Below are 57,671 nucleotides of genomic sequence, written 5' to 3' on the forward strand. Positions count from 1 at the left end.
ACCCCCGAGCAGGGCGTGGCCGGGGACACCGACCGGTGCGGGCTGGTTGTGGTGGTCCACCACGTAGGCGGTGGTGTTGGTGATCGGCCGGCCCAAGGTGGTGGTTGCCCCGTGCGGGTCGGGCGCCGTGGTCAGGCTCATCACGTTCGCCACCGAACCCTCGGTCGCACCGTACTCGTTGCTGATCGTCGTCCGCGTACTGCCGCTCTCCAGCAGCCGCGCGACCAGCTGCGGGGTCAGGTTCTCACCACCGGCGACGATCGTGGAGATGCGGTGCCGGGCCCCACGGCTGTCCAGGTGAGCGGCGAGCACCTCCAGGTGGGAAGGCGTGGCCTTCAGGAAACTGATCGGGGTGTTCGTGCAGATCAGGTCGATGGCCGCGTCGAACGCCGTCCGCTCCGGCCCCGTCACGGGAATGACGAGCTGCTGGCCCTGGATCAGCGGCAGGAACAACGCCGTGATCGTCAGATCGAACGTCACCGACGAGTACAGAATCGTACCGATCCCGCCGTCCGGGCCAGCGGGATAGTTCTGGTCGCACCAGTGCAGGTAGTTCACGACACCCCGGTGCTCCAGAGCCACCCCCTTGGGCCTGCCGGTGGAACCGGACGTGTAGATGACGTACGCCAGATCATCCGGCGAAGCCACCGGCTCAGGATTGCTCTGCGGACCGGCCGGCCACTGCGAGTCGACCAGAAGCCGCGGGAACCCTTCCGGGATGCGCCCCTCCAGAGCCGTACTCGTGATGACGAGCGGAGCATTCGCGTCCTCGACCATGTACGTGATGCGGTCGGTGGGATACTCCGGGTCCAGGGGAACGAACGCGGCACCGGCCTTCAGAATGCCCAGCAACGTCGCGATCAGGTCGGCAGAACGGTCCAGGCAGACCGCGATCAGCGTGTCCGGGCCGACACCGGTACCGCGCAGGTGATGAGCCAGCCGGTTCGCACGCGCGTTGATCTCCCCGTACGACCAGTCACGGTCGCCCCAGGTCACCGCGATCGCGTCGGGGTGCGTGGCGACCCGCTCCTCGATCAGCTGATGGATCGTCGCCGTGTCCGGGTAAGGGCCCGTGACACCGTTCCAGTCGGCGAGGATCTCCTGCCGCTCCCCCGCCGTCAGCATGTTCAGCTCGGACAGACGCGCCCGCGGCGCCGCCGCCACCGACGCGGCCAGCGTCCCGAAGTGACCCGCCAACCGCTCGATCGTCGCCCGCTCGAACAGATCCGTCCGGTACTCCAGCACCGCGCGCAGGCCGTCCGCCGACTCGACCGCCGTGAGCGTCAGGTCGAACTTGGCGACGCCCCGCTCGATTTCGACCGGTTCGATCCGCGTGCCCGTCAGCTCCCATGCCCGGCCCTCCGCGCTGCCGGGTGCCTGGAGGACGAGCATCGTCTGGAAGAGGGGGTTGCGGGCGAGGTCCCGGTCGGGGGCGAGTTCCTCCACGAGGCGTTCGAAGGGGAGGTCCTGGTGGTCGTAGGCGCCGAGGGCGGTCTCCTTGACCCGGGCCAGCAGCTCGGTGAACGTCGGGTCGCCGGACAGGTCGGTCCGCAGGACCAGCGTGTTGACGAAGAAGCCGATCACGTTCTCGATCTCGGCGCGGTTGCGGCCGGCGATCGGGGTGCCGACCGCGATGTCGTCCTGCCGGCAATAACGGGCCAGCACGATCTGGAACACGGCCAGCAGCGCCATGAACAGACTCGCTCCCTGCCCGCTCGCCGTCGCCCGCAGTGCCTCCGTCACCTCCGCCGGCACCGAGAAGGTGACCACGTCTCCGTCGCCGCTCGGCAGCGCCGGACGCTGGTGGTCGGTGGGAAGATCGAGCGGTGCGACACCGGCGAGGCGCTCGCGCCAGTACGCCAACTGCGCCTCCAGGACGTCACCGCTGAGCTGCTCCCGCTGCCAGACGGCGAAGTCCGCGTACTGGACCGCGAGTTCCGGCAACGACGTCTCACGTCCGGTGACAGCGGCCGCGTACAGCTCGCGCAGCTCGCGCGCCAGGATCCCGGACGACCAGCCGTCCGACACGATGTGATGCAGCGTCAGGAGGAGGTACTGGTCGTCGTCCTCCAGCCGGATCACTGCGGCCCGCAGGAGCCGGCCGGCGGCCAGGTCGAACGGTCGCGTGGCCTCGGCGCGCAGCAGCTCGCCCGCGCGGGTCTCCGCGTCCGGTTCGGCCCGCAGGTCGTGGACCGTGACGTCCACCGGCCACGGCGTGGTGATCACCTGCCGCGGTGTGCCGTCGTCGTCCGCCGGGAACGCCGTCCGGAGCACCTCGTGCCGGGCCACCAGACCCGTCAGTGCGGTGCCCAGGGCGGTGACGTCCAGCGCGCCACGCACCCGCAGTGCCGTCGGCACCAGGTAGTCCGCGCTGTCCGGCGTCAACCGGTCCAGGAACCAGAGCCGTTGCTGCGCGAACGACAGCGGCTGCGGTTCGGCCTTCCGGTCGGCGCGCACGATCCGGGTCGCTTGCGCGCGCCGCCGCATGCGGGACAGCAGCCGTGCCTCGACCGAGTTCTCGCCCATGGTGTTCCGTCCTCTTCCGTCTTGTCGCGTGGGCAGTGGGCCGCTGGTTCAGGAATCCTGTTCCTGCGCGTCGAACGATTCGATGAGCTGTCGCTTGATGCCGATGACGGTGGGCGACTGGAAAAGGCGTCGCAGTCCGATACGGACCCCGGTCACCGACTCCACCTGGTTGACGAGCTGGATGGCGAGCAGGGAGTGACCGCCGGCGTCGAAGAACCCGTCGTGGACTCCCACGCGTTCGACGCCGAGCACGGCGGCCATGATTCCGGCGATCTCCGCCTCGATCTCGTCCTTCGGCGGGGTGTATCCGGCCGCGCTGTCGCCGCCCTCGAGGGCGGGCAGTGCCGCGTGGTCGACCTTGCCGTTCCGGTTGAGCGGCAGTTCCGGGAGGACGGCGAACGCGGACGGCATCAGGGCGCGTGGCAGGCGTGCGGCGGCCCACTCGCGCAGTTCGCCGGCGTCCAGCGTGCCGCCGGGCGCGGGCACGCAGTAGGCGACGAGCCGCTTGTCGCCGGGTGTGTCCTCCCGGACCACCACCGCGCAGGCTCCGACGGGGTCATGGGTGAGCAGTGTCGCCTCGATCTCGCCGAGTTCGACGCGGACGCCCCGCAGTTTCACCTGACGGTCGATGCGTCCCAGCAGGTCAAGTTCGCCGTCCGCGGTGAACCGGCCGAGGTCGCCCGTGCGGTACATCCGGCCGCCGCGGAACGGGTCGGCGACGAAGCGCTCGGCTGTCAGCTCGGGCCGCCGGTGGTAGCCGCGTCCGACGCTGTCGCCTCCGAGGTACACCTCGCCGAGCACCCCCGCGGGCACGGGACGGCGGTCCGGGTCGAGGACGTACACGGTCTGGTTGACCATGGGCCGGCCCGCGCGGACCGGTCCGGCCGGGTTCGTGCGCGATGCCCGCCAGTACGTCGTGTCGACCGAGACCTCGGTGGCGCCGTACAGGTTGACGAGGTCGCCGGGGAAGCGTTCGGTGAACCGGCTCACCAGCGTCGGCTGGAGCGGCTCGCCGCTGGCGAAGGCATACCGCAGGTGGGTGCAGTCCTCGGGCCGTACCCGGGAGACGAACAGGTCCAGCAGGCTCGGCACGAAGTGGAGGCCGACGACGCGGTGGGCGCGCATCAGGCGGGACACCTCGGCCATGTCGAGCCGGTCCGAGCCGGGCACCAGGACGACGGTGGCGCCCTGCCACAGGGGCCAGAAGATCTCGTACGCCGAGACGTCGAAGGACAGCGGTGTCGCCTGGAGGAACCCCTCGCCCGGGGCGAGCGGGAATGCGTGTTGCATCCCGGCCAGGTAGTTGACCACTCCGCGGTGTTCGATGCGGACGCCCTTGGGGCGGCCCGTGGAGCCGCTGGTGTAGATGAGGTAGCAGAGGTCGCCGGGTTCCGCGACGGGTTCCGGCGCGTCCGCGGGGAGGGTGTCCGGCAGGTCGGCGGGCCGGTCCACGGCCAGCAGTTCCGGGCCGTCGGGCAGCAGGGCGGCGTGCGCCGTGTCGGTGACGATCAGCGGCGCGCCGGAGTCCGCCACCAGGTACGCCAGCCGCTCCGCCGGGTGTTCCGGGTCGAGTGGCACGTACGCGGCGCCGGCCTTGAGGATGCCGAGCAGTGCCCACACCATGGCGGGCGAGCGTTCCAGGCAGACGCCGACGGGTACGTCGGGACCGATGCCCGGCACGGCGCGCAGCCGATGGGCGAGGCGGTCGGCCCGCTCGTCGAGCTGGCGGTACGTCAAGGTCTCGGTGCCGCAGACGACGGCCACCGCGTCCGGCTTCTCTGCCGCCCGCTGTTCGAACAGTCCGTGGAGGGTCGCCGACGGGACGGGCGAGGCGGTGTCGTTCCACTCGGTGAGGATGCGGTGCCGTTCGCCGGCGTCCAGCATCTCCGTCTCGGACAGCGCGCCGTGCGGGCGAGCCGTGGCCGCGGCCAGCAGGTTGGTGAAGTGACCGGCCATGCGGCGGGCGGTGTCCTCGGTGAACAGGTCGTCGGCGTAGACGACGGCGCCGTCCAGCGTGCCGTCCGCCGCCTCCGCGAGGTACATCGACAGGTCGAACTTGGCGTCCCGGACCGGCGCTTCCACTGGTTCCGCCGACAGGCCCGGCAGGTTCCAGGCGTCCGCGCCGGGTGCGTTCTGCAACGCGAACATCGTCTGGAACAGCGGGTTGCGGGACAGGTCCCGGTCGGGGGCCAGTTCCTCCACGAGGCGTTCGAAGGGCAGGTCCTGGTGGTCGTAGGCGCCGAGGGCGGTCTCCTTGACCCGGGCCAGCAGCTCGGTGAACGTCGGGTCTCCGGACAGGTCGGTGCGCAGGACCAGCGTGTTGACGAAGAAGCCGATCAGGTCCTCGGTCTCGGCGCGGTTGCGGCCCGCGATCGGCGTGCCCACCGCGATGTCGCGCTGCCCGCTGTAGCGGGCCAGCAGCAGCTGGAACGCCGCCAGCAGGGTCATGAACAGGCTCGCGCCGCTCTCGGCGGACACCGCGCGGGCGCGGGCGGCGATCTCGGCGGGCACCGAGAACCGGACCGCCTCGCCCCGTCCGCCGCGCTCCGCGGGCCGGGGGTGGTCGGTCGGCAGTTCGAGCGGCTCGAGTCCGTCCAGGCGCTCGGTCCAGTAGGCGAGCTGGCGCTCCAGCGGCGCGCCCGACAACCAGGAGCGCTGCCACACCGCGTAGTCGGCGTACTGCACCTTCAGCGGTCCGGGCCCGGACGTGCCGGACCGGTCCGAGACGGCTTGCGCGTACCGCGCGGACAGCTCGCGCACCAGTACGCCCACCGACCAGCCGTCGAAGGCGATGTGGTGCACGGTGACCGCGAGGACGTGCTCCTCGTCGGCCAGCCGGACCAGCAGCGCGCGCAGCATCGGTCCGGTGCCGAGGTCGACCGGCCGCAGGGCGTCCTCGCGCAGCACCTCCGCCAGGGCGTCCTCGCCGGTGGTGGCGTCACCCGTCCCGCGCAGGTCCCGTACGAGCGTCCGCACCGGCTCGGCCGGGTCGATCAGCTGCACCGGCGTACCGGCCTCGTCCGTGCCGAACCGGGTGCGCAGGATCTCGTGGCGTGCCACCACCGCGGTGAGCGCGGCGTCGAGGGCGTCCACGTCCAGCGGGCCGCGGATGCGGAAGGCGAAGGGCAGCAGGTACTCGGCCCGGCTCGGCTCCAACTGGTCGAGGAACCACAGTCGTTGCTGCGCGAAGCTGAGCGGCGGCGGACCGCTGTCGCGCGGTGCCGGCGGGATGCGGTCCGCACCGGTGCCGTCGAGCTCCGTCACGGCCTCGGCCAGCAGTGCCGGGGTCGGCGCGCTGAACAGCGTGCGCACCGGGACGTCGGCGCCGATCCGCCGGCGCAGCCGCGAGACGACCCGGGTGGCCAGCAGCGAATGTCCGCCCAGCGCGAAGAAGTCGTCGTGCACACCGATCCGGTCGACGCCCAGCACCTCGGACCACACCTCGACCACCGTGCGTTCGACCTCCGTGCGCGGCGCGGTGTACACGGCGCCCAGCCCGGACCGGTCGGAGGCGGGGGCGGGGAGCGCCCGGCGGTCCGTCTTGCCGTTCGGGGTGAGGGGTATGCGCTCCAGCGGTACGAAGGCCGTGGGCACCATGTAGTCGGGCAGGTCGCGCCGCAGGTGGGCGCGCAGCGCGCTCGTGTCGAGGGGGCCCACGGGCACCACGTACGCGACCAGCCGCTGTGCTCCGGGGACGTCCTCGCGGAGCATGACGGTGGCGCCGGTGACCGCGGGGTGGGCGAGCAACGCGGTTTCGATCTCGCCGAGTTCGACGCGGTAGCCACGCAGCTTGACCTGGTTGTCCGCGCGGCCCACGAACTCCAGCCGTCCGTCCGGCAGCCATCGGGCGTGGTCTCCGGTGCGGTAGACGCGCCGCGGTGCGCCGTCCACGTCCACGACGGTGAACTTCTCGTCGGTCAGCTCGGGCCGGTTGAGGTAGCCGCGGGCCAGTCCGGGGCAGTCGATCCACATCTCGCCCGGTACTCCCACCGGTACCGGCCGGCCGTGGCGGTCGACCACGAAGACCTTCGCGTTGGCGACCGGCCGGCCGATCGGCACCCGTTCGACGGGTCCGGTGATCCTGGCCGTCGTCGCCTCCTGCGCGGCCTCGGTGGGGCCGTAACCGTTGACCAGTGGCACCGCGCAGTGCAGGAACCACTCCCGGACCTGCTCCCGCTGGAGCGCCTCGCCGCCGAGCCGGACCAGCCGCAGCTCGGGACCCAGCGCGTCCGGCCCGTCCAGGTCGGCGGCGAGCGCCCCGAACGCCGACGGGGTGAGCCAGGCCACCGTGACCCGGTGCTCGCGCAGCGCCGCCGCCAGCCGGCCCGGGTCCCAGGCGTCGTCGCGCAGCACGAGACCGGCTCCGGAGACGAGCGGGGCGAAGATCTGGCCCACCGACGAGTCGAACGCGATCGACGCGAACTGCAGGACCCGGTCTTGGGGCGTGAGCTCCAGCTCACGGCACGTCTCGCGCATCCGTGCCCGCAGGGCGCCGTGGGTGATCTGCACGCCCTTGGGACGACCGGTGGAACCACTGGTGTAGATCACGTAGGCCAGGTCGTCCGGACCGGCCTGCGCCACGGGACCGGCGGAGGGGACGCGTGGCCGCTCCGGCCAGGGCCCGTCCAGCAGCAGCGTCGGCGTACGGGCGGGCAGGCGGCCGGTGTGCGCGGACTGGGTGACGATCAACGGGGCGCCGCTGTCCTCGACCATGTGGGCGAGCCGGTCGGTGGGGTACGCGGGGTCCAACGGCACGTACGCCGCGCCCGACTTGTGGATGCCGAGCAGCGCGCACACCATGTCCGTACCGCGGTCCAGGCAGACCGCCACCAGGGTGCCCGGCCCGGCGCCGCGCTGGCGCAGCCACCCGGCGATCCGCTCCGCCCGCTCGTCGAGCTGCCGGTAGGTCAGCCGGTCGGTGCCGCAGGTCACGGCCGGCGCGTCCGGGTGGCGAGCGGCCCGCTCCCCGATCAACCGGGTCACGGTCAGCGTGTCCGGAGCGTCGGTGTCGGCGCCGTTCCACTCCGCCAGGATCGTCCGGCGCTCGGCGGCCGTCAGCATCTCCAGCTCGGACAGCCGGGCGTCCGGGGTGGCGCAGGCGGCGGCCAGCAGCGTCTCGAAGTGCCCGGCGAGCCGTACCATCGTGGCCTCGTCGAACAGGTCGGTGGAGTACACGACGGTGCCGTCCAGAGCGCCGTCGGCGGCCTCGGTGGCGTAGAAGGTGAAGTCGAACTTGGAGTCCTGGGCGGTCACGTCGAGCTGACGGACGGTCAGGCCGGGCAGCTCCCACGACCGGCTGTCGGGGGTGTTCTGGAGGACGAACATCGTCTGGAACAGCGGGTTGCGCGACAGGTCCCGCTGCGGCGCCAGCTCCTCCACGAGGCGTTCGAAGGGAAGGTCCTGGTGGTCGTAGGCCCCGAGGGCGGTCTCCTTGACCCGGGCCAGCAGCTCGGTGAACGTCGGGTCTCCGGACAGGTCGGTCCGCATGACCAGCGTGTTGACGAAGAAGCCGATCATGTTCTCGATCTCGGCGCGGTTGCGGCCCGCGATCGGGGTGCCGACCGCGATGTCCTCCTGGCCGCTGTAGCGCGACAACACCACCTGGAGGACCGCCAGGAGGGTCATGAACAGGCTCGCTCCGGTCTCCTTGGAGAGCCTGCGGGCGCCGTCGGCGGTCTCCGCGGGCACGCGGAAGGTGAGCATGGCGCCCCTGCCGCTGTGCCGCGCCGGCCGCCGGCGGTCCGTGGGCAGTTCCAGCGGTTCGATCCCGGCCAGCCGCTCGCGCCAGTAGTCCAGTTGCCCGTCCAGCACTTCGCCGGTGAACCACCGGCGCTGCCAGACCGCGAAGTCCGCGTACTGGAGAGGGGGTTCGGGCAGGCCGGCGGCTCTGCTCGCGACCCGCGCGCCGTACAGCTCGGTCAGCTCCCGCGACAGCACTCCCGCCGACCAGCCGTCAAACGCGATGTGATGGACCGTCAGGGACAGGAGGTGTTCGTCGTCGGCCAGCCGGATCAGCAGCGCGCGTACCACCGGTCCGGTCCCGAGGTCCATCGGGCGGAAGCCCTCGGTGTCCACGAGCGCGGTGGCCGCCTCCTCGCGCGCGTGTTCCCCGGCGACGGACCGCAGGTCGTGGACGGCGAGGGGAAGCGGCCGGGGCGGGTCGACGACCTGGCCCGGGTTGCCGTCCGCGTCGCTGACGAAGCGGGTGCGCAGCACCTCGTGCCGGGCCACCAGCTCCGACAGCGACGCACGCAGCGCCGGGACGTCCAGCGGGCCGCTGATGCGCAGCCCCATGGGGATCAGGTATTCGGCCCGGCCGGGCTCCAGCTGGTCCAGGAACCACAGCCGGCGCTGCGCGAACGACAACGCCAGCGGACGCCCTTCGCGGGGCGCGCGGGGTATGACGGGCGCGTCGTCCGGCGCGCCGGCGCCCACCAGGGCGCCCATGGCGTCCACCGCCTCCTGGTCGTCGGAGGCACACGACTCGAACAGCCGGCGGGCCCTCAGCAGGGCCTCCTCCGCGAGGAAGGACGCCACCGACCGCACCGTCAACGGTTCGGGCAGCGGTTCCGCGCCGAATTCCGAACCGAATTCCTCCGCGATCCGGCGGGCCATCTCCGCCGCCGTCGAGCGGGTTCCGCCCAGTCGGAAGAATTCGTCCTCCGCCGCGGTCACCTCGGTCCCGATCACCGCGTTCCACACCGCGGCGATGCGGGCTTCGGCCGGGGAGAAACCGCCCTGCTCGGCCACCTGTCCGGAGGCCGCGGCCGTCATCGGATTCGTCGTCATGTGTCCACCAGTTCCTCGTCGTCGACCGTTCGCGAAAACCCCTCGGAAACTCAGCCGAATCCGATGCTCGCAGAGCGATCTTGACGAGATAACTGGTTACTTCTGCCCGCCGGACGTGGACACTTCCGCCCCTCGGACGTGGACACTTCCGCCCCTCGGACGTCGACGCTTCCGCCCCTCGGGCGTCCATGCTTACGCCCTCGGCCCCGGGGAGATGTGGAGGTTCGCCTCCGGGCGGAGCCCCGCGGGCCTCGGTGAGACGGGTGCGGGGAGCGGGCGTACCGAGCCGGCGGCCGACCGGGGGAGCAGGAAACGAGCACGCCGGCCGGGGTGGACACAGAGAAGGGGCACACCGGCCGGGACGGGCGCGGGAAGCCGTCTGCCGGCCGGGGCGGTCCCCCGGTCGGCGCCGGTTCCGTACCGCGGCTCAGGCGGCCGCCCCGGCCACCTCCGCTCCGGGGGCGGGCACCGTACCGGCCGTACTCCCGTTCTCGTGCGCGGTACCGACAGGGCTCGCGTCGGTCACCGTCCGCTTGCGCATGTCCGACCACCCCCGGTTCAGGGCCGGCACGCCGATGGCGACGAGGTAGAGCCCGCCCACGATCCACAGCGCGCCCGAGGTGCCCGCCACCGTGACCAGCCCCGCGCCCAGCAGCCCGCCGAACGGGATGCCCGCCCAGGTGACGGCCTGGGCCAGCGTCTTGACCCGTCCCAGCAGCGGGGTGGGGATCAGCTCGTACGTCACGGCACCGACGATGGGGTTGACGAAGCCCGACCCCAGGCCTCCCATCGCCAGCACCGCGAGGACCAGCCACAGCGGCGCGCCCGTGGCCATGGCCACGAAACGCGGGACGCCACCCAGTGTGAAGCCGATCAGGTAGACGGCACGCCGGGGCAGCCGCTCGCCCACTCCCGCGGCCACGAGCGCGGCGACGATCGATGTCGCGGCGAAGACGCTGACCACCAGGCCCACGGCCTCCGCGCCGTTGCCCGTCTCCTTCGCCCAGACCGGCAGCAGCACGGACATGAACGCCTGGTCGAGCAGGTTGGTCGCGGCGAGCATGCACACGATGGACCGCAGCAGCCTGGCGTCACGCAGGAACACGGCGCCCTGCCGCAGCCGCGAGAGGTAGCCCTCGGCCTCCTCGACCGGTGTCTCGTGCGGCTCGGGAGCGGGGTCGCTGAGGGTGGTGGAGACGACGAGTGCCGATACGCCGAACAGGCAGGCGGTGATCCACAGGGCGTAGAGGCTGCCGAAGGAGGCGACGACCACGCCGGCGATGGCGGGCCCGATCGTCGTCGCGGTTCGCTCGACCGCCGTCGACAGGCCGGTTCCCCGTTCCAGTGGTACCCGGGCCGCGCGGGTCGCCGCCGGCACGAAGAGCCCCTTGGCCCCGTTGGCCGGGCCGTCCGCCGCACCGACGACGGCGAGCAGCCCCAGCAGCAGGCCGAAGGACAGGTGCCCCGTGAGGTAGAGCAACGGGGCGGTGGCCGTCGCGACGGTGGAGGCCAGGTCGCCGGCGACACTGATGCGCTTGGGGCCGATCCGGTCGATGATCGGCCCGGCCAGCGCCTGGGCGATCACGTACGGCACGATCTGGCAGAAGGCGACCAGACCGGTCTTGCCGACGCTGCCGGTCGTCGTCAGGACGAACCAGGGCAGGGCGATGGAGAGCACCCGGTTGGCCGACAGGGCCGCCGCGTTGGCCGACAGCATGCCGACCAGTCCGCGAAGGACCCGGGGTCCGTCGGCCGGAGCGTCCGGGGAGGGCGTGCGTGTGACGCTGTCCGCCGCCCGCTGGGCGGCCGCGTGCCGAGAGGTCATCTTTCTCACTCCGAGTCCGGGGGGTGGGAGACGTGCCGGTCCGCACTGGTCGGGAACAACTGGAACTGGAAGGCGACCCGCGCCGCACCCTCGGGCAGCGGAGAACCCGTGGGTTCCGGGCCCGCGTTGCGTCGGCGGAGCAGTCGGTGGATGTCGGCCGACAGCTCCTGGGCCTCGGCGGGGGTGAGTGTGAGCACGTAGTCGCCGAAGTCCTGGGCTTCGCGCCACTCCGGCGGCAGCGAGGCGGTCGCTTCGATGGCGGTCGTCATCGCGTCGGACCAGACCTGCCCGAGCGCTTGCAGGTAGGCGGTACCGAGGCCCTCTCCGCCGGTCAGCACCGAGTCGTCCAGTACGACCGTGTTGACGTGCGCCGCCTGCCACCAGCGCTCACGGCGTCCGCCCCGGGACGGTGCCTCGACGATGAAGCCGTACTCGGCGAGCTGGCGCAGGTGATAGCTGGTCGCGCCGGTGTTCTGGTCGAGCCGCCGGGCGAGCGTGGTGGCCGTGGCCGGCCCCTCCGTCCGCAGGACCGTCAGTATCCGCACCCGTAGCGGATGCGCGACGCCTCGCAGGTTGCGAGCGTTCAGTTGGACCTGGGAGGGCTGCTCGGGATGTTCCATGCGGACCAGGCTAGTTGGCAAAGACTTCTGTGCATAGATTTCTGTGCACAGACTTCTGTGCAGTCGAGTATGTGGCTTGGAACCGTCGGTACGTGGCCTGATGCCGCGTCGGCTGGAGCCCCGCCCCGCCATGGGCCGGTCCGCGTCCTGGGCCGGTCCGCGCCCTGGGCCGGTCCGCCCCGGTACGCCGACTCGACGGGCGCAGGCGCCACTTGGGCAGTCCCGCAGCGCCATCGGTCCCCGGCGCACTCGGACGGTCGCTCGCCCGGGGACCCGCTGCCGGGAGGCGAACGCGGCGGCCGGACCGGGCCGGCCCGTCGTGGGAAGGCTGGACCGTGCGGCGTTCGGCAGAAGCTGGTCCAGGGCGGCGAGACGCGCGGTCGGCCTCGGCCGCAATGCGGCCGGGGCGCGCGAGTTGGCCAGTGCTCAGCCGAGGGATCCGTCCGTACGGGACGTCCGCGGGCGGGACCTCGTGACCGCCTGCTCACCACCGGCGGGGCTTCGCCGTCGTCGTGGCCTCCGACGCGGAGCATGCGCAGCGGCTCTCCGGCCACATGGCGCAGCAGGGCCCTGACGGCGGGCCGGCTCGCCACCAGGCCATCGTCCGCGGGGCATCACTCGCACACCGTCCGCGACACCGCCCGGGCGCAGCCGACCGCAACGCCGGGGCCTCCCCCTACGACCCCGCGCGCGGGCGTGGGCCATCCGATGTGCCCGGAGCCGGTCGCGTCGGACACGGTGGTGACGAACGCGCGCGGGATCGCCGACCGGCCGATCACCGAGTACGTCGCGGCCCTGGTGCCACGGCGGTCGCCAAGGACCTGCCGCGGACGCTGGAACATCAGGGGGAGCGGGTCTGGCGGCACCGGGAGACCCGGCGGGTGGCGGGCACGCGCGCGTGCGTGGTCGGCTCGGGCCCGATCGGCCGCACACTGAAGGCGCTGGGAGTAACGACAGCGCTGGTGGACCGTGGGTGCCGCTCACCGGCTTCCACGGCCCCGACGAACCGAACCGGCTGGTCTCCCGCGCAGATTGGGTGATCGCGGGGGCTCCGCCGACCGCGCAGACGTTCGTCCGTGCGGACGGTGAGCGTCATGATGTCGAACTCACGGCCGTCGCTGAACTCGCGGTGCGGTACCCCGAGTTCGTCGTCCGGCTACTGCGCTGCGGTGTCGCGCTCCCCGCGGGAACGCCACCACGAACCCAGACACCAGAAGGCCACCACCGACGCGGCCGTCACCGCGGTGGCCCACCAGCCCTCGTAGATGCCCGCGAACTCGGTGACGAACCGCATGACGACGGTGAACACCGCCCACACCGCCAGCCAGCCGGCCGCCTTGACCCATCGTTCCTGCCGTCGCATGGCGCAAGCATAGGCCCAGGTCCGCGGGAGAACAGACGAGGGCTGCGGCTCGTCCGGGCGGCCGACTTCAGTGGGATGGGTCAGGGCTGCTCCGGGTCAGGAGCCTGTCCGTGCGGCCGGGGCCCGTGCCTGGAGATCGTCCGGCCCGGGGGGAAGTTCTAGGGTTCAAGAGCTTTGAGCAGGCACGTGCGGTCGTCCGTGCCGATCAGTCCGTCCGGAAGGGTGTCGTCCTCCAACAGTGCGCGCAGCGCGGCAGCGTGTGCGGCGAAGGCGGCCCTGCATGCTGCGCGTTCCGGGTGATCGCGTTCGCTGCCCAGCAACCGGACTTGGCCCTCGTTGTCCGTGTCGACAGGCTGGGACAGCTCCGCCGCGACGACCAGGAGATCGACCAGGCCGGAGCGCACGGCGATGTCGGGGAGGGCTGCCAGACGGATCACGAAGGGCAGGGCTGCTGCCATCGCGGCGCTCACGTGGAAGACGCTGTTCATCAAGACGTTGTTCAGCGCGCGCAGGGCCTCGGGGGCGGCTTCCCGGTCGAGGAGCCCACGGAACAGGACCGGTATCCCGGCGGGACATCCGGGAAGCTGCGACCAAGCGACATCTGCGCAGCCCAGCAGGGCGGGGTGGTCACATCCCACCTGCTCCAGACGTGGGTATGCGCAGAGGAACCGGGCAACGACGGCTTCCTTGGCCGCCGCATCCATCACGCACATCTCTCTGCCCCGCCCCGAGCTCGTACGACATCACGCCGAAGGGCGTTCATCGGATGAGACTCTTCCCGGGACGGGCGCCGAACGCAAGTGCAAGCATCAACAGCTGACGCCGGAAATCTCGGCTACCGGAATTGATCCCGCCGCGCCGCTCCCCCGGACTCCTCAGGCGCACGGAGATGGAGAAACCTCCGGCACAAGTCGCCCGGGCGCGGTCCCCGACCCGTGGGAACCGGCCCGGAGATCCGCGGCCGGCTCACCGGAGCGCGACTGGACCGCCCGATTCGACGAGCAGGTCTGTCGACACCTCTGTGAAACCGTCAGGACAGGAGCCGCAGCCGCAGTTTGACTCATCCCGGCGAACGTCGTGCGGTCACAGCGCTAACTGCGCCCACGGATCAACGACATGAGCGTCCCGTGGGTCTCCTCGTCGGCGGCGGCCACGAGCCCACGCCCCGCCTCACCGATCGGGGCGCCGTCGATCCCGGTGACAACGCAGCCGGCGGCCCGGCACAGAGCGATACCGGCCGCGAAATGAACACTTCCGGAGAGGTCACCTCCGTCGGTGACGTACGCAGCGCGCCTGCCGGCGGCGACCCAGGCCAGCGCCAGCGTCGTGGAGACGACGCGCGGCCGGAAACGTTCGACGAACTCAGGGTGGGCCAGCAGGTCCACCGCCCGGAATTCCGGCGCACTCGGGAACGGCGGGTCCAGGTTGACGTCCACCAATCGGGTAGCGGACGAGGGTGTCAGCAGAGCGTCGTCGGACCCCTCGTTCCGCACCCGGGCAGTCACCCCGTCGGTGAAGAAGACTTCGCCGCTGAACGGGTCGGCCACCGCCGCGGCCCCGTTGCGCAGCGCTACGTTGACGGCCACCAGCATGTCGCCGGCGGCGTAGTTCAACGTGCCGCACAGGGGATCCGCCAACCACTGGCGCACTGCGTCGGCGCCGCCCTGCTGCCCGCTCTCCTCGCCGAGCACCGCGTCATCGGGCCGTGCGGCACGGATGACGTCGAGGATCGTCTTCTCGGCCTCCACATCGGCCGTGGTGGCGAAGTCCCCGCCGCCCTTGTCGATGCGGGTGAGACGGCGGCCGTACAGGGCGCGGACCACGTCCGCGCCGGCCCTCGCCGCGGCTGTCGCCACTGCGGCATCGTCGGAGCTCACATATGAGTTGATCACGCCGTGAAGATTATCGGGGCGAAGCCCACGCCCCGGCGAACTTTCCGGTCAGCGCACCCAGCCTGCGACGCCGCACGGACCGCCCTCGGCCTCCGGGGGCAGGAAGGCGGCTACCACTGCCCGGGCCGGACACTGCCGAGGAGGGCGGCAAGGCGGAGCAAAGGCACCGCGGCTGCCGCGTGGCCGCCCGGCAACGCCGATCCGCGACCGCTCCCCCGATCCGGAGCCCGGCGGCCACGTGCCGCGCACCGCCCGACGCCACCGCCGCTCACCAGGGGCTCGCCGCCGGTGGCGCCCCCGGGGATCCGACCCGCGGCCCACCACTGGGCCGCGGCGACAGGACGACTCGCGTCGATGCCCTGCCCGTGACCCCGGGAGCAGGCCGGCTCAGCGGGTCGTGCTGCCCGCGACCCACTTGCTCCACGGCATGTTCCAGTCGCTGAGGCCGTTGTCCGGAGCCAAGGTGGCCTTGTCCCCGGAGTTCTTGACGATCACGACGTCACCGGTCATCGAGTTGTCGAAGAACCACGCGGCGGGCTGCTTGCCGTCGCCGCCGCCCCTGACGTCCTTCAGGCCCACGCAGCCGTGGCTGGTGTTGGCCTTGCCGAAGACGGAGTCCGCACCCCAGTAGTTGCCGTGGATGAACGTGCCCGAGTCGGTCAGGCGCATGGCGTGCGGGACGGCCTCGATGTTGTACGAGGGCTTGCCGTCCTTCTCCGTGAGGCCGACGCTCGCGCCGTTCATACGGATGTGCCAGAACTTCTCGGAGATGACCATCCGACCGTTGTACGTCGGATGCTCGAGGCTGCCGGACGAGATCGGGATGGTCTTGATCGTCTTGCCGTTCCGTACGACGGTCATCTTCTTCGTCGCGGCGTCGACCGTGCTGATCTGACTCCGGCCGATCTTGAACGTGACCGTCTTCCGGATACCGTCGCGATCCAGCTTCACGGTGACGGTGGAGCCGGGCTTCCAGTACTTCTCGGGGCGGAAGTCCAGGCGGCCGTCGTTGAGCCAGTGGCCGACGACCCGCTGGCCGCTGCTGGAGCTGACCTGGATCTTCGACTCCACGGCGGCCTTGTCGCTGATCGCCGTGTCGAAATTGAACGTCACCGGCATGCCCACGCCGACGGTAGAGCCGTTCAAGGGCGAGAGGTGCCCGATGAGGTCGTTGGCCGGGGAGACCGTGGAGATCGTCGCGTTCTCGGTCGCGGAGCGGCCCTGGGTGTCCACGGCCTCGGCGGCGATCTGGTACTTGGTGGCCTCCGCCAGCCCGCTGTCCGGCTTCCAGGACATGCCGTCCTCGGACAGGGTGCCCGGGATCTCGGCGCCTGTCGCGACGGCGGTCATGGTCACCTTGGTGAGCTTGCCGTCACTGACGGTGACCCGGACGGGGTCCTCGGTGCCGACCTGGTGAGCGCCCTGCCCGGGCGTGATCTTTATTCGGGCGTCCGAAGCATCCTGGGCGGCCGTCCGACCCGCCTGACCCGCCTGACCCGCCTGCGTCTGCGCCTGGGGTTCCGGGCGATTACCGGTGTCGTCGGGGCCGGTCGCAGCGTTGCTGGTACCGCCGAGGGCCGTGACTGCGAGTACGCCGCCGAGTACGCCGGCCGCGGCCATCAGTCCGGTGCGTCGTTTACGTACCGTGATCAAACGCTTCTCCCATGCCACTGGTTTTTGCACAATTGCGAACTGAGCGCCTTGCAGCGCAATTAGTCCCAAACCAGTTATAGGCGTGCATCCATCCGGAAACGAGTTGTTTGTGTTGAAGGACACGATGCGCCGAGGGCTTCGTCAAGGCCACGATGGACGGCCGACCTGAGGGCTTCGCCGGGGCCACGATGGAGGGCCGGCCCGGAGGACTGGGGCACCACGACGCGGTCCTGCACGCGGTGCGCGAGGGGGTGCTCGGGCGTCGGCGTCGGCGTCGGCGTCGAGAGCAGGGCACGGGCAGTGTCGTCGGTCCGTGTGCGTCAAGGCGGCCGTCGGCCCGGAGCGGCGGTGCAGGTGGGTGACGTGTGGGCGTCGCTACAGCGGCGACGCGGTCCCGGGGGTTCGCGTGGGTGCCCGCTGCCGCCCGTGTCGCACGCGTAGGGCAGGACCGCCTGCCACGGCCTGATCACCTCCGCAGTCGGCGCACATGGGTGCGTCGTGCAGGCCGGATCCTGGGTTCCTCCCGTGCGCGAGAACCGGCCCGTGCTACGTGGTGCTTGTCACAGTGCGCAGACCTCCCGCCCCGGCACCGGCGTCGTTCCGACGACGGCAGCGCACCGGTGCGGGGCGGGCGGGAGCCTGAGGTGTGCGCGCCCTCACCATGCCGGTCTGTCCGGCGTTGCGCGGGCGGGCAGGTCGGACGCGGGCACCCAGGGCATCACCCGGGCCAGGTCGCGGTGTATGCGGTCGGCTTCACCGCGTACCTGGGTGGGGATGTCACCGCGTTCGGCGACGAGGCGGCTGAAGATGGGGGTTTCCTGGAACACGGTGGATTCTGCTTTCTACGGGTGGCCGGCTGCGGATCGGGCGGTGCAAGCTGAGCCGAACTGGTTTATCACATGGGTCAGTTCCTTCATGATCCGGCCTCGACGGCGCGGGCGCCCCGCTGTTCCTCGTCGGACGTGTGGGGCAACGAGGACCCGGCGTTCGGCCTTCGTCGCGGGGCATGAGACCGTCTGGTCGTGCCGGAGATGACGAGAGGACTGAAGGCGGCCTTGGCCGAGGCGTCGTCTCCTTCATGGGCGCGACGTGCCCGCGCCGGGCGAGCCCTTGCTTCCCACGCCGATGCTCCTGAGGCCGCGGAAGCGCTGCTGGGGCTGCTGCTGGACGTCGAGGACACGGCGGTGACGCGGCACACGGCAGACGCCCTGGCCCGGGTGGGCACCGTGGCCGCCGTGAGGCTCATCGCCCTCGCGGTTGCCGAGGCTGACGACAACCAGGCCGACTGGCTGCGGGCCGGGGTGCACGACGCGCTCGCGGGACCGGACGGTGTGCCGGACGTTGCGGTGGCCTGCGAAAAGCTCGCCCGGGACCGGGAAGAAGCGGTCCGTCGGGGCGCCATGGAGGTCTCGGCGTGGACGGACGGCACAGGGGGCTGAGCCGAATCGGCCCGCCTGCGGATGCGGCCACGGCCATGACGCCGTACGCACACGTCCACGTCGTGCGGGCCTGCCGCCCGCGGAATGCCGGGATGGGTCGGCGCCCGGCCGGCGGGGCCCGGGGTTTGCGCTCGACGAAGTACCGCACGAGGTCCATGTCACGTACCAAGTGCCGCCGGCCGGGCGGCCGGGCCGGCCGGGACTGGCCGGAGTGGCCGGAGTGGCCCGCGGGAGCGGCGCGCCCCCGGCCGGTCGGCTACCCGGCTGTCATCGACACCGCCCGAACGCCTGCCATCTCACCTGCCTCGCCGCCCCGTGGAAGAGTACGGGCCATGCTGCAAGTCTGTCTCAACGGATCGCGTCGGACGAGCGAATGCCCCTGGGTGCCCGTGAGCGCCGAAGACCTGGCGGCCGAGGCCTGCCGAGCGGTCGACGCGGGAGCCGAGGACATCCACCTGCACCCCAAGGACGCCGACGGCCGGGACACCCTGGACCCCGCCGCCGTGGGGGCCGCCCTACGGGCCGTCCGGAAGTCCGTGGGCCCGCACGTCCGTGTCGGCGTCACGACCGGGGCCTGGGCCGAACCGGACCCCCGCCGCCGCGCCGACCTCGTCCGTGCCTGGACGACCCTGCCGGACCACGCGTCGGTGAACTGGCACGAGGAGGGTGCCGAGCTGGTCGCGGAGGCGATGGTGGAACGCGGCATCGGCATCGAGGCCGGCCTGTACTCCGGCACGGACGCCGTGCGCAGGTTCGCCTCGTCTCCCTTCGCGGGCCGTGTCCTGCGCGTCCTCGTGGAGATCACCGGCGTTCCCGTCCGTCAGGCGCCCGGCACCGGCCGTCGCATGATCGAGGAGGTGGCGGCCCTGGCCCCGGCCCCTGTCCTGCTGCACGGTGACGACGACACGGCCTGGCCGGTGCTCGAAACCGCCGCCGTCCTGGGCGTGGACACCCGGGTGGGCCTGGAGGACACGCTGTTCCTCCCGGACGGAGAGCCCGCTCGGGGCAACGCACCGCTCGTCCGGGCCGCCCGGAGTCTGCTGCGACGCCACGGCTCCGGCGGCCACACCCGCTCCGGGGAGAGGCAAGGGTGAGCGCGGGCCCGGGTGTTCCGCGAAGATACACGGCGCTCTTCAGACGCGCCGTGACGCACGCCGCGGCGCTCTTGGGACGCGCCGTGACGCGCGCCCTCGTGCGTGGGCACAACCACCGTCCACCGGTGTGCGGCCGAGGCCGTCGAGGTCCTGTCCCCCACCGCACCGGGTCCTGCCCGAGCCTCGCGTACGGCAACTCGCGCAGTGGGCGGGATGCTTGACGGCACGCTGCCGGCCGTCGACCGCATCGCCGCCCCGACCGTCCGCGGAAGTGGTCCCGGGCCGCGGCGCGGTACTGCGTCACCAGAACGTCGGCGGCCCCCTCCGACAGGCCGTCGAGGGCTGAGGACGCGTCACCTGCGGCGCACCCGGGCTGCCACGCGCGTTGCCCGATCGGCCTCCACGAGCTCCTGAGGGCTCCCGCGGCACCAAGGTGTCCTGCCCGGGCCGTGGGGCGCGTGCCGCCGCGGCGGACCAGTCGGCTCGCCGACCACGCACCCGGCCTGCTCGACGCCCTGTCCGCAACGGCCCGGCAGCCCCACGACCACGCGCCGGCCCCGCCACGGGCGCCGGTCGAACACCGCGTGCCACGACCGGAGTTCTGGCGCACTCTCCACAACTCCCCCGCCACCGGAGACATGCGTGCCCGGCCTGGGGCGCGAACCGGCACGGCCCGCGGGCGACCGGCCTGGACCGCGCTCACACGGGGCGGGAGCCGAGCGTCATGCCTGCGACCGGGTGAGTTGGGCGGCCACGGCGTCGAGGACCCAGTCAAGGCCGGTCGTGAAGGACTCCTCGGCTTCCACCTCCGTGCCGTCGTACACGGCCTTGGTCAGTGCCGGGAAGCGGCCCGTGGCCAACATCCTCGTCAAGTACGGGCCGGAGGCCCGCTGCCAGTCGCGTTTGGACAGGCCCGTGTCGCGCTCGGCCCGCAGGTTCGCGATCTCCCGCCTGATCGCGCCGGTGAAATAGGCGCTGACCGTCTCCACGGCGCGCATGACCGTGTCGATGTCGGCGAGGCCGTCGAAGGCGGACAGCGTGGCCTCGGCCACGGCCAGGCCGTTCGGGCCCAGGCGCGGACGGCCACCGAGCAGGTCGGCCAGCCATTCGTGGCGGAGAGCGGCCTGCCTGGTGCGGTGGGCGAGGCCGCGCAGCGCCTCCCGCCAGTCGCCGGGCTGCTCCTCGGGGAGGATCTCGGCGTTGACCTCGTCCACCATGAGGTCGAACAGCTCTTCCTTGGCGGAGATGTATCCGTACAGCCGCATCGGGCCGGCGTCCAGCCGGGCGGCGACCTTGCGCAACGACACCGCCTCCAGGCCGCCTTCGTCGGCCAGCGCGATGGCGGCGGCGACGATCCGCTCCCGGTCGAGAGGCACGGGTCGAGTCGGCGGCTCAGGACGGTCCCACACAGTCATGCCAACACCGTACCGTTGCGATACACCGTACGAATCAATACGGTGTATCGACATGAGACAACGTATCGCGGTGGTCGGGTGCGGCCCCGCCGGCCTCACCTTCGCCCGGGTCCTGCACCGCCATCAGTACCCGGTCACCGTTCTCGAACGGGATCCCGCCCCCGACGCCCGGCCCCCGGGCGGCACGCTCGACCTGCACGAAGGGCTGGGTCAGCTGGCCCTGGACAAGGCGGGGCTGCTGACGCGGTTCCAGGCGTTGTCCCGCCCCGAGGGGCAGGCCATGCGCATCCTGGACACGGACGGGACCGTCCTGCGCGACTGGCGCCCCCGGCCGGACGACCGGGCCAATCCCGAGATCGACCGCGGGCAACTCCGAGACCTGCTGCTCGGCCCTCTCGACGTCCGGTGGGGACGGCGTGTGACACACGTGGTGCCGGAGGCCGGACAGGGCGTACGGGTTCACTTCGCAGACGGGCGACAGGAGACGTTCGACCTGGTGGTCGGCGCGGACGGCGCCTGGTCCCAGGTCCGCCCGGCGGTGTCGTCCGTGACGCCGCACTACACCGGCGTCACCTCGGTCGAGACCTCCCTGGACGACGTCGACAGCCGCCATCCCGACCTCGCCCGGTTGATCGGCGACGGTTCCGTGGCCGTCCACGGCGCGAACCGGAGCCTGGTCGCCCAGCGCAACAGCGGCGGCCATGTCAAGGTGTACGCCCGGTTCCGTGCGCCGCTGGACTGGCACGCGCACCTGGACCTGGCAGACGCCGAGGCCGTGCGTTCGAGCTTGCTGGCACTGTTCGACGGCTGGACCGCCCCCGTCCTCGACCTCCTCCGCCAGGGCACCGCCTTCGTCCACCGCCCCCTCTACGTCCTGCCCGTGCCCCACACCTGGCCGCACGTCTCCGGGGTGACGTTGCTGGGCGACGCCGCCCACCTGATGCCGCCGTTGGGGGCGGGCGCGAATCTCGCGATGCTGGAAGGCGCCGAACTCGCCGAGTCCATCGCCGGCTGTCCCGGAGACCTGGACGAGGCCGTCCGCGTCTTCGAGGTACAGATGTGGGCACGGGCCGAGAGGTGGGCGAGGATCACCACGGCCGGCCTGGAACGCCTCGTGAGCCCGGACCCCGCCCAGGCCCTCGCCCTCTTCGACCGGGTCCATCCGTCCTGACGGCCCGGCGCACCGCCCGGACGTCCGGGAACCAAGGGCCACAGGGAGAACCCCTACCGGTTCGCCGCTCGGCGCCGGGCAGCCGCATGACGTCGAACCAGGCGTCCGGACCGGACACGCCTTCCTCGTCGTGGTCCGTCCGGTAGTCCCGCACCACCGCGAGCGTGCCAGGCGGGAGTGCCACCCGAAGTGCCGTTTCCTGCCGTTTCCCCTGACTCGACCCCGACCGTTGTCCTCCTGCGCACCGACCGCCCCTGAGGGGTCCCCCAGCCGACCCGGAAAAGCCCCTGACAAGGGCCCCGCATGGGCGTCGGTCCACCTAACGTGACGGTGTCCCGGCCGGGCCCGCACATCCGACGCAAGCGTCTTCGTCACGAGGAGGATCCATGCCGTTCAGGGGGAGATCCGCATTACGGCGCATCGCCGCGCGCGGCACGGCCATGACCGCCGGGGTCGCCATGGCCGTCACCACCGGTCTCGCCGCCGCCCCGTCGGTTCACGCGTCACCGTCCGCCACCGGGGGTCTGCGGTGGGCGGCGTGCGACGGCCCGGCGGAGCCGGGAGCCGAATGCGCCACGCTCTCGGTGCCGGTCGACTGGGCACGTCCGGAGGGGCCGAGGTTCGACCTGGCCGTGGCGCGCCGCAAGGCCACCGATGCCAGCGCCCGCGTCGGCTCGATGGTGTTCGGCCCCGGCGGGCCGGGTGACTCGGGTGTGGACATGGTGGTGCGCCGTGTCGACCGGTTCAGCCCCGAGGTCCGCCGCAGGTTCGACGTCGTCAGCTTCGACCCTCGCGGCGTGGGTGCCAGCAATCCGGTGTCCTGCTCCGACGACCTGCTTGCCGAACGGCCGTCACCGGAGCTGAGGAACCAGGCGGACTTCGACGCCACCATGGCGTACAACAGGCGGCTCCGGTCCGACTGCCGGGCCCGTACCGGCCCGGTGTTCGACCACCTCGACACCGCCCAGACGGTCCGGGACCTGGACGCCCTGCGAGCCGCCCTCGGCGAGCGGGAACTGACCTTCCACGGCAGCTCGTACGGCACCCTGCTCGGCGCGCAGTACGCCGAGACCTACCCGCGCCGCGTACGCGCGATGGTGCTGGAGAGCGTCATGGACCACAGCGTCCCGACCACCCGTGACTTCCTGCGGTCAGAGGCGGCCACGGCGGAGGATTCGTTCCAGGAGTTCCTGAAGTGGTGCGACGGTGCCGCGGACTGCGCGCTGCGCGGCCGCGACGTCCGCGCCGTCTGGCGGGACCTGTTGGCCCGGGCCGGGCGCGGCGAGCTGGAGGATCCGGCGAAGCCCGGCACCCCGCTGTCGTCCTCCGACCTGGTGAACAAGGTCGCGTTCCGGAAGTTCTACGGGGCCGACTACGCGGGCCTGGCCACGGCGATCGCGGGGATGGACGCGAGCAGGCCGCTGCCCGCCTCGCCCACCTCGACGGCGCCGCTGCATCCGGCCACCCCGGTGTTCTGCTCGGACTGGCACCTGCCCGTGCGCGACTACCCGGAGTACGCCTCGCTCGTCGCCATGATGAACAGGACCGCGCCCGACCTCCCCTACCTGCTGCCGATCCACATGACGGCAGCGTGTCTGGGCGCACCGACCGCCAACCCGCAACACCGCCTGGACGCACACGGTGCCCCGCCGATCCTGGTGTCCAACGCACTGCACGACCCCGCCACCGGCTACCCGTGGGCGGTGTCGGTGGCCCGGCAGCTCGGACGCAGCGGCGTGCTCCTCACCTACGAGGGCCGGGGTCACGGAAGCGTCACGAGCGGCCCGTGCATGGAGGACACCGTGAGCACCTACCTCACCGATCTGGCAGTCCCGCCCCGGGGCACCAGCTGCCCCGCCGTGCCGTCCTGACAGGCGGCCGATCCGGATCCGCCCGGAAGCGGAGCCGGCGGGAGAACGGTGGTGACGCGCAGGCACGTCACCGAGGAGCGGGGAAGTCGATCGGGCCGTTCCTGCCGACAGGCGGGAACGGGCCCGGACGCCGAGCGGCTGCGGGAGCGGTCCGAGGGGGGATCCGGCCGTTCGCGGCCCGCCCGGCACCCGGGACCACCCCTGCACTGTCCGGGTTCGTCCGCGAGCTGGGCCCGTGCGGTGTCCGTCCGCGGTATGACCTCCCACAGAGCGGAAACGTGGAGGTCATGAGGTTGCTGATGAGGTTGCACGAGACGGACCGGGTGCTCACACAGCAGACGGCGGCCCGTGTCCCCGAACGGGTGGGCAGAGTGCTCTCGGCTGTGGAGGAGGCCGCGGAGAGCACGAAACTGTGGTGTGCCTCCGCGGCGGTGATGGCCGCGCTTGGCGGGCGGCGGGGCCGTCGGGCAGCTGCCACGGCGCTGGTCGCCCTGGGCGTGGCCCAGATCGTGTCGAACGGACTGTGCAAGCAGCTCGCCGACCGGGACCGGCCGCCCAAGGAGTGGATCCCACACGACGAGGTCGAGGACCGCCCTGATTCCTCGTCCTTTCCGTCCGGCCACACCGCCGCCGCGGTCGCGTTCACCGCTGCGGCCGCTGCCGTCTGGCCGACCGCGGGCATGCTGTGTGCGGTGCCGGCGGTGATGGTGGCGGTGGAGCGCGTGCAGTCCGGCGCCCACTATCCGAGCGACGTCGCGGCTGGAGCGGGCATCGGCCTCGTCAGCGCGTTGTCCGTACGGCGTGGGTCACGGCTGCTGCCGCGGCGCGGGGTGTAGCAGCGGACGCCGGGCGCGGACGGGTCGTGCGGCGATGCGCGTCCTCTTCCACCCGAGGACAAGTGGGCCGGGTGGCCCGGAGCAGCGTCCGCCTGCGCGTTTCCTTTCGTATCGGCAACGACTGATGTCGGTGGCCCGGCTGAACCGACAGCGTCGGGGTACTCGCGCGGTCAGCCGATGCCGGGCACCTCGAGCCCGGTTCGTATCAGAGAGCGACGGGAGGTGATCACCGTGTCGAGTACCCAGCCGTCTTCCGCGGACCGTCCTGGCCACGGGCCCACGGGCCCTCTTGACCAGGAGCCGGTGAGCGAGCTGGTGCAGCGTGCCTCGCGGCAGCTGACGGAGCTGGTCCGCACGGAAATGCGCCTGGCGCAGGCGGAGATGAAAGAGAAGGGCAAGCGGTACGGCAAGGGCGGTGGCCTGTTCGGCGGAGCCGGGTTGGTCGGCTTCCTGATGCTGCAGGCTCTGGTGGCCACCGTGATCGCCGCACTGGCACTCGTGCTCCCGGTGTGGGCCGCCGCACTGATCGTCACCGCGGTACTGGGTGTGATCGCCGCGGTCATGGCCATGAGTGGGAAGAAGCAGGTCGAGCGGGCCGCACCGCCCGCGCCGGAACAGACGGTAGAGAACGTGAAGGCCGATGTGGCCGAGATCAAGGAGAGCGCACACCGATGACGCAGCCGCCCCACGACGAGCCCACCGCCGACAGCCCCGAGGAGCTGCGCGAGCAGGCCGAGAAGACCCGCCAGGAACTCGGCCAGACCGTCGAGGCCCTCGCGGCCAAGACCGACGTCAAGGCCCGCGCCCAGGAGAAGGCGACAGAGGTCAAGGAACATGTCGCCGCCAGGGCGGACGAATTGAAGGAACAGGCCTCCCTCAAGGCCGCGGAGCTGAAGGACAAGGCGGCGCAGGCCGCCGGCCAACTGCAGGACAAGCTGCCCGGTACGGTGAAGGAGAAGGCGGCTGAGACCGCCGGACAGGCTCGGGCCGCAGCCGCTCAGGCCGGCCAGGTGTGGCAGGAGAAGGCGCCCGAGCCGCTGAGGGAGAAGACGGCCCAGGGCGCGCGGATGGCCCGTGACAAGCGCGGCCTGCTCCTGGCCGCCGCCGGTGTGGCGGTCGTCGCGTGGATCGTCTGCCGCCGCCGCGAGGGCTGAACGGGCTGAAGGTCCCCGACCCGGCCCGGCTGACGAGCGAGACCACGGGGTGCCGGTACGCGAGTACCGGCACCCCGTTCGCGCACCGCCCTCCGCACCTCCGCAGGGGACAGGCCGAGCAGTATGTGCGCCGCGGCTCCGAGCAGCCGGGGTGAGCACCCCCTGCCGGCACTGCACCGCGGCCGCCTCCGATGTGCGGCGCCGCCGTCTCCGTAGGCGAAGGGAGCCGGTTCGGCCGGTTCAGCGCTCACCACGACATGGGCGTCGAAGCCAACCCCCGGCTCCCACCACCGTCTCCCCCCCGTCTTCGTTCAGGTCGCGATGGTGGCGAGTCCCGCGATGCCGACGAGATAGACGATGACGGCGGTGACGCTGTCGATGCCCATCCGCGCGTACTGGCGGCGCGGACGGAAGACGAGTCCCGCCATGTAGACGACGGTGAGGATGATGCCGAGCGCGGTGAGGTAGATGTCGGTGTCGTGCGCGGCCGGCAGGACGGGCTTGCCGGAGATGATCGTGGCCGGGAGGAACAGCACGGGCAGGAAGGCGTTGCCGCCGAAGATGTCACTGACGGCGAGCTGGTAGTCGCCGAGCTTGGTGGAGGTCAGGCCCGTGCTGACCTCGGGCAGGGAGGTGGCCGCGGCCAGCACGGTCGCGCCGAACAGCACACCGCTCAAGCCCTGCCGGGCGAAGAACTCCTCACCACTGCGTTCGATGACCACGCCCGCCACCAGGGTCGCCAGCGCCGCCGCGGCGAACACGAACGCGGCGCGGCGGGTGCCGACGCCCTGGTCCGTGGCGGCCTTCTCCTTCTTCCCGCGGGAGTGGCCGCGCGGCTCGGGCTGGCTGTCCGGGGCGTCACCGCCCTCCCGCCACGGCAGACCGCGGCCGGCGCGGTTCAGGAGCACCAGGCCGATCACCCACAGCACCGCGATCGCCACGGACGCCGGGGCCAGCCGGGCGGCATGCAGACCGGGGGAAAGCTGGGTCCCCATGACCACCACGGCCAGGACGACCACCACGAGCGCGCCTTCCAGCACCAGTTGCAGGCTCGCGGCCAGACGGGTCAGCGGTGCGCGGGGACGGACCCCGGCCGCGTCCAGGACGGCCAGGACGACGGTCTGGATGGCGATGCCCCCCAGGATGTTGCCGACGGCGACGTCAAGCTGGCCCGCCAGGGCCGCGGAGACGGTGATGGCGATCTCGGGCAGGTTGGTCGCGATCGCCAGGAGGACGAGCCCGCCCAGGGCGCTGCCCAGATGGAGGCGTTCGGCCAGGACGTCGGTGGTGTCGGACAGTTTGATGCCCGCGTACCAGATGACGGCCGCACTGACCACGAACAACCCCAGCAACACCGCAGAACTCGAAGATCCCATGCGACGGCGAGTACCCGCCGAAGGTAGTGACCTGGCATGCGCAGGCCCATACGAAGGTCAAGCAGTCCTGCCGACACGGACGGGTGCGACGGCGTCGTCACCGCGCCGGGTCCGAGATCGACGGCGGTCTCCCGCACGACGCCCCAGGAGTTCCACGCTTGCGAGCCGGCCGTGAAGGGCCCGCGTCGTCGCCTGCGGGACGGACGAGACGGTGGACGTCCGCGCCACCGGCGTCACTCTCGGCGGGCACGGCAGCCCGCCCGCACCCTGCACACGCCGAAGGCGCCGCCGCGTTCCGGCTGCGGCTCGTCGGCCGGCCGCGGGTGCCCACCGGCCACGCCACGGCCGCCGTCGCCGTCGGCCGCCGTCGCGGTGGGCCGCCGGGAAGCCGGGCCTTGAGGTCGCCGTGATCACCGGGATCGCCGAGCTGCCGTCCACCGCCTCGTCCGGTCGCCGTGGCGGGCGGAGACCCGTCCCCGGGCCGATGACGAGGCCGAGACGAGGGGGTGGCCGACGGCCATGATCACCGCTGCACCACCGGCCTGGTGCGGATGGATAAACTCGGTCACGACGCGCGTACCGCCACGATCACACGTCGGTCCGCACGCCACCGGGGGCGCTCAGGCCGTGGCCCACGAGGTGTGGCACGCCCGGCTGCCCCCCGCGGGCGGCACCCGATGCGTCGGCCGGAGATGTCCGATGCCGCCCGTCCGCACTATCGTGTGGGCAGCCTGCCGGGAGCGGCGCCGTGCGGGTCGGCCGGGACCGACCGGTCGGCTGGAGCACATGTGCGTCGTCGGTGACCCGGCAGCGTGCGCGCAGCCGCCGGGCCCGTGGTCACCTGGGCCGGGCGGATCGTGTGCGGAGGAGTCGGAACAGTGAGGGTTACGAGGGTGATGGCAACAGCCAGTGACATCGAGAAGGCCGCCGAGGTCCTGCGTGCGGGGGGTCTGGTGGCCCTTCCCACGGAGACCGTCTACGGTCTGGGCGCCAATGCCGAGGACCCTGCCGCCGTCACCCGTATCTTCCAGGTCAAGGGCCGCCCGCCCACTCACCCGCTGATCGTCCACATCGGCGGCGCCGAGCACCTGGACGACTGGGTGGAGGAGGTGCCCGCGACGGCGCGTCTCCTCGCCGAACACTTCTGGCCGGGGCCCCTCACGCTGGTCCTGCGGCGCGGCCGGAAGGTGCCCCTCGAAGCCACCGGTGGCCTGGAGACGGTGGCCGTGCGCGTGCCCGACCACCCCGCTGCCCTCGCGCTGCTCTCGGCCTTCGGCGGCGGGGTCACGGCTCCGTCCGCGAACCGCTTCGGCTCGGTCAGCCCCACCACGGCGGACCACGTGCGAGCGGAGCTCGGTGATGCCGTGGACTTCGTCCTGGAGGGCGGGCCCTGCGGGGTCGGCGTCGAGTCGACCATCGTCGACGTCACGGGCGAGACCCCGAGCATCCTCCGGCCCGGCGGGGTGACCCGCGAGAGCCTCGAAGCGGTGCTGGGGTGCCCGGTCGAGGTGCCCTCCGCGAGCCATGTCCGGGTGCCGGGTCAGCACCCGTCGCACTACGCGCCGCGGGCTCGGGTCGTCCTCGTCGAGCCGGAGGAGGTCGTCGCCGAAGCGGGGCGCGCGCAGGAGCGGGGGCACCAGGTGGGTGTCTTCCTTCCGCCCGCCTTCGCCGACGCTCCGGTCAAGGCGCACGCCGTGGTGGCCGTGCCCGAGTCCATGGACGCCTACGCGCGGGGGCTGTACGGGTACCTGCGCGAGCTCGACCAGCAGGGGTGCGACCTCATCGTCGCGTCCCTGCCGGCGGACGAGGGACTGGGGCTCGCGATCGCCAACCGGCTCCGACGCGCCGCGGGGCCCCGGTCGTCCCAGTGAGCAGGTGACGTCCCGGGTGGCCTGGGTGCGGACCACCGCACCCAGGTCGCCGGCCGGGACGACCTCCGAGCTCCCGTCGGCAGGCCGGTGACACAGGCCCGCGACGGCGTCCCGGACGGCCTCGACACCTCCGGCAGCACGCACGGGCAGGAGCCGAGCCCGCGCCGCCCCCGGACCCGGCCCCTTGCCCGCCCAGGGTGGCCACCACCGTCCACCGGTTCCTCCAGCAGAGGCCACGGCGACGTCACCACCCCCCGGACACGGACACCGTCACCGCCCGCAGCCCGGACACCGTCACGGTCGTCACCACCCTTCGCGCCGGGCGCGTACGCCCCGGGCGGTCGGCATACGCCGTAGCGCCTAGCTCCGCCCACGGCCCCGCCTGGCGAGGAGCCGACCCCGCCGGGGACGAGGCGCCGGCCTCCTGCCCGGCGCCCCTCCAGGCGTCCGTCCCGTGACCGACCCCATGACGGCAGTACGCCGACCTGCTCATGCTCCCCCAGGAGAACCCCAGCCCCGCGCCCCGCCGGCGGTCCGGGCCGCCCACCTGACCGCGATGGTCACGGTGCCGACCGGCGTCTGGCGCATCGTGCTCGCGACCGGCCACCCGGCCGGATACACGGAAGCCTGTTACGCGGCCCTTGGCGTGACTGGGTGGGGCGTGGCGTACCTGACCGGCCTCGGTCCGTCCGGCGAGGCGCTCGCACCGCTGACGCTCGGTCCGGTCCGGCCTTGGGGCGAGGTGGTTCCGCGCTGGATCCCGCGGTTCGGTGACCGCCCGGTCCATCGCCCGGCCGTCACGCTGGTCGCCGGACTCAGCGCCGTCGCGTCGACTGTGCCGTGGGCACCGTTCGCCGTGTGGAGGGCCATCCCTCATCGCGATCTGACCGGCCTCGGCGCCACCGTCATCGGGTTCCTCCACCGCCCCTTGGTCGCCTTGGTCGCCTGGGGACGCGGGGAAGTCGAAGAGCGCCGCGTGGCCGTCACCCCGGCGCAGATAGCCTGTGCGGATGGAGCGGATGCAGCGGGCCGCCGGCGTCGTCGTCGGCTCAGCGGTGGGTGACGCCCTGGGCGGCCCCTTCGAGTTCGGTCCCCAGGGAGCGTTCTCCGCGCGGTTTCCGGTGCCTGGTGCCGGCGGCGAGATGAGCGGAGGCGGCGGCTGGGATCCCGGTGAGGCCACGGACGACACGCAGATGGCCGTCCTGGTCGCGGAGTCCCTGCTGGAGCGGGGCGGACTGGACCTGCCGGACATCTTCGCCCGGTTCCAGCGGTGGGCCGTATCGGAACCGAAGGACATCGGCCTGCAGACCGAAGACGTCCTGACCAACGGCATGCCCTGGGACCTCGCCGCCGCGGCCCATTTCCAGGTCAACCGACGGGCGGCCGGAAACGGCTCCTTGATGCGGGCATCGACCTCCGCGGTCCGCTTCGCGGCCGCCGGCCCGGAAGCCACCATGGACGCCGCGCGCCGCATCGCCGCTCTCACCCACGGTGACCGCGCGGCCTGGGAAGGAACCGCGATCTTCCACGAACTCGTCCGCCTCACGTTCGAGGACACCGATCCCCTCGCCGCGCTCCCGGACATCCTGGCCCGTGTCCACCCCGAGCACCGCGGTCGCTACGCCACCGTCCTCTCGCCCGACTGGCACCCCGATCAGGCGACCGAGTTCAACGGTGCCGTCTGGCCCTGTCTGGGCTCCGCCGTCTGGGCCCTGCGCACCACCACGGGCTTCGAGGACGCACTGCGCGCGGCGATCGACCTCGGCGGTGACACGGACACGGTCGCAGCGGTGACCGGGGGCGTACTACGGGCTGGACGCGATTCCCGCCCGCTGGACCCAGCCGCTCCACGTCCCCCTCCCCGGATTCGACGGACGAGTGCTGCGCCTGGCGGATCTGACCCGCCTCGCACACCGTCTCGCGGACTGCTGAACCGGGGCCTGTGCTCTGCCCGTCGGCCCCCGCCCCGCCCCGGTTCGGCGGACGGATCCGAAGACGTGTCCCGGCGCACCGGCATCGAGAAGGATCTCGTCGTACGACGTCACCGGGTCGGGTCGGCGGCCTCCATGGCCCCCTGCGCGCTGCGGACTCTGCGCGAGGTCGCACCGGTCTGCGGGAGGACCACCGCCGGAGACGACAGCGACTCGTCGCGGCCGAGATCGTCGGGATGTGTGGCGTTCTTGCTGATGTTGCAGCGTCGGTGGGCGGCGCGCATGTTGCCGCGTACGTGGTGACCGCCGAGGGCCAGCGGTAGGTGGTGGTCGACGCTCGCCGCCTGCGGGTGGTAGCGGTCGACGTGCTTCGGTATCCCACCGCCGCACAGCTCGCAGCGCCAGTCGGCCGCTTCGACGACGGCCAGGGGGTCGACGTCCTCGAAGTACGTTCCGGGCAGGGCGCGAGCGGCCGAAGTCAGTCGGAAGCCGTGGATCCGGGCGGCCGGTGTCCTGGTCACGTACGCGGGGACCACGGGCCTGTCGGCGGGACGGCAGGACTCCCGGCAGTAGTCGTCGAGGACCGACGGATCGAGCGTGGAGTCGCAGCCCCGGCAACGGCGTTCGCACCAGGCGATCTGTGCCGTGTCGGCCAGGTGTCTGTTCAGCCGCTGGAGGAAGGGAACGGTCATTCTTCTCCTCCGTCCTCCCGCATCCGCAGCGCCGCGTGCCGGCCGCAGTCGCAGGTGCGGGCCCGCCGCAAGCGGATCCCGAACCGACTGGGGCGGGGAATCCGGACGATGGCGCCGCCGGAGCCGAACTGCCGCAACACGCAGGTCCCGCCGAACACTTCGTCGAGCCGCTGCAACGCCGTCTCGGCGGTGGCATCGGAGACGGGCGGGTCGAGGAGCACGTTCCGTTTGCTTCGGAGGCTGTGCGGGATGCCGTCCAGAGCCTCACGGACCTCGTCCTGTACGTGCTCCAGGTAGTCGACCTCGCACATCGTCTGGAGCTTGCGGCCGGGCAGCGCCTCGCGGACCTCCTTCGCCGCCGCTTCGGAGGCCTCTCGCAGGTCGACCGCCTGCCGCGCCCTGTCGCACGCTGCGAGGACCTCTACGGCCGTCTCGGTGGTGAGGCGGTCCGAGTTCTCGCGGGCGATCGACACGTGCACGTTGACGAGGTGGGCGGCACGGCTCTGCGGGGTCTCGCGCTCCGTGTCGGCTGCGTGCTGTTCCAGCCTGGCGGCAGCGTGCGACAGGTTCCGGAGTTCCTCGGAGGTCAGCGAGGCGTCCCCGGCCTCGAACCGCGAGCGGAGGAGGGCCAGGCGCGCCGCGTCCAGGCCGGCCGCCCGAGCGGCGTCGTTCTCCAACTCGGTGATGAGGTCACGCTCAGCGGTCGCGGAAAGCACGTGCGGTCGTACCGACGCGTCCTGCTCCTGCGCCGTGTCGCCCCACAACGGCGCGGCCCACCGCTGTTTGTTCCGGGTGCGACGGATGAAGTACTCGATTGTCTCCCTGTCGTCGGCCGGTCCGGCCAGATCTTCCTCGGCGGCTGTCAGCAGCCCCGACTCCTCGGCCTGTCGCAGTACTTCCCGTTGGGCCTGCACGGGCGTGGCACGGGACATCGACAGCGCGACAGGCACGAGCCCGCGCAGCGAGAGGCCCGGCACCTGGTCGAAGATCGTGCTTCTGGCGCCCTGATGGGGTTCGGGCGTGGCACGGCGGCTGATCCGGGAGAGCTCCGGTGCCGAGTGGCGCATGAACACCAGCGAGGTCCACACGGCCTCTTCCTCCGCGTCCACGCCTTGGCCCTGGGACGCCACCGTGACCAATCGGGCCAGTCGATCCGACTCGTGGAGCAGGTAGGCGAGCACCCCGGCAGGCCCCTGCCGTACGGGGGCGACGCGTGGCTTCAGGCGGAAGTCGGGGTCGATACGCCTGAGGGAGGCGGCCAGCGCCTCGCGGAGTTCCCTGTGCACCGCTGGAGCATCGGCGCGGGACACCTTCTGGGCCTCGGACAACAGCCGTACGGCATCGGTGAGTGCAGCGTAGAGAGGCGGCGCGCCTCCCATGACGGGTACGTTCAGCATGGCGGACAGATCATGACAGGTCCACGACGCACGCGCCCAGCCGGTGGCTGCTCCAGTCCCACCCGCTGGGAAGCCGGCGGGCACTGCGGTCGCCGGCCCGCTCGCCGCGGCTCCGTCACCGAGCCTCCGTCGCGCCGGTGTGTGGTCAGCGGTCCAGTGCGGGCAGGTGGGCCAGACCGGTGTCGTGCATGATGCGGTCGATCGTCTCGTGCAGGGCGCTGTCGGCACCGATGACGGTCTCGATGCCGCCGGGCAGCAGATCGCACGGCCGGTACCAGTCGCGCAGTCGCGTCTCGTCGACCTCGTCCGCGATCGGCTTGGTGGCATGCCGGGCGAGGGTCTCACCGAACGGTACGTCCAGGTAGTAGCCGTGGGTCGGGCCGCGGTGGTCGGCGCGCAGTCGGGCGAGCATGTCACCGTAGCGGTCGGCGTGGAGGATGCCCTCGACCACGACGTGATAGCCGGCGTCCAGGGCGTACCGTGCCGTCAGGTCGATCAGGCCGATGTTCGCCGCTCCGGGCCGGTCGTGCTCACGCAGGACGATGCGGCGAAGGTTGTCCTGGCCGACCAGGGCCAGGCCGCGGCCGAACCTCTCGCGGAGGCCGGCCGCGACGGACGACTTTCCCGAGGCGCTGTTGCCGCGCAGGACGACCAACCGGGTTTCCTCAGTGCCCACCCTCACAGCGGTCACGCTATCGTCCGCCGGCACCCTCGCCCGGGGAGTTGCGGGACACCGTCGGTTCCGACGCCTGGACGAGTGACTTCTCTCCTCGTGCGCGGGGCTCAGCCCCGGTGGTACCCAGCCAGTTCTGCCGCCCCGGGGTGGCTCGGTCGCTCGCCCCGGGGCGGCCCGGTCGAGCCGGCCGGCACGAGCCGCGGCGCAGTAGTCCGCGTACGGCACAGTCGTCCGCGTACAGGACAGTCGTCCGGCGTACGGGACGGGCCCAGCCGGCGGGTGACCTGACCGGCCCGGTTACGGCCGGGAGGCGGGGACTGCAAGCCCAGGGGGACCGGCCTCGCGGCTGGTGCGGGACCCCGCGCGGTCGCAGTGCACCCAGCTGCGAGCGGCGGCGGTGACGGCGGTCGCCCGCCATCACGAACGCTCTGCGACAGCCTGCCTGGCCGACAGCACCGGAGGCGGCCGGGTCGGCACGGAGACTGCCGCTGACGATGGAATGGATGCGGCCGCTCCCGGACCTCTGAGGCGAGTCGCACGCCGGCGGAGGCTCGGAGGCGCCCCGGTCTCAGGTGCTGCGCGAGTCCGTGACGAAGGGCGGCGGACGGTGGGCAGCGGCATTGCGCATGGCTCACGGCGCATGCCGCAGTGTGTTCGGCGCCGGATCCGGCTGCGGCGTCCTGCGGTCGAGGTCGTCTCCCCGGGCCGTGTACCCGGCCTCGCCGGGTCGTTGCCGTGCTGATCCCCGCTCTCTATGCTGTGGCGGCTGTGCTGCACGCTCTGGGGGGAGACACGTATGGCGCTGGAGTCCGGTAGCGAGACCCTGACGGTCAACGTCCTTGTTGTCGGGCCGTCCAAATCGGGCAAGACGGTCTACCTGGCGAGTCTGTTCAAGTACATGGGGGTTCAGGACCGCCGGGTCGGTGCCATGCTGACCACGGACCTGGACACGCGGAAGTACCTCCTGGACGGTGTGTACGCCATGGTCGCGGACCCGGCCAAGGACTGGCCGGCGTCGACCCGGCCCGCGGACGCGCGTGAATACCTCTTCGACTGCAAGACCAGGTACAAGGGGCGCAACTGGCCGCTCCTGCGGATCCGTTACCTGGACTACGCCGGTGAACTGTTCACCGACGCGTCGGCCGACGAGGACAGTTCCGATCGCGCGCGGGAGCTCGAGCAGCGCGTGGAATCGGCGCACACCGTCCTCTGTCTCCTGGACGGACAGAAGATCCTCGGCCTGGTCCGGGGCGAGGAAGAGGGCCTCCAGCACTTCCACACGCGCATGTCCACGATCTTCGGCCTCCTGCAGCAGGTGGAGAAACCGGTCCACTTCGTGGTGACGAAGTGGGACCTGCTCAGCGGTCTGGAGGCGTCCGAGAAGGAGAGTCTCGCCCGCGTCCGTGACGAGCTGATGAGGGTCAGGGATTTCGCCCTCATCGTGGACAACGCGGTCCTGCCCGGCGCGCTGGCCGTTCCCGCGGTCAGGTTGATTCCGGTCAGCGCCGTGGGAAACGGTTATGTCCGGCCCCGGGAGAACGGCCGGATGGAGAAGATCCGGGGGAGAATCCCCCGACCCCTGCACGTGGAAACGCCGTTGCTCGCGGTTCTGCCCGATCTGTTCAGCCAGGTCTTCGACTCGCTCGACGAAGCGACGCGCAGGCATCTGCTCAAGGCGCTCCAGAGCGAGACGCGGCTGACACCGGCCGAGAGGGTGAAGTGGATCGCGGGAATCATCGGTGACCGTCTCACGAAGGTGATCACCGGTACGGTCGGCACCGTCACCGGCAAGGGTTTCGAGAAGGCAAGTGAGACGGCCGTGCACGCGATCACCGCCAGCCTCAGGGAGCGAGGCGACCTGAAGCTCGCCAAGCGTGTGGAGGGCCTCGGTGAGGTGGAGGCGCTCTCCGAGGAGGCCGCAGCGGCGCGGCGGATCGCGGTGGACCGGATGAACTCCGCCTTGACCGACTTCACGGCGCAGTGGCCCGCGTCCGTGCTCCGCGACGGACAGCCGTTGTGAGTCCGGTGGCCGGCGGGTGGCCGTTCCTCGTCGCGCCCGGCCGTTCCGTCGGTCACCGGACCGTCCTGGTCCCCCGGTTCCTGGCGGAGGCCGGGCAGTCCGGAGTGCTGCGCGACGCGATCAGCGGCAGCGTCACACCGAAGGACCGAGTGGTGACGACCGTCATGACACGCGGGCACGCCCGCCACACCCTCGTCTACCGGATCGCCCACATCGCGGAGGCGGAGTGTGCTCCCGACGCCCCCCGTCCTGCTCCGGCCGACCCGCCGTTGGGTCCGGACGAGCTGTTGCGCGATGACGCCGGGCGGCCGATCGAGATCGCCTACGGCCTCCTGTTCCGGCCCGGGGCTGCCCCCGGAGGGCAACTCGTCCCGGCGGACCTGGCGGACGCGCGCGCCGAAGCCGTCGTAGCGTTCCGTCGGTTCCTGAGGGAGGAGGGACCGGGCTTCCGACCGCAGACGTCCGTGCCGACCGGCGCGGCCGGCCTGGCGGGGTCGTCCAGTTCGCCGCCTCCCTCCCAGGCTCCCCACTCCCCCGCCGGGCCGTCGACCGCCTCCTCCGGTCGGGAAGAACGCTGCGTGACCTCGGCTTCCGTCCCGACCAAGCCTGCGGACCGGCGCGTTCTCTGGTGGCTGCTGGGCGCGCTCGTGGTGCTCGTCGCCGTACTGGCCGCCTTGCTGTGAGGCCGGCCGGCGGACCGGACGAGCAGCTCGATCCGGTCTCCCTCGTCGCCCGCGTCTCCCTCGTCCCCCTTGTCTGCCTTCTCTGCGTTATTGCAGTGCGGGGTGCAGCCTCTCGCGTACGCTCCACGGTTCCTGGTCGACGCCCACTCCGTCCAACGTCATCCCCGCGAAGAGCCCCAGGGCCCCCGAGAGCACGCCCAGCAGGAGGCCGGCCCAGTACGGGACGACGTCCAGCAGGAAGGGCAGCGCGAGGAGGGCACCGGCCGCCGCGACGCCCAGGTGCCGGCCGTGCACCTTCGGGAAGTAGCGGGACGGCCGGGGAAGCGGCGTGACGGTCAGCGTGGTATCGGTCGCGCACACCGGGGCGCCACCCTGCCGCAGGTAGGGCGTGTAGTCCTCCTCCTGCGTCACGCCCCAGACCACATGGCCGGAGTCGGAGACGAACGCGGCGGAGACCTTGCGCTCCTTCTCCGTGCCCGCGATGTCGCGCCACCGGGTCGGCCAGCACAGCCAGCCGCCGTGACCCACGAGCCGGGCAGCGGCATGGGTCAGGTGCTTCTCGCTGACGATGACGCTGTGGCCGGCGTGCGTCGTACCGAGCCGGACGGTCCCCAGGCCGTCGGACTCGCCCTCGGGGACCAGCTCGATGTAGTACGAGGACCTGACGCCGATCCGGCCGACACCCTTGCCTGTCGGGTACCGGTACGTCTCCCGCACGGGGGTGCCGAACCGGACCCGAACCGCGTGCACGGCGCCCGCGGCGGCGTCCTCCCTGAGCATGCGCTGCGCGGGATCGAGATGGCTCTGGAGCAGGGAGAGACCGCACAGCGACAGCGCGGTACCGAGGAGGAAGGTGAGCACGACGAGCAGGTCGCCCAGCAGCGACTCGCGGCCCTCGTTGGCGGCGCAGGCGGCCGCGTAGGGTGCCCACACGGTGAGGTAGGCCGCCGCGATGAGCCCCCAGTCCCGGCGCAGCGCTCCCAGCCTGCCGGGGACCGTCTTCCGGACAGGCGCCGTCGCCGGCAGCGGTTCCGCGAGCGGGGCCGCCCGGGAGGCCAGCACCCAGCCCAGGGCGAAGAGCGAGGCCAGGGCCAGGGACACGACCATGTCCAGACGCGGCCCGGTGGCGCTCCGGAAGGTCGCCGCGCCCCATGCGACGGCTGTCGACAGCAGGGCCGCCGCCCCCAGAGTCGTGGCGAGCGGTGTGGAACGGTGCTGCATGCGGTCTCCCCCTGACCCCGGTGTGAAGATCCTGTGCGCGGCAAGGAGAGTACGCCCTCGTGATCAGCCTCCGGAAGGGCGTCGCACCGGTGGGCGTGCGTGACCGGCCCCGGCCCTCGACAGTCCGTCGCCTGAGGGCCCGGTCACCGGCGCTCAGGCAGGCCCGCCGGCCGAGCCCGCCGTCGGAGGCGGCGAGTTGCGCGGCCACGGCGCGCCCAGCTGCTCCGACGCGGCGGCGCGGAACGTCTCCACGAGCGCGGAACCCGGATACGTCCCGAACACTCGGTACTGCCCGCGGTAGTAGCACGACCAGTAGCTCACCACGCGTCGCTCCGTACGCGCGAAGAAGAGCGGGTTGGCCCTGATGAACTCCCCGTAGAGCCTGCGCCGGGCCGAACCCGGGACGGCGAGGTCGGCAAGCCCGTGCCTGATCACGTCGACGATCTCCACCACGTACTCGCCGGCCAGCTGCAGCACGAACGGGACCACCCACGGCTCCCTCGATCCCACGATCCGTTCGAGGTGGCGCTGACGCACCCGGCCGTCGTGATGCCGGGTGTACAGGCAGTGCAGAATCACCTGCTGCGTTCCGGTCAACAGGTGCTCCCAGTCCGCGACCGGCTCCTCGTTGTAGATGCGCGAGGGGATGGCGACGGTCTCGCCCTGCACCTCGACCTCGAAGGCGTCCGCCGGCTCGAGTCCGGCGTGAGGCACCAGTGCCAGGACGGTTTGCACGTCGCCGGCGAGGTGGGCCGGAAACGCCGCCACCAGGACACGGGCGACGTTCGAACGACTCCAAGGCCACTTCACGTCACGAGGATAGGCGGCGAACCTCTGCGATCGTGGCCGCGTCACCACCGGGTGACGATTTGCGGGCGCCGGCGGAGAGCGAGGCGCCCAGCCCGCCGCGGGCGACCAGGCCGGGTCGTGACTCGGCGAGTTGGGTGGCGGTCTCGATACCGGTCGGCCCGTCCCCGACGACCCATACGCCGCCCCCTTCACCCCGCTCCTCCAAGCCGTCCGACCGACAGGGTCCGTCGGTGAAGAACGGACGGGCCTCGGTCAGTCGACGCCTTCGACGATGCGGAAGTCGCGCTCGACGCCGTCGGAGAGAGCGGCCAGCGCCTCCTGGTAGGCCGCACTCTCGCGCGCCGCGACGGCCTGCTCGAAGCTGTCGAACTCGACCAGGACGGTGCGCTCGGCGATGCCGGCGTCATGCGCCGTGACCCGTCCGCCACGGACGAGGGTCCGACCACCCCCGGCCTCTACGGCCTGACGGGCCAGCTTGTTGTAGGCAGCCAGCTTCTCGGGGTCGGAAATGGTGCGGTAGACGCTGACCCAGTAGCCCTTGGGCATGGAACCTCCAGTGTGGGGATGAGTGCATCCGACTTACGGGGTGGTGTCGGACGAGCGTCGGCGGGCGAGGGCGAGTCCCGTCAGCGTTGTGAACGCCATGGCGCCGATGCCGGCCAGCGCCGCGGTGGTGTAGGCGCTGTCGTCGGGGAAGAGGTGGCCGGGGCCGGTGCCCGCGGCGAGGATCAGGCCGCCGATGGCGCTGCCCAGGGAGTACCCGACACTGCGGACGACGTAGTGGAAGCTCATGGCGCTGGACGTCTCGCTCTTGGGGGTGACGGCCAGGATGACGCCGGGCATCGCGGCCGAGAAGCCGCCGACGCCGCAGCCGAGCACGCCCATCGCCGCGAACAGTTCTGCCAGGTCCGACCGGGCCGCCGCGAACAGGGCGAACCCGCCGCCGACCACGACGGCGCTGCCGGCCAGGAGCAGGGGGGCGGCGATCCGCTTCCCGGCCCGCGGTGTGAGCTTGCCGGCGACGAACCCCAGCACCGAGAACGGGATGAGGACCAGCCCGGCGACGAAGGTCGTCAGCCCGAAGCCGTAGCCGGCGCCGTGCGGCGTCTGTGCGTACCGGGTGATGAGCGTGAGCAGGAGGTACATGCCGATCCCGCCGACGAACATGGCGAGGTTCGCCCCGGCGACCGCCGGGTGCCGCACCGCCCGCACATCGACCAGGGGCGTCGTGCTGCGCAGTTCGATGACGGCCCAGGCGCAGAGCAGCACGACCGCGACGACGGCGAGGCCCGCCGCCACGGCGAGGTGCCGGCTCCACAGATTCCGTTCGCCGGCGAGGAACAGCACCAGGAGCAGCGCAGCGGCCAGGACGACCGCGCCTGCCACGTCCACGCGGGCGGAGCGGCCTTCGGGGGCTTCGGGCATGGAGCGCCACGCGGTCAGGAGGGCGGCGGCGGTGACGACCAGACCGAGGCCGTAGGCGGCCCGTACCCCGCCGAGCTCGGCGAGCAGTGCGGCCAGCGGGTAGCCGACGCCGGCCCCGATGATCGAGACCACCGAGATCAGGGCGATCACGGCCGCGCCGCGCTCCTCGGGGAGGTGGTCCCGGGCGACGCCCATCATCAGTGCCGTCAGCCCGAGTCCGACGCCCTGGGCCGCCCTGCCGGCCAGCAGCCACGCGAACGGCAGCGGCAGCACGGTGAGGGCGCTGCCGGCGACGACGACCGCCAGCGTGGCGAGGATGGTGGCCCGCCGGTGCGGGCCTGCTCCGAGCCGGCCCAGGACCGGCGTGGCGACGGCGCCGCTGAGCAGCGCGACGGTCAGCGTCCACTGCGCGCTGCCGAGCGAGACGTGGAACGAGGTCGCCACGCTGGTGATGAGCGGCGTCCCGAGGCTGGCGACCGCCGCCACGACCAGAGCGATGAACATCAGGGCGGGGACCAGCAGCCGTGCCTCGGTACGCGCCACCGGGAACGCCTTCACCTCGACTCCGTCGACCGGCTGCCCGGTCACTGTTTCGGCCCTTCGCGGTCCCGGCTTTCGAGCTCTGCCAGATGCTCCAGCGCCGGAAGGGCCGCCACCAGCGCCTCGACCTCGTCGCCGGTGAGCTCGCCGATCAACCGCTCGAACGCGTGGACGCCCGCCTGGCGCCGCGTCCGGACATAGGAGGCGCCGGCCTCGGTCAGACACACCAGCGTGACCCGCTTGTCGGACGCGTCGCCCCGCCGCTCGACCAGGCCGGACTCCTCCATCACCCGGACCAGGGCGGTCATCGCGGGCTGGGTGACGCCCTCGACCGCGGCCAGATCGGTGATGCGCCGGGGGCCGGTCCGGTCGAGGGTGGCCAGGGTGGCGGCGGATGTCAGGCTCATGTCCCGGGGCAGGCGTCTCGCGGCCCTGGTGGCCAGGCCATAGAGGGCTGCCCCGATGGCGGCGGACGCGCCAGGAGTGGTGTGTTGACGGCTCACGCATGAAGCATAGCCTTTTTATATTCACGGCTTATGTAAATGGCCGACCGGCGCCGACTCGGGGAGCTGCGAACGAGGACGCCCGCCTCCTGGCCGGACGGGAGGAACGACGGGCACGTTGGCACGGGGAGCCGGGCGAGGGGCATGGGGGGTCGCTCGGCCCTGGGCGGTGTCCAACCCGGTGGCCGGGGGGCCGGGTGGCCCTGGTTCGCGCGGTGCGTGGCGCTGGATGTGGTGCGCGACACACCCGGTTCGCGCTGTACGAGGTACGACCTGTTCGCCCCCCGACCGCACCGTCAGGCGTCGGGCGCGTCGGGGCGCGCGGGCGGGACGGCGTCCTTGACGACGGCGGCCAGGTTGATTTCGAGGCGTTCGAGCACGGCGAGGCTCTCGCCGCGTTCGGCGTCGGTGAGGTCGCCGGCGGCACAGCCCTCAAGGCGCGCCCAGAGGTCCTCGACCTGTTGGCGCAGGGCCTGGCTGGCGGCGGTGGGTTCGACCAGGACGGAGCGTTTGTCGCTGGTGGAGCGCACGCGGCGCACGAAGCCCGCCTTCTCCAGGCGCTGGATGGTGCGGGTCATGGTGGCCGCGTCGGCGCCGACGTGCCGGGCCAGGTCGGTCTGACGCATCCGGCCGCGGTCCCAGAGCTGCATCATGACCAGCTCCTGGGCCGGGTGCAGTCCGACCTCGCGCAGCAGCTGGCCGGCGAGCATGCGGTGCAGTCGGGCCACCCGGAAGATCGCATGACTGATGGGCCCCCGGCGTGCGGCCTCGGGGAGTTCCCCGGCCTCGGGGACCTGGGGCGTTGCCTCGGTTTCCATGGCGCCTTCCGCTTCCTCCCGTGCGGCCTGACCACCGGGGCCGACCGCGGCGGCCGGCGGTGGGGCCGACCGCCGCGTGCGCCCCTCGGCCGCATCCTGAGGGCAGGATATGCGCTGCTCAGGCGCGGCATGCCCGGCGGGCTCGGGTCTGCCGCCGAGCCGTCAGGCGTCGGCTTCCTCCAGCGCGGGGTAGTCGGTGTAGCCCTTCTCGTCGCCGCCGTAGAAGGTGGCGGGGTCGGGGGTGTTGAACGGGCCGCCCCGGGCCAGGCGGGCGGGCAGGTCGGGGTTGGCGAGGAAGAGGGCGCCGTAGGCGAGCAGGTCGGCGGTGCCGTTCTCGAGGAGTTCCAGCTCGGCCGGTCCGGTGGGTTCCCGGCCGGTGAAGGGGTTGAGGACGAAGGTCGTCGGCCATGCCTTGCGCAGCCGGAGCGTCAGGTCGCGTACGCCCGGGGCCTCCAGCTGGTGCAGGTAGGCGAGGTTCAAGCTCAACTCACCATTACTTGGCCGAGCAATTTTTCCGCGAGGATCGGCGCCGCTTGCCGGGTCGGCCTCAGCGGTCGGGTGAAGGCGACGTGCTCGGTGAGCCGCTCCTGGTCGGAGAGGGGATCGGCGCCGCTTGCCGGGTCGGCCTCAGCGGTCGGGTGAAGGCGACGTGCTCGGTGAGCCGCTCCTGGTCGGAGAGGGGCTGGCGCCGCCCGAAGGGCTGGCGGAGGGCCGTGGGGTGGGGGTTGCCGTTCGCGCGGGCGGACTGGGACGACGGCTGGCGGAAGGGCGGGGGGTGGGCTTCTCCTTCGCCGGTGACGGCGCACTGGCGGTGGCGGCGGGAGGCGGCACGACCGGCCGTCGCGCGCGCGGTGGGGCCGGTGCAGGACGCCCGTTCCCGTCCCCGTTCCGGTCTCGGACGCCGCTTCGCGCCGGATGCGTGGGCTCGCGCTCCGGTGACGCCGGGGAGTCCGTGACGGGGACCTCGGGTTCCGCGGAGACGGACTCGGTCGGTGACGCTGCTCGCGGGGCTGCCGGCTGGAGCAGCACCGACGCGGTGGCCACGCCACCGAGGACGGTGAAGGCGACGGCGACGACGGAGTGGACGGCGTATTTCCTCAGCCGCGACGGGCGGTCGTACCGGTCTGCCGACAGGTCCTGCGGCGGAGTCGGCGGGCCGGGGAGGGCGGGGCCGGAGGAGCCCGGTTCCCCGTCGAGGCGGACGGGCGGCATCGCCCCGTCGACGGCCGGAGCGCCGTCTCTCCGCTCGCCCGGCTGTGCCATGCCGAAGTCGTAGGCCCCGCACTCGGGGCAGGTGACGGCACCGTTGAGCGTGCGGTTGCACGGAACGCAGTAGTCCATGAAGCGGCCGTTCTCCGTTGGCGGGTTGACGGAAGGCAAGGGGTGACCCGAGCCGGGCAGCGGTCAGCAGCTACCGGGGTCAACGGGGCGGATCGAGCGCGTGCTCAATCGTCGGCCGACATGTGGGGTAGGTAACGCCGCGGCAAAGACGCGGCGCAGGGGGCGGCCCTCCGCGGTGATGCGGGGCCTCCGGAACGACCGGGGGCCGGGCCCGTGCGGCCCGGCCCCCGTGAGGTGCCTCGTCGATGCGTACGTCGTGTCTACGGCGCCATCTCGTACGCGCCGGAGAGCGCCTCGACCAGTCGCCAGACCCGCTCGGTGCGTGCCTCGTCGACGACCGGCCGCCGGATCGACCCCAGCGCCCATTCCTGCTGCTGTTCGGTCGCCGAGTCCTTGCCGTGCAGTTCGACGGCATGCGCGGAGAAGTCCCGCACGAGGACGGCGAAGAGTTCGTCGAGCACGTCCTCGTCGAGTCCGGTCAGGGCGACCTGCTCCAGGATGAGCTGCCCGTGCACGACGAGGGCGAAGAGCTGACCGACCGCGAGGACGAGGTCGAGGTCGCGGCTCTGCTCCGCGTCGGGAGCGGCGGTGGCCACGAACGCGCAGAGGGCGTCGGCCTGTTCGCGGAAGCGGCTCACGTTGGGCAGGTGCGCGTACGCGTCGAACGCGGGCCGCCAGTCGTGGAAGCGCACCGCTCCGAGACCGCGCGCCGGCCCCTGCCGGAACAGGAAGTCGTCGTCGGCCGCGTCGAGACGGGTGGGGACGTCCGGGTACTCGACCGGGTCGAGGAGGTGGCTGCGCATGAACTTCAGGATCAGCGCCAGGTTGACGTGGACCGTGCCCTCCAGCTTCGGCAGGCCGCGGATCTCCACGGCGGCCTGGCCGAAGTAGTTGTCCTTCTCGAAGCCCTTGGCCGCGATGACGTCCCACATCAGGTCGATGACCTTCTCGCCCTCCGTGGTCACCTTCATCTTCGTCATCGGGTTGAAGAGCAGGTAGCGGCGGTCGTCGGGGCCGGCGGACCGGAAGTAGTCCACAGCGCGGCCGCTGAAGAACTTCATGCCGACGAGCCTGACGTACGCGTCGGTCAACTCGCGCCGCACGTGCGGGAAGCTCGTCACGGGGCGGCCGTAGAGGATGCGGTTGTGGGCATGGGTGACGGCCTCGTACATCGCGTGCTCGCAGATGCCGATCGAGGCGGTGCACAGGTTGAACTTGCCCACGTTGACCGTGTTGAGGGCCGCGTCGAAGGCGGCCCGACCGGTGTGCAGGACGTCCTCGGCCGCCACGGGGTAGTCCTCGAGGCGGAACTCGCTGACGAACTTCGAGGAGTCGACGACGTTCTTGACCAGGTGGTAGGCCGGGTGACGGCTGTCGGCGGCGAAGAAGACGTAACCGTCGGGGCCCTCGACGTCGGTACGGCGGCCGAAGACGGAGACGAGTCCCGCGGCGTTGCCGTTGCCTATGTAGTACTTGGAGCCGGTGGCCCGGAAGCCGCCGTCGCCGTCGGGTTCGAGCAGCATGTCGGTGGAGTAGATGTCGGCGCCGTGGGCCTTCTCGGACAGGCCGAACGCGAACACCTCGCCCTGGTCGAGGAGTTCGGCGGCGCGGGCGCGGGCGGCTGCGTTGTCGCTCTGCCAGACCGGGCCGAGGCCGAGGATCGTGACCTGCCACGCGTACCAGTAGTCGAGGCCGTAGAAGCCCAGGATCTCGTTGAGCGCGGCGATGCGGGCGGTGTCCCACCGCTTGTCCGGTTCCCCCTCCCCCGCGGCGGACGACGGTGTCAGGAAGGTGGCGAACAGGTTCTCCTTCGCCGCGAAGGCGAGGAAGTCGCCGAGCCACGCGCGGGTGCGGTAGTCCTCGGTCAACCGCCGCTTCCCGCGTTCCTCGAACCAGTCGACGGTGGCCCGCAGCAAGCGGCGCGTCTCGGGGTCGAAGTGCGCGGGGTCGTAGGTGCGCGGGTTGAACAGCAGCTGGTCGGCCATGGGGATGACGCCTTTCGGCTGGTGGACGGGGGGTGGATCGGATCGGATGGGGGCGTGACGGCCGGACCGGCCGAGGCGGGTCGGGTCCGGCCATCGGTGCCGGGTGGTCGGGTCCGGCCCATCGGTGCCGGGTGGGTCGGGGCTGGGCGGATCGGTGCGGGGGCGGGCGGATCGGTGCCGGGTGGGTCGGGGCTGGGCCGATCGGTGCGGGGGCGGGCGGATCTGTACCGGGTGGGTCGGAGCTGGGCCGATCGGTGCGGGGGCGGGCGGATCGCTGCCGGCGGGCGGGGCGCGAGTACGGCTGCGGGTGCGGCGGTGATCAGCGGGCCGGGCCGAACCGGGCCAGTGTGGCCAGCACGTCGTCCAGCCAGTCGATCATCATCCGCTCGTACGCGATGCCGCCGCGCAGCACGACGTGCTGCAGCTCCCGCTCCGCGTCCGGCGGCACCCCGGGGCCGGCCCCGTCGGCCCCGGGCGCCGGGAAGTCTCTTTCCTGGCCGGCGAGGTAGTGCGCCAGCCGGTTCCGGTGCGCCTGCCGGTGCCGTTCCACCTCGTGGATCAGGGCGGACGGGTCCTCGTCGAAGGCGGCGCCCCGGATCTTCACGGCCAGGTCGTGACGGACGCTCTCCGGCTCGGTGGGGTCGTGCAACCAGGAGGTCAGCGCGGCCCGGCCGAGGTCGGCGACGGAGTACTCCTTCTTGTCCGGCCGGCCCTGCTGCGGGACGTCCCGGACGTCGACCCAGCCGTCGTTCTCCATGCGCTTGAGCACGCGGTAGATCTGCTGGTGGGTGGCGGTCCAGAAGTAGCCGATGGACCGTTCGAAGCGCCGGGCCAGCTCGTAGCCGGAGCCTGGCTTCTCCAGAAGCGACACGAGGATCGCGTGTTCGAGCGCCATGACGACGATCATTCTATGCAACTCGTTGCATAGCAAGCCTGCCCGTCCCGATGCGACGCGGCTCACCCATCGGACGGGCCCGCGCCGGCCACTCGCCCGTGCCGGCCGCCGGGCTGCGCCGGCCACGGGCCCCCGCCGACCGCCGGGGCGTCGCGATCGCGGGTGCGGTTGTCGTCCGTCCTGCGGCACGGGATCCTGAGGGGGCACGGAGGGAAGCGGTGCCATGGATCGTTTTCCGCATGCCGCCAACGTCGATTTCCACAGCCCCCTGGACCTCTCCAAGGCCGCCACCGCGGTACTGGACGCCGAAGGCCGCGTGTGCGGTTGGGGACCCTCTGCCCGGCGCCTGCTCGGGCACTCCCCCGAGGACGTGCTCGGGCAGCCGGCCTCCCGGCTGCTGGCGGCGACCCCCGAGCAGCGGCTGTCCACCCTCTGCAAGCTGTGCACGGCGCACAGGCCCCGCAGCACGGTCCTCGACCTCTGCTGCCGGGACGGCCGTACCCTGCGCGCGGCCGTGACGTTCAGCCCGCTCGCGCACCGGGGTGCCGCCGCGACCGTCGTGGTCGCGGCCGACCTGACGGCGCTGCGCGGCTGGGAGGCGCAGCTGGCGCTGCTGCAGGGGCTGGCGACCGAGTCCGACGTGGGCCTGACGATCTTCGACACCGACATGCGCGTCCTGTGGGGGAACGTCTCCACCGATCTGGAGCTGGCGGGGATCGCCCAGTACGTCGGCCGGCCGGCCGCGGACCTGTTCCCCGAGGGCGAGTTCATCTCCCGCCACCACCCTCCGGACGAGGACCAGATCATGGAGCACGTGCTGACGACGGGGGAACCGATCATGGGCATGCACTATCGCGGGCGTGCCCCTGCCGACCCGGGGCGCGAGCACGTCTGGTCCTGTTCGTACCACCGCCTGGTCGACGCCCGGGGGGAGCTGCTGGGGCTCTTCGAGGAGTCCCTCGACATCACCGAGCGCTACCGGGCCCAGGAGCGGCTGTCGTTGCTCGTACGGGCGGGGAAGCGCATCGGCGCCTCGCTGGACGTGCGGCGTACAGCCGCGGAACTCGCGGACGTCGCGGTACCGCAGCTGGCCGACGAGGTGCTGGTGGACCTGGCGCCGGCGGTCATCGAGGGGCGGCAGCCGCCCACGGGCTCCGCGCCGGGGCACAGTCTGCTGCGGATGCACGGCCGGACAGCGGAGGAGTTCCGCACCAGTCCCGTCTCCTACCCGCCCTCGTCACCGCAGGCGCAGAGTCTGGCCTCCAGTCGTCCCGTCGTCGACTTCTCGCGCCCCGGGGCACCGGTCGGCACGGGCCCGGCCGTCGCGCCGGCCTCCCGTTCCGCGCACTCCTCCCTCTTCGTCCCGCTGCTCACCCGCAACGCGGTCCTGGGCCTCGCCACCTTCCGGCGCAGCAGCAACCCCGACCGCTTCGGGCCCGAGGAGCAGACGCTCGCCGTGGAACTCGCCGAGCGGGCCGCCGTCGGCATCGACAACGCCCGCCGGTACACCAGCCAGCACGCGGCGGCACTGGTGCTCCAGCGAAGCCTGCTGCCGCAGCACCTGCCCGAGCAGAGTGCGGTCGACGTGGCGTACCGCTACCTGCCCGCCGACAGCCGTGTGGGCGTGGGCGGTGACTGGTTCGACCTCATCCCGCTGTCCGGTGCCCGGGTGGGCCTGACCGTCGGCGACGTGGTGGGCCACGGAGTGCACGCGGCCGCGACCATGGGCCGGCTGCGCGCCACCGTACGGACCCTGGCCCTGCTGGACCTGGACCCGGCCGAGCTGCTCACCCGGCTGGACGGCCTGGTCGCGCAGGACGCGGAAACCGACGCCGACGACGGGCTCGGCGACGAGACGCTCGGGGTGACGTGCCTGTACGCGATCTACGACCCCGTCGGCGGCCGGTGCGTCTGGGCGAGCGCGGGCCATCCCCCGCCGATCGTTGCCGACGCGAGCGGCTCGGTGGCCCTGTCCGCGCTGGCGCCGGGACCGCCCCTGGGGCTGGGCGGCCTGCCCTACGAGAACGTCGAGCTGAGTCTGCCCCGTGGCAGCGTCGTGGCGTTCTTCACCGACGGGGTCGTGGAGGACCGGCACACCGACATCGACAGCGGGATCGACCGTCTGGCCCATGTGCTCACCTGGCAGCGGTGCCCACTGGAGGAACTGTGCGACCGTGCCCTGTCGGCCCGGCCGCCGGGCCCGCAGTCCGACGATGCCACGCTGCTGCTCGTGCGCACCCGGCGGCTCGGCGCCGACCATGTGGCGGACCTGGAGCTGCCGCCCGACCCGGCCATGGTGGCGCGGGCCCGCACGGACACCGAACGCCAACTGGCGGACTGGGGCCTGGCGGAACTGTCGTTCAACGCGGCACTCGTGGTGAGCGAGCTGGTCACCAACAGCATCCGGTACGCCTCCGGGCCCGTCATGCTGCGGTTGATCAGGGACCGCTCCCTGCTGTGCGAGGTCTCCGACAACGCGCACACCGCGCCCCACCTGCGGCGAGCACGCCGGGACGACGAGGGGGGCCGCGGCCTCTTCCTCGTCGCCCAGATGTCCCAGCGCTGGGGCACGCGCTACACGGCGTCGGGAAAGACCATCTGGGCCGAGCTGGCCATCGCCTAGCGGCGCGGCGGCGGACGCATCCGGAAGCCGGCCTCCTCCGGGTCACGGCCTCGCCGGCGCACGCGAGCGCCGGGCGTCAGGGACGGACGGGCCGGGCCGGTGCGCGCCCCGGGAGGCCGGCCCCCTCCAGGCGGTACGGGCAGACAGCCCCGGCTTCCGGCGGCCTATGCGAAGTCCTGTCGGGCCCCGGCCTGACCACAGCGGACGGCGACGGCCGCGATGTCGTCGTCGAGCCGTCCGCCGCTGTAGTGGAGCAGGTCCCGGTGAAGTCGGTCCAGCAGCTCGCGGGGTGCCGCCGGGCCGAGCTGCCGGACCCACTCGGGCAGCGGGAAGAAGGTGCCGGTGCGGTCCCGGGTCTCCGTCACTCCGTCGGTGTAGAGCAGCATCTGGTCGCCCGGGGCGAAGGGGACGGTGTCGATGGTGTAGTCCTCTCCGAGGAGCGTCGCCAGGTTGAGGGGCGTCGAGGGGACGGTGGGTTCGAGGACGCGGATCTCTCCGCTCCGCATCAGCAGGGGCGGTGGGTGCCCGCAGTTGAGGATCCTCACCTGTCCTCCCTCGTACCGGATCTCGGCGATCAGGGCGGTGGCGAAGTGCTCAGGCTGGTCGGGGTCGAGCAGCGCGACACTGTAGCGGCCGATGCTGGTCTCCAGACGGTGGATGATGCTCCTCAGGTCCGGCTGGTCGTACGCGTTCTCCCGGAAGCAGTTGATCACCGCCGAGGCGGCCCCCACCGCGGACAGCCCCTTACCGCGCACGTCGCCGATGAGCAGCCGGACGCCGTAGGGCGTGTCGGCCACCTCGTAGAAGTCGCCTCCGATGCGGGCCTGCTCCTGGGCGGCCAGGTACAGCGACTCGATCTCGACGCACTGGACCCGGCGCGGCAGCGGGCGCAACAGCACCTGCTGGGCGGCGTCGGCGACGAGCCGGATCTGGAAGAGGGCCTCCTCCCGCTGGAGCCGGAGACGGCTCGTGTAGGCGGCCGCCAGGGTGACTGCGGCGATCGCGGCCGCCGTGTAGGGTGTCCCCAGGTCGGAGTAGACGAGGCTGAGCCCGATCATGACCAGCAGGCAGAACGCCCCCAGCAGGATCGTGGGGACCACGGGCCACATCGCGGCGGCGATGGCGGGCGCGACGGGCAGGAGGCGGCTGAAGGCGATCTCCCTGGGGGTGGCGAAGGCCAGGGCGGAGATCACGATGGTGAGGAGCACGGGGGACAGCATCACGGGCTCGCGTCGGCCACCGTGGGGAAGGCGGTGGCGCCGAGGCCGTCCTGTCCTGATCACAGAAGTATCTTATCGGGGCATAACGGTCTACGTTCCGTGAAAGCGCCCGCACCCGAGTGCACCGGCCATCCGCGGCGTCCGCCGACGCCGGCCGCCCACAGTGGTGTTATCAAGGGTGTATGAAGGTATTTTCCGGGCGCCTTCGGGGCCCGGAACGTCATCCGCCCGCCGGGCGTCCGCGTGCAGGTCGCGCTTCCCTGCTGAACCTGCGCAGTGCGGCCGGTCAGGTGTTCCTTCTCCAGGTCGTCATCGTGGTCCTGCTGGTCGTGGCCGCGATGGTGGGCATGGTGCTCCAGGCGGCGCGTGACGCTCTCCAGCAGGGGCGACGGGCGTCGGTCATCGCGGCCCAGTCGTTCGCGAGCGCCCCCGGCACGGCCGCGGCCCTGCGGAGCCGGGATCCGTCGGCGGTGCTCCAGCCGCGGGCCGAGGAGGCCCGCAAGCGCACGGGCATGGATTTCATTATTGCCATGAGCACGACAGGCATTCGCTACACATACCCCTACCCGCGGGAGATCGGGAAGAAGTTCGTCGGCACCATCGAACCGGCGCTGCACGGCCGTACCGTCGTCGAGCAGGCCGGCGGACCCCCTCTGCCCGAGGGCAGGGGGACGGACGTGCAGGCCGTGGTCCCGGTGACGGACTCGCGCGGCAAGGTGGTCGGCCTGGTCTCCGCCGGGCTCACGGTCAAGAACGTGGCGGCGCTGTGGCTGCCGCAGCTTCCGATCATCCTGGGCAGCGGCGCGGCCGCGCTGACGCTCGCCGTGACGGGAACGACACTCGTGTCCCGGCGGCTGCGACGGCACACCCACGGCCTGTCCCCGGTGGAGCTCGCGCAGTTGTACGAGCACCACGACGCGGTCCTGCACGCGGTGCGCGAGGGGGTGCTGATCACCGGTGCCGACGGCCGGCTGCTGCTGGCGAACCCCGAGGCGACGCGGCTGCTCGGGCTGCCGGAGGACGTCCGCGGGCGTCCGGTGCGGGAGCTGGGGCTGCCGGATCCGGTCATGCGCCTGCTGTCGTCGCCGGAGGCGGTCACCGACGAGGTGCATCGAGCAGGGGACCGGCTGCTGGCGGTGAACAAGCGGCCGACGTACCCGCGGTCCGACCGGGGAGGCAGCGTGGTGACCCTGCGGGACACCACGGAACTGGCGGCGGTCTCGGGACGGGCCGAGGTCGCACGGGAGCGGCTGAAGCTGCTGTACGAGGCCGGGGTCGGGATCGGTACGACGCTGGACGTGGGGCGTACGGCCCAGGAGCTGGCCGAGGTGGCGACGCCGCAGTTCGCCGACCTGGTGACGGTGGATCTGCTCGCCGCGGTGCTGCGCGGATGGGAGCCGACCGCGGAGGGCTGGCGGCAGCTGCGCCGGGTGGCGATCGGCGGTGCCCAGCCCAGGGTGCCGGTGTATCCGCTGGGCGAGGTGATCGCCTTCTCCCCCCGGAGCCCGCAGCTGCGCACGCTGCAGGAGGGGCGAGGCGTGCTGGAGCCGGATCTGCGGCAGGCGCACGGCTGGCGGGAACAGGATCCCGAGCGCTCCCGCAAGGCCCTGGAGTGCGGGCTGCGGTCGCTGGTGGCCGTCCCGCTGCGGGCGCGGAACGTGGCCCTGGGCGTGGTGAACTTCTACCGCACGGCGGATTCCCCGGCGTTCGAACCCGAGGACCTCGCCTTCGCGGAGGAACTGGCCGTGCGGGCGGCGGTGGCCATCGACAACGCCCGGAGGTTCACCCGGGAACACGCGATGGCGGTGACACTGCAGCGCAGCCTGCTGCCCCGGGGGCAGCCGGAACAGGACGCGCTGGAGGTGGCCTGGCGGTATCTGCCGGCGGAGGCCGGTGTGGGCGGGGACTGGTTCGACGTCATCCCGCTCCCGGGGGCGCGCGTGGCCCTGGTGATGGGCGACGTCGTCGGGCGCGGCCTGCACGCGGCGGCGACGATGGGCCGGCTGCGCACCGCGGTGCACAACTTCGCCGTCCTCGACCTGCCCGTGGACGAGGTGCTCGGCAACCTGGACGACCTGGTCGTCCGCATGGACAACGAACAGCACACGGGTGACACGGCGGAGGACCACGAGGGCGAGGGCGTGACCGGAGCGACCTGCCTCTACGCGGTCTACGACCCGGTGGCGGGGGTCTGCACCATGGCCCGTGCGGGACACCCGGAACCGGTCGTGGTGCGCCCGGACGGGACGGTCGCCTGTGCCGGGGTGCCCGCATCGGCGCCCCTCGGTCTGGGCGGCTACCCGTTCGAGACGACCGAGCTGTCCCTGCCGCAGGGTTCACAACTGGTGCTGTACACGGACGGGCTGGTGGAGGACCGCAGCCAGGACATCGACGTGGGGCTGGAGCGGCTGCGCCGGGCGTTGGACGGATCAGGGAGCCGCAGCCCGGACGAGACGTGTCAAGCGGTGATCGACGCGCTGAAGCCGTCGCACTCCTCCGACGACATCGCGCTGCTCACGGCACGCACCCGGACGTTCCCGCCCTCGCGCGTGGCCGAGTGGGAGGTGCCGCCCGACCCGGCGCTGGTCCCCTCGGTACGGGCGCGCTGCAGGGAGATGTTGCGGCAGTGGGGGCTGGAGGAGATCGGGTTCGCCACGGAACTGATCGTCAGCGAACTGGTCACGAACGCGATCCGGTACGGCTCGCCGCCGGTGCGCGTGCGGCTGCTGCGCGGACGCTGTCTGATCTGCGAGGTCTCGGACGGCAGCGGCACCTTGCCGCGCCTGCGGAGGGCGGCGACGACGGACGAAGGCGGACGGGGGCTGTTCCTGGTGGCACAGTTCGCTCAGCGATGGGGGACGCGGTACACGACCCGCGGCAAGGTCATCTGGGCGGAACAGCCTCTCCCCGACGGCACTGCCGCCGCACCACGGCTGACCCCGGTCGACTTCCTTCTCGACCAGTTCGACCTCGACCAGTTCGACCTCGACTGACTCGATTCGCCAGGTCCGATTCCTCGGGGTCGACTCCTCAGGTCTGACTCCTCAGGTCCGATTCGGCAAGTCCGACTCGGTGGGTTCGGCCTCGGCCCGTTCACGGTCCCGGCTCGTGCGACGGCGTCGCCCCGCGAGCGTCGGCTGCCGGAATGCGCGTCCTGCGCGGACGGGCCGCCGTCACCCGGACGCCGGTGCCGACGGTTCGGGGTGGCCGAGTCCGCCGCCGGGCTGACCCACCGCCAGATCCGGTCGACCGCCATACCGGTGACGGTGGCCGCAGCCCGTGGTCGTGCTCGCCGACGCCGCCGACGCCGTACCGCTCGCCCGGGCGCGTCTTCAGCGGGCCGGGCCCGGCCACCACACGACCCGCTGACGCCTCCCCGCTCCCCGGACCGCTCCCGCGCGTCCTCGGCGCGTCGGCCCCTTCGACGGCGGGGGACCGCGCAGACCATGGACGCACAGAACACGTCGCCCGTCGAGGAGCTTGAATGATCTTCATTACCGCGAAGTTCCGGGTACTGCCGGAGCATGCCGACCAATGGCCGCAGATCGCGGCCGCGTTCACCGAGGCGACACGCGCCGAACCGGGTTGCCTGTGGTTCGACTGGTCCCGCAGCGTCGACGATCCGACCGAGTACGTGCTCGTCGAGGCCTTCCGCGACGAGGAGGCGGGTGCCGCGCACGTCCACTCGGCCCATTTCCGCACGGCGCAGCAGACGTTGCCGCCGCACCTCGCCGAGACGCCGCGCATCGTCAACATGACGCTCCCGCAGGAGGACTGGTCCCTGCTCGCGGAGATGGCCGTACAGGGCCGCGGCTGATCGTCTCCCGTCCCCACGGGCACCGGCGGCAGGCCCGGGTGAAGCGTCACCCGCCATCGGGTCCGGCCACGCCACCGGAGCACCGCCGGTGCCCGCCCTCCGGCTCTCTCCGCCCCCGTCGGCCCACGGTCGTGGCGGTGTCGTCGGCACAAGCGGCCGGCACGCCGGCCACCCGGGCGGCATCGGCCGCCTCCCCGAGACCTGGGACCCCCTGAGGGCTCGTCGGCACTGTGTCCCGTGTCACGCATCCCAAGGGCGCATACGTTGCCTGCGTCACAGCGGAATTGTCCGTTTATCGCCCATCCTCGAAACGGATACCAAATCCCAAATCGGGCTAATCGGCATCGCCTTGGGCTCGCTGTTCCGAAGTGACCCATGACACAGCACAAGTGACGTTCCCCCCTCTCACCCGTCTCAGGTCCCCCGAAAAGGTGCCCCATTATGGCCGCTTACGTCTGCCCTCCTGCCGTCATACACGGCGAGCACACCGTGAAGACCAGCCAGATCGTGACGGAGGTGCGCGACCGGCACCCGCACGCGGCGTGGGCGCCGCGGATCGACGGCATCGCGGCCAGTACGGGCATCGAGACCCGCGGGTGGATGCTGCCACTGAAGGCCGCCGTCGCGCCCGGCAACGGCAGTGGCCTGCGGGCTGTCGGCATCGAGCCTGCCCAAGAGGCCCTGGCGCGCGACGGGTTCACCCAGCACGACGTGGACCGTGTGATCGCCGCCCTGGAGACCATACCCGCGCCGCAGACCGTGCAGGAGCGCACCGCACCGGCCTGGGAGGCCGTGCAGTCGTACGGGGAGCGTGCGGCTCGCGGGGCCCTGCAGGCAGCCGGGCTGGACCCCACGGACGTCGACTGCCTGATCACCAGTCACTCCACCACCCCGGCGCTGCCGGGCCTGGACGTGGCCCTGGCCAACCGGCTTCCGCTCCGTGGCGACGTGATGCTGCTGCCGGCCACGCAGTGGGCCTGTGTCGCGGGAACCCGCTCCCTGGCGCTGGCGGCGGACCTCGTGGCGGCGGACCCCGACCGGGTGGTCCTGGTCGTCATCGCGGAGGCGCTGAGCACGACCTACCAGCCCGCGGACGACACCCTCGAGTCCCTGATCGTCCGGCTGCTGTTCGCGGACACCGCGGTCGCCGCGGTCGTGACGGGCCGTCCGAGGCGCGAGTCGGTGCTGCGGCTGGACGCCGCCTGGCACCACACCCTGCCCGGCACCCAGGACCTGCACCGGCTGGAGACGCGGGCGGACGGCACCCACTTCGTGATGGACCGGCGCGGGCCGCGGGCCGTGCAGGAGACGGTCACCGCGATGTGGGAGTGGCTGCGCGCCCGCTACCAGGACACCCCCGACTCCTGGCACCCCGACGTGCTGCTCGCGCACCCCGGAGGGACCCGGGTGCTGGAGTACATGGAGCAGACGATGCCCGACACGTGGCCGGCGGGACTGCTGGACTACAGCCGGGACAGCTACACCACAGGCAACCGCGGGGGCGCCGCCGTGTTCGACATCCTGCGGCGGGCGTACGACGCCGGGAGGCAGAAGTCCGGCGACCGGGCCGTCCTGTACGCGGCGGCACCGGGCCTCACCGCCACCGCCCTGGAAGGGGAGTGGCTGTAGAACCAGCCCGCGCACGCGGGCGCGTCCGTCCCGGCCGGGGCCGCGTCACCGTCGCACGTCGCCGCGTCACCGTGCACGTCGCCGCATCACCGTCGCACGTCGCCGCATCACCGTCGCACGTCGCCGCATCACCGTCGCACGTCGCCGCGTCACCGTGCGACTTCGGCCCAGACCACCTTCCCGGCGTCCGTCCACCGCACCCCCCACCGGGTCGTGAGCCTGTGCACGATGTGCAGGCCACGCCCGCCGTCGTCGAGCAGGCCGCCCCGCCTGAGGAGCGGCCTGCCGTTGCCGGTGTCGCCCACCTCGCACAGCAGGCCGTGGCCGACCCTGATCAGCCGTACCGTGACGGGCCCGGTGGCGAAGCGCACCGAGTTCGTGACCAGCTCGCTGACCAGCAGCACCACGGTGTCGCGGGTGTCGTCCCTGGTGGCCCATCGCCGCAGCAGGGCGGCGACCTGCGCGCGGGCGCGGGCGGGGGCGTCGTCGCGGGCCGGCAGCCGCCAGGTCGCGGTGTCCCCCTTGCGGTAGCCGATCATCCGTGCGAGCAGCAGGGTGACGTCGTCGCGCTGGTGCGCGGGAGCCAGCACCGAGACGACGTGCCGTGCGGCCCGCTGCAGGGTGTCCCAGGGGTGCACCGCGGACACGGCGTCCGCCAGCCTCCCGATGCCCTCGTCGATCGATACGGCCGGGTCCTCCACCAGACCGTCGGTGTACAGGGCGAGCAGGGACCCCGGGGGCGCGCCGAAGGTGTGCACGTCGAACGGTTCCCGCAGCGCGAACTCGGCGCCCAGACCGGGGTGGGGGCGGACCGCGAGCGTGTCCGCGTGGCCGTCCGGGGAGACCAGGACCGGGGGGAGGTGACCCGCGCTGGACAGCGTCACGTGGTGGCCGACCGGGTCGTAGAGGGCGATGCAGCAGGTCGACCCGAGGGCGCTGTAGCCGGCCGTCAGCCCGGACTCCGCGTCGTCCAGGAGCGCCACGGTCTCGTCCAGGTGCTCCAGTACCTCGTCGGGCGCGAGCCCCGCGGACAGCAGCGCGCGGGCCTCCATGCTCAGCTGTCCCATGGTCGCCGCGGCTCCCAGGCCGTGCCCGACCACGTCACCGACCACGAGTGCGGTCCGGCCGTCCGGCAGCGGAAAGCTGTTCACCCAGTCGCCGCCGACGCCCGCACTGTCGGGTGTGGCGGGCTGGTAGACGCTGGCGATCTCGATGGTGTCGCCACCGGTCCGGGGCAGGAGCCGGCGCTGCAGGGCCAGCACCTGCGTGTGCTCGCGCTGGTGCTGCCGGGCGAGGTCGACGTGGTGGGCGGTCCTCGCCACCAGTTCCTGCAGGTCGAGCAGCTCGCTGTCGCGGAAGGGGCAGTCCGCTCGCCGCCAGACCTCCGCCACGCCCAGTACGACGGGCGGTGTGCCGTCCAGGACCAGCGGTATGCACGCCACACCCGCGGACCGGTCACCGGGCACCAGGGCCCGCACGACCCGTGGACTGCCGAGGACCCGCTCGACCGCCTCCCGGTCGGGTATGACGATCGTCTGCGGGGCGTCGTCGCGCAGCACCGCCTGGGCGAGCAGGCGGCTCGCGTCGCCGGGAAGATCGTCGCCCGGAGTCACGTAGCCCTCGGGCCACGCCCGGTCCGGCACGAGGGCCGCCCGCCGCAGCCGGATGCGTCCCTTCGTCCGACCGCTGACCCCCTCCCCCGTCCACACCGCGAAGTCGAGGTCGACGGCGGCGACGTCTCCCCAGGCCAGCAGGGACTCCGCCAGCGACTGCGCGGTCTCGCCGATGTCCAGCGAGGTGCCGATCGCGGTCTCGGCGGCGTACAGGTGCAGCCTCCTGGCCATCGCGATCAGGGAGACGGTCAGGCCCTCCTCGGGTGGTGCGGCGGGCAGGATGCTCATCGAGACCACCAGCTCCGACCTGTCGCGGCGGCGCAGGCGCTGGATCCGGGCGACGTGCGCCTCGCCGGTCTCCACGACCTGCCGCAACCGCCGGGTGACCGTCGGTACGTCCCCCGGCGGGAGGAGATCGACGAACGGCCGCCCGACCACGGCGTCCAGGCCCGCGAACACGGGGGCGTCGAGATTGCAGCGGGTGACGACCAGATCCCTGTCCAGGTTGACCGCGCCGAGGATCTGCTCCTGCCGGCCGGCCGCCGGGTCCTCCGGTGCGCGCCGGCGCGTCGTGCGGTCGCCCCGCGCGTCGCCGGAACCGGCGCCCGCCGCCGCTCCGCCACGCGGGATGTAGCGCCCCAGGGCGCTGCTGACCAGGTCGAACGCCGAGGAGGACGAGGGGGAGGGTGTGGAGTCCATGCGGCTCTCTCAGCAATCCCCGGCGCCACCGCCGGGGCCGTACTCGGACCCGTGCGACCGGGCCCCCGGGATCCCTGACCGCACACCTCATTGAATAACAGCACGGGTCGCTTCGCCCACACCAGCGACCGCGCGGGCAGCGCGGACGCACCGGCGCCGACCACGGCCTGATCAGTACGGTCAGGTGCCTCGGTCCAGGCTGACGACGACGATGGCGATGTCGTCGGTGGCGCCGCTG

The 57,671-nt window shown here is 72.3% G+C and carries 40 protein-coding genes and 4 pseudogenes (1 of these 44 running past the window's edge); 17 read left to right on the forward strand and 27 right to left on the reverse strand.

Annotated elements, in window-relative coordinates:
- The 4 genes from ACZ4VF_RS30690 to ACZ4VF_RS30705 all read right to left on the reverse strand — a co-directional run.
- Positions 1 to 2,526, reverse strand: a 2,526-nt coding sequence (locus ACZ4VF_RS30690; RefSeq protein WP_467930064.1) for a non-ribosomal peptide synthetase, incomplete at its 3' end; no start/stop codon positions are given.
- A 48-nt stretch (positions 2,527 to 2,574) separates the two neighbouring features.
- Positions 2,575 to 9,315, reverse strand: a complete 6,741-nt coding sequence (locus ACZ4VF_RS30695) for an amino acid adenylation domain-containing protein (protein WP_467930065.1) — start codon at positions 9,313 to 9,315, stop codon at positions 2,575 to 2,577.
- A gap of 427 nt (positions 9,316 to 9,742) precedes the next feature.
- Positions 9,743 to 11,140 (reverse strand): MFS transporter, encoded by a 1,398-nt coding sequence (locus ACZ4VF_RS30700; RefSeq protein WP_467930066.1) that lies wholly within the window; start codon positions 11,138 to 11,140, stop codon positions 9,743 to 9,745.
- Positions 11,141 to 11,145: 5 nt separating this feature from the next.
- Positions 11,146 to 11,760: a helix-turn-helix domain-containing protein gene (locus ACZ4VF_RS30705; RefSeq protein WP_467930068.1), complete on the reverse strand. Its 615-nt coding sequence runs from the start codon at positions 11,758 to 11,760 to the stop codon at positions 11,146 to 11,148.
- Between the two features lie 531 nt (positions 11,761 to 12,291).
- Here ACZ4VF_RS30705 and ACZ4VF_RS30710 point away from each other — a divergent pair.
- Positions 12,292 to 12,853: pseudogene (locus ACZ4VF_RS30710) on the forward strand (Rossmann-fold NAD(P)-binding domain-containing protein); the annotation flags it as partial.
- Positions 12,854 to 12,916: 63 nt separating this feature from the next.
- On the opposite strand, the gene ACZ4VF_RS30715 reads toward ACZ4VF_RS30710, so the two are convergent.
- The 5 genes from ACZ4VF_RS30715 to ACZ4VF_RS30735 form a co-directional block, all read right to left on the reverse strand.
- Positions 12,917 to 13,123 (reverse strand): hypothetical protein, encoded by a 207-nt coding sequence (locus ACZ4VF_RS30715; RefSeq protein ID WP_467930358.1) that lies wholly within the window; start codon positions 13,121 to 13,123, stop codon positions 12,917 to 12,919.
- 158 nt (positions 13,124 to 13,281) lie between these two features.
- Complete coding sequence (locus ACZ4VF_RS30720; RefSeq protein ID WP_467930341.1) at positions 13,282 to 13,827, reverse strand: hypothetical protein; 546 nt, start codon at positions 13,825 to 13,827, stop codon at positions 13,282 to 13,284.
- A 387-nt stretch (positions 13,828 to 14,214) separates the two neighbouring features.
- Positions 14,215 to 15,015 (reverse strand): inositol monophosphatase family protein, encoded by an 801-nt coding sequence (locus ACZ4VF_RS30725; RefSeq protein WP_467930070.1) that lies wholly within the window; start codon positions 15,013 to 15,015, stop codon positions 14,215 to 14,217.
- Between the two features lie 387 nt (positions 15,016 to 15,402).
- The gene (locus ACZ4VF_RS30730; protein ID WP_467930342.1) at positions 15,403 to 16,635 is read right to left on the reverse strand and encodes a L,D-transpeptidase; all 1,233 of its coding nucleotides are present in this window, start codon (positions 16,633 to 16,635) and stop codon (positions 15,403 to 15,405) included.
- Positions 16,636 to 17,324: 689 nt separating this feature from the next.
- Positions 17,325 to 17,495, reverse strand: a complete 171-nt coding sequence (locus ACZ4VF_RS30735; RefSeq protein WP_189302306.1) for a hypothetical protein — start codon at positions 17,493 to 17,495, stop codon at positions 17,325 to 17,327.
- Between the two features lie 204 nt (positions 17,496 to 17,699).
- Here ACZ4VF_RS30735 and ACZ4VF_RS30740 point away from each other — a divergent pair, with 204 nt between their 5' ends.
- Positions 17,700 to 18,107, forward strand: a complete 408-nt coding sequence (locus ACZ4VF_RS30740; protein WP_467930071.1) for a HEAT repeat domain-containing protein — start codon at positions 17,700 to 17,702, stop codon at positions 18,105 to 18,107.
- A 332-nt stretch (positions 18,108 to 18,439) separates the two neighbouring features.
- Positions 18,440 to 19,201 (forward strand): 3-keto-5-aminohexanoate cleavage protein, encoded by a 762-nt coding sequence (locus ACZ4VF_RS30745; RefSeq protein WP_467930072.1) that lies wholly within the window; start codon positions 18,440 to 18,442, stop codon positions 19,199 to 19,201.
- 722 nt (positions 19,202 to 19,923) lie between these two features.
- Here ACZ4VF_RS30745 and ACZ4VF_RS30750 read toward each other — a convergent pair.
- Positions 19,924 to 20,616, reverse strand: a complete 693-nt coding sequence (locus tag ACZ4VF_RS30750) for a TetR/AcrR family transcriptional regulator (RefSeq protein WP_467930073.1) — start codon at positions 20,614 to 20,616, stop codon at positions 19,924 to 19,926.
- Positions 20,617 to 20,668: 52 nt separating this feature from the next.
- Between ACZ4VF_RS30750 and ACZ4VF_RS30755 the strand changes: the two genes are divergently transcribed.
- The 5 genes from ACZ4VF_RS30755 to ACZ4VF_RS30775 all read left to right on the forward strand — a co-directional run bounded on the left by ACZ4VF_RS30755 (position 20,669) and on the right by ACZ4VF_RS30775 (position 25,648).
- On the forward strand, positions 20,669 to 21,787 hold the full coding sequence (locus tag ACZ4VF_RS30755) for an FAD-dependent oxidoreductase (RefSeq protein WP_467930075.1): 1,119 nt from the start codon (positions 20,669 to 20,671) through the stop codon (positions 21,785 to 21,787).
- A 386-nt stretch (positions 21,788 to 22,173) separates the two neighbouring features.
- Positions 22,174 to 23,658, forward strand: a complete 1,485-nt coding sequence (locus tag ACZ4VF_RS30760; protein WP_467930076.1) for an alpha/beta hydrolase — start codon at positions 22,174 to 22,176, stop codon at positions 23,656 to 23,658.
- Positions 23,659 to 23,957: 299 nt separating this feature from the next.
- A complete protein-coding gene (locus ACZ4VF_RS30765) occupies positions 23,958 to 24,494 on the forward strand; it encodes a phosphatase PAP2 family protein (RefSeq protein WP_467930077.1) in 537 nt (178 codons plus the stop codon).
- A gap of 303 nt (positions 24,495 to 24,797) precedes the next feature.
- Entirely contained in the window at positions 24,798 to 25,169 is a 372-nt protein-coding gene (locus ACZ4VF_RS30770; RefSeq protein ID WP_467930079.1) for a phage holin family protein, read from the forward strand.
- The gene (locus ACZ4VF_RS30775) at positions 25,166 to 25,648 is read left to right on the forward strand and encodes a DUF3618 domain-containing protein (RefSeq protein ID WP_467930080.1); all 483 of its coding nucleotides are present in this window, start codon (positions 25,166 to 25,168) and stop codon (positions 25,646 to 25,648) included. The genes ACZ4VF_RS30770 and ACZ4VF_RS30775 overlap by 4 nt, the downstream gene beginning before the upstream one ends.
- Before the next feature lie 311 nt (positions 25,649 to 25,959).
- Here ACZ4VF_RS30775 and ACZ4VF_RS30780 read toward each other — a convergent pair whose 3' ends face one another.
- Positions 25,960 to 27,024, reverse strand: coding sequence for a sodium:calcium antiporter (locus ACZ4VF_RS30780; protein ID WP_467930081.1), 1,065 nt, complete (start codon positions 27,022 to 27,024; stop codon positions 25,960 to 25,962).
- Positions 27,025 to 27,920: 896 nt separating this feature from the next.
- Between ACZ4VF_RS30780 and ACZ4VF_RS30785 the strand changes: the two genes are divergently transcribed.
- The 3 genes and pseudogenes from ACZ4VF_RS30785 (at position 27,921) to ACZ4VF_RS30795 (ending at position 30,827) form a co-directional block, all read left to right on the forward strand.
- Positions 27,921 to 28,895, forward strand: a complete 975-nt coding sequence (locus ACZ4VF_RS30785; RefSeq protein ID WP_467930082.1) for an L-threonylcarbamoyladenylate synthase — start codon at positions 27,921 to 27,923, stop codon at positions 28,893 to 28,895.
- Between the two features lie 556 nt (positions 28,896 to 29,451).
- A complete protein-coding gene (locus tag ACZ4VF_RS30790) occupies positions 29,452 to 29,958 on the forward strand; it encodes a hypothetical protein (protein WP_467930084.1) in 507 nt (168 codons plus the stop codon).
- Positions 29,906 to 30,827: pseudogene (locus ACZ4VF_RS30795) on the forward strand (ADP-ribosylglycohydrolase family protein). Before ACZ4VF_RS30790 ends, ACZ4VF_RS30795 begins: the two are co-directional and overlap by 53 nt.
- Positions 30,828 to 30,936: 109 nt before the next feature.
- Here ACZ4VF_RS30795 and ACZ4VF_RS30800 read toward each other — a convergent pair.
- The 3 genes from ACZ4VF_RS30800 to ACZ4VF_RS30810 form a co-directional block, all read right to left on the reverse strand.
- Positions 30,937 to 31,518 carry an HNH endonuclease gene (locus ACZ4VF_RS30800; RefSeq protein ID WP_467930085.1) on the reverse strand — a complete coding sequence of 194 codons (582 nt, stop codon included), beginning with the start codon at positions 31,516 to 31,518 and terminating at the stop codon, positions 30,937 to 30,939.
- Positions 31,515 to 32,915, reverse strand: coding sequence for a hypothetical protein (locus tag ACZ4VF_RS30805; RefSeq protein ID WP_467930086.1), 1,401 nt, complete (start codon positions 32,913 to 32,915; stop codon positions 31,515 to 31,517). The genes ACZ4VF_RS30800 and ACZ4VF_RS30805 overlap by 4 nt, the downstream gene beginning before the upstream one ends.
- 145 nt (positions 32,916 to 33,060) lie before the next feature.
- A complete protein-coding gene (locus ACZ4VF_RS30810) occupies positions 33,061 to 33,606 on the reverse strand; it encodes a P-loop NTPase family protein (RefSeq protein ID WP_467930088.1) in 546 nt (181 codons plus the stop codon).
- A gap of 781 nt (positions 33,607 to 34,387) precedes the next feature.
- On the opposite strand from ACZ4VF_RS30810, the gene ACZ4VF_RS30815 reads away from it, so the two are divergent.
- Entirely contained in the window at positions 34,388 to 35,611 is a 1,224-nt protein-coding gene (locus ACZ4VF_RS30815) for a TRAFAC clade GTPase domain-containing protein (protein WP_467930089.1), read from the forward strand.
- Positions 35,608 to 36,294, forward strand: a complete 687-nt coding sequence (locus ACZ4VF_RS30820) for a hypothetical protein (protein WP_467930090.1) — start codon at positions 35,608 to 35,610, stop codon at positions 36,292 to 36,294. The genes ACZ4VF_RS30815 and ACZ4VF_RS30820 overlap by 4 nt, the downstream gene beginning before the upstream one ends.
- An 87-nt stretch (positions 36,295 to 36,381) precedes the next feature.
- On the opposite strand, the gene ACZ4VF_RS30825 is transcribed toward ACZ4VF_RS30820, so the two are convergent.
- The 10 genes and pseudogenes from ACZ4VF_RS30825 to ACZ4VF_RS30870 form a co-directional block, all read right to left on the reverse strand.
- Complete coding sequence (locus ACZ4VF_RS30825) at positions 36,382 to 37,515, reverse strand: hypothetical protein (protein ID WP_467930091.1); 1,134 nt, start codon at positions 37,513 to 37,515, stop codon at positions 36,382 to 36,384.
- Positions 37,516 to 37,668: 153 nt separating this feature from the next.
- A complete protein-coding gene (locus tag ACZ4VF_RS30830; RefSeq protein ID WP_467930093.1) occupies positions 37,669 to 38,325 on the reverse strand; it encodes a hypothetical protein in 657 nt (218 codons plus the stop codon).
- Between the two features lie 61 nt (positions 38,326 to 38,386).
- Positions 38,387 to 38,542 (reverse strand): annotated as a pseudogene (locus ACZ4VF_RS30835) (oxidoreductase); the annotation flags it as partial.
- 35 nt (positions 38,543 to 38,577) lie between these two features.
- Positions 38,578 to 38,871 carry a DUF1330 domain-containing protein gene (locus ACZ4VF_RS30840; RefSeq protein WP_467930094.1) on the reverse strand — a complete coding sequence of 98 codons (294 nt, stop codon included), beginning with the start codon at positions 38,869 to 38,871 and terminating at the stop codon, positions 38,578 to 38,580.
- A 33-nt stretch (positions 38,872 to 38,904) separates the two neighbouring features.
- Positions 38,905 to 40,338: an MFS transporter gene (locus ACZ4VF_RS30845; RefSeq protein WP_467930095.1), complete on the reverse strand. Its 1,434-nt coding sequence runs from the start codon at positions 40,336 to 40,338 to the stop codon at positions 38,905 to 38,907.
- The gene (locus ACZ4VF_RS30850) at positions 40,335 to 40,697 is read right to left on the reverse strand and encodes a MarR family winged helix-turn-helix transcriptional regulator (RefSeq protein ID WP_467930343.1); all 363 of its coding nucleotides are present in this window, start codon (positions 40,695 to 40,697) and stop codon (positions 40,335 to 40,337) included. Before ACZ4VF_RS30850 ends, ACZ4VF_RS30845 begins: the two co-directional genes overlap by 4 nt.
- Positions 40,698 to 41,089: 392 nt before the next feature.
- Complete coding sequence (locus ACZ4VF_RS30855) at positions 41,090 to 41,611, reverse strand: MarR family winged helix-turn-helix transcriptional regulator (RefSeq protein ID WP_467930097.1); 522 nt, start codon at positions 41,609 to 41,611, stop codon at positions 41,090 to 41,092.
- Between the two features lie 162 nt (positions 41,612 to 41,773).
- Positions 41,774 to 42,091: pseudogene (locus ACZ4VF_RS30860) on the reverse strand (alkene reductase); the annotation flags it as partial.
- A 1,121-nt stretch (positions 42,092 to 43,212) separates the two neighbouring features.
- On the reverse strand, positions 43,213 to 44,937 hold the full coding sequence (locus tag ACZ4VF_RS30865; protein WP_467930098.1) for an acyl-CoA dehydrogenase family protein: 1,725 nt from the start codon (positions 44,935 to 44,937) through the stop codon (positions 43,213 to 43,215).
- A gap of 319 nt (positions 44,938 to 45,256) precedes the next feature.
- The gene (locus ACZ4VF_RS30870) at positions 45,257 to 45,832 is read right to left on the reverse strand and encodes a PadR family transcriptional regulator (RefSeq protein ID WP_467930099.1); all 576 of its coding nucleotides are present in this window, start codon (positions 45,830 to 45,832) and stop codon (positions 45,257 to 45,259) included.
- A gap of 223 nt (positions 45,833 to 46,055) precedes the next feature.
- On the opposite strand from ACZ4VF_RS30870, the gene ACZ4VF_RS30875 reads away from it, so the two are divergent.
- The gene (locus tag ACZ4VF_RS30875) at positions 46,056 to 48,455 is read left to right on the forward strand and encodes a SpoIIE family protein phosphatase (RefSeq protein ID WP_467930100.1); all 2,400 of its coding nucleotides are present in this window, start codon (positions 46,056 to 46,058) and stop codon (positions 48,453 to 48,455) included.
- Positions 48,456 to 48,619: 164 nt separating this feature from the next.
- Here ACZ4VF_RS30875 and ACZ4VF_RS30880 read toward each other — a convergent pair whose 3' ends face one another.
- A complete protein-coding gene (locus ACZ4VF_RS30880; protein WP_467930102.1) occupies positions 48,620 to 49,663 on the reverse strand; it encodes a PP2C family protein-serine/threonine phosphatase in 1,044 nt (347 codons plus the stop codon).
- A 194-nt stretch (positions 49,664 to 49,857) separates the two neighbouring features.
- On the opposite strand from ACZ4VF_RS30880, the gene ACZ4VF_RS30885 reads away from it, so the two are divergent.
- From ACZ4VF_RS30885 to ACZ4VF_RS30895, 3 genes are all read left to right on the forward strand, one after another.
- Complete coding sequence (locus ACZ4VF_RS30885; RefSeq protein ID WP_467930103.1) at positions 49,858 to 52,668, forward strand: SpoIIE family protein phosphatase; 2,811 nt, start codon at positions 49,858 to 49,860, stop codon at positions 52,666 to 52,668.
- Between the two features lie 491 nt (positions 52,669 to 53,159).
- The gene (locus ACZ4VF_RS30890) at positions 53,160 to 53,492 is read left to right on the forward strand and encodes a putative quinol monooxygenase (RefSeq protein ID WP_467930104.1); all 333 of its coding nucleotides are present in this window, start codon (positions 53,160 to 53,162) and stop codon (positions 53,490 to 53,492) included.
- Positions 53,493 to 53,933: 441 nt separating this feature from the next.
- Positions 53,934 to 55,121 carry a type III polyketide synthase gene (locus tag ACZ4VF_RS30895; protein ID WP_467930105.1) on the forward strand — a complete coding sequence of 396 codons (1,188 nt, stop codon included), beginning with the start codon at positions 53,934 to 53,936 and terminating at the stop codon, positions 55,119 to 55,121.
- A 149-nt stretch (positions 55,122 to 55,270) separates the two neighbouring features.
- On the opposite strand, the gene ACZ4VF_RS30900 is transcribed toward ACZ4VF_RS30895, so the two are convergent.
- Complete coding sequence (locus ACZ4VF_RS30900) at positions 55,271 to 57,433, reverse strand: SpoIIE family protein phosphatase (protein ID WP_467930107.1); 2,163 nt, start codon at positions 57,431 to 57,433, stop codon at positions 55,271 to 55,273.
- A 180-nt stretch (positions 57,434 to 57,613) separates the two neighbouring features.
- On the reverse strand, positions 57,614 to 57,671 hold the final stretch of the coding sequence (locus ACZ4VF_RS30905) for a SpoIIE family protein phosphatase (RefSeq protein ID WP_467930108.1). 1,193 nt of this gene lie beyond the right edge of the window; only the last 58 of its 1,251 coding nucleotides appear in the window; its start codon lies off the right edge, out of view — the gene reads right to left on this strand; the stop codon is at positions 57,614 to 57,616.

It is taken from the genome of Streptomyces sp. NPDC029151, assembly GCF_055564315.1.

What these genes read in the sequence shown, in the direction of transcription:
- ACZ4VF_RS30695 (WP_467930065.1), bottom strand. Translation starts at nt 9,315, where the DNA reads ATGACGACGAATCCGATGACGGCCGCGGCCTCCGGACAGGTGGCCGAG.
- ACZ4VF_RS30700 (WP_467930066.1), bottom strand. Translation starts at nt 11,140, where the DNA reads ATGACCTCTCGGCACGCGGCCGCCCAGCGGGCGGCGGACAGCGTCACA.
- ACZ4VF_RS30705 (WP_467930068.1), bottom strand. Translation starts at nt 11,760, where the DNA reads ATGGAACATCCCGAGCAGCCCTCCCAGGTCCAACTGAACGCTCGCAAC.
- ACZ4VF_RS30715 (WP_467930358.1), bottom strand. Translation starts at nt 13,123, where the DNA reads ATGCGACGGCAGGAACGATGGGTCAAGGCGGCCGGCTGGCTGGCGGTG.
- ACZ4VF_RS30720 (WP_467930341.1), bottom strand. Translation starts at nt 13,827, where the DNA reads ATGGATGCGGCGGCCAAGGAAGCCGTCGTTGCCCGGTTCCTCTGCGCA.
- ACZ4VF_RS30730 (WP_467930342.1), bottom strand. Translation starts at nt 16,635, where the DNA reads ATGGCCGCGGCCGGCGTACTCGGCGGCGTACTCGCAGTCACGGCCCTC.
- ACZ4VF_RS30740 (WP_467930071.1), top strand. Translation starts at nt 17,700, where the DNA reads ATGACGAGAGGACTGAAGGCGGCCTTGGCCGAGGCGTCGTCTCCTTCA.
- ACZ4VF_RS30745 (WP_467930072.1), top strand. Translation starts at nt 18,440, where the DNA reads ATGCTGCAAGTCTGTCTCAACGGATCGCGTCGGACGAGCGAATGCCCC.
- ACZ4VF_RS30750 (WP_467930073.1), bottom strand. Translation starts at nt 20,616, where the DNA reads ATGACTGTGTGGGACCGTCCTGAGCCGCCGACTCGACCCGTGCCTCTC.
- ACZ4VF_RS30755 (WP_467930075.1), top strand. Translation starts at nt 20,669, where the DNA reads ATGAGACAACGTATCGCGGTGGTCGGGTGCGGCCCCGCCGGCCTCACC.
- ACZ4VF_RS30760 (WP_467930076.1), top strand. Translation starts at nt 22,174, where the DNA reads ATGCCGTTCAGGGGGAGATCCGCATTACGGCGCATCGCCGCGCGCGGC.
- ACZ4VF_RS30765 (WP_467930077.1), top strand. Translation starts at nt 23,958, where the DNA reads ATGAGGTTGCACGAGACGGACCGGGTGCTCACACAGCAGACGGCGGCC.
- ACZ4VF_RS30775 (WP_467930080.1), top strand. Translation starts at nt 25,166, where the DNA reads ATGACGCAGCCGCCCCACGACGAGCCCACCGCCGACAGCCCCGAGGAG.
- ACZ4VF_RS30780 (WP_467930081.1), bottom strand. Translation starts at nt 27,024, where the DNA reads ATGGGATCTTCGAGTTCTGCGGTGTTGCTGGGGTTGTTCGTGGTCAGT.
- ACZ4VF_RS30785 (WP_467930082.1), top strand. Translation starts at nt 27,921, where the DNA reads ATGGCAACAGCCAGTGACATCGAGAAGGCCGCCGAGGTCCTGCGTGCG.
- ACZ4VF_RS30790 (WP_467930084.1), top strand. Translation starts at nt 29,452, where the DNA reads ATGGTCACGGTGCCGACCGGCGTCTGGCGCATCGTGCTCGCGACCGGC.
- ACZ4VF_RS30800 (WP_467930085.1), bottom strand. Translation starts at nt 31,518, where the DNA reads ATGACCGTTCCCTTCCTCCAGCGGCTGAACAGACACCTGGCCGACACG.
- ACZ4VF_RS30805 (WP_467930086.1), bottom strand. Translation starts at nt 32,915, where the DNA reads ATGCTGAACGTACCCGTCATGGGAGGCGCGCCGCCTCTCTACGCTGCA.
- ACZ4VF_RS30815 (WP_467930089.1), top strand. Translation starts at nt 34,388, where the DNA reads ATGGCGCTGGAGTCCGGTAGCGAGACCCTGACGGTCAACGTCCTTGTT.
- ACZ4VF_RS30825 (WP_467930091.1), bottom strand. Translation starts at nt 37,515, where the DNA reads ATGCAGCACCGTTCCACACCGCTCGCCACGACTCTGGGGGCGGCGGCC.
- ACZ4VF_RS30840 (WP_467930094.1), bottom strand. Translation starts at nt 38,871, where the DNA reads ATGCCCAAGGGCTACTGGGTCAGCGTCTACCGCACCATTTCCGACCCC.
- ACZ4VF_RS30850 (WP_467930343.1), bottom strand. Translation starts at nt 40,697, where the DNA reads ATGAGCCTGACATCCGCCGCCACCCTGGCCACCCTCGACCGGACCGGC.
- ACZ4VF_RS30855 (WP_467930097.1), bottom strand. Translation starts at nt 41,611, where the DNA reads ATGGAAACCGAGGCAACGCCCCAGGTCCCCGAGGCCGGGGAACTCCCC.
- ACZ4VF_RS30865 (WP_467930098.1), bottom strand. Translation starts at nt 44,937, where the DNA reads ATGGCCGACCAGCTGCTGTTCAACCCGCGCACCTACGACCCCGCGCAC.
- ACZ4VF_RS30870 (WP_467930099.1), bottom strand. Translation starts at nt 45,832, where the DNA reads ATGGCGCTCGAACACGCGATCCTCGTGTCGCTTCTGGAGAAGCCAGGC.
- ACZ4VF_RS30875 (WP_467930100.1), top strand. Translation starts at nt 46,056, where the DNA reads ATGGATCGTTTTCCGCATGCCGCCAACGTCGATTTCCACAGCCCCCTG.
- ACZ4VF_RS30885 (WP_467930103.1), top strand. Translation starts at nt 49,858, where the DNA reads ATGAAGGTATTTTCCGGGCGCCTTCGGGGCCCGGAACGTCATCCGCCC.
- ACZ4VF_RS30890 (WP_467930104.1), top strand. Translation starts at nt 53,160, where the DNA reads ATGATCTTCATTACCGCGAAGTTCCGGGTACTGCCGGAGCATGCCGAC.
- ACZ4VF_RS30895 (WP_467930105.1), top strand. Translation starts at nt 53,934, where the DNA reads ATGGCCGCTTACGTCTGCCCTCCTGCCGTCATACACGGCGAGCACACC.
- ACZ4VF_RS30900 (WP_467930107.1), bottom strand. Translation starts at nt 57,433, where the DNA reads ATGGACTCCACACCCTCCCCCTCGTCCTCCTCGGCGTTCGACCTGGTC.